Source organism: Pseudomonas sp. IT-P258 (genome assembly GCF_949767825.1).
Taxonomy (GTDB): domain Bacteria; phylum Pseudomonadota; class Gammaproteobacteria; order Pseudomonadales; family Pseudomonadaceae; genus Aquipseudomonas; species Aquipseudomonas monachiensis.
In genome coordinates this window covers 1-56836 of sequence record NZ_CATKPU010000013.1, presented here as the reverse complement: position 1 = coordinate 56836, position 56836 = coordinate 1, and the positions used below count along the sequence as shown (strand labels likewise).

Annotated in this window: 49 protein-coding genes and 2 pseudogenes (1 of these 51 cut by a window edge); 28 read left to right on the top strand and 23 right to left on the bottom strand. The window is 61.7% G+C overall.

What is annotated here, in order from left to right; all coding sequences use genetic code 11:
- Positions 1-98, bottom strand: partial view of a LysR family transcriptional regulator gene (locus ACM6G4_RS02730; RefSeq protein ID WP_056723646.1) — the 5' end (the start) only. 805 nt of this gene lie to the left of the window's left edge; 98 of the gene's 903 nt are visible here — the first part of the coding sequence; the start codon lies at positions 96-98; its stop codon lies off the left edge, out of view.
- Positions 99-308: 210 nt separating this feature from the next.
- Between ACM6G4_RS02730 and ACM6G4_RS02725 the strand changes: the two genes are divergently transcribed.
- The 5 genes from ACM6G4_RS02725 (at position 309) to ACM6G4_RS02705 (ending at position 4605) form a co-directional block, all read left to right on the top strand.
- Positions 309-1007, top strand: a complete 699-nt coding sequence (locus ACM6G4_RS02725) for a CoA transferase subunit A (RefSeq protein WP_046043267.1) — start codon at positions 309-311, stop codon at positions 1005-1007.
- A 36-nt stretch (positions 1008-1043) separates the two neighbouring features.
- Entirely contained in the window at positions 1044-1709 is a 666-nt protein-coding gene (locus ACM6G4_RS02720; protein WP_056723644.1) for a CoA transferase subunit B, read from the top strand.
- 11 nt (positions 1710-1720) lie between these two features.
- Positions 1721-2902 (top strand): acetyl-CoA C-acetyltransferase, encoded by a 1182-nt coding sequence (locus tag ACM6G4_RS02715; protein WP_056723643.1) that lies wholly within the window; start codon positions 1721-1723, stop codon positions 2900-2902.
- A 216-nt stretch (positions 2903-3118) separates the two neighbouring features.
- The gene (locus tag ACM6G4_RS02710) at positions 3119-3913 is read left to right on the top strand and encodes a hypothetical protein (protein WP_414913069.1); all 795 of its coding nucleotides are present in this window, start codon (positions 3119-3121) and stop codon (positions 3911-3913) included.
- A 125-nt stretch (positions 3914-4038) separates the two neighbouring features.
- Complete coding sequence (locus ACM6G4_RS02705; protein ID WP_056723641.1) at positions 4039-4605, top strand: hypothetical protein; 567 nt, start codon at positions 4039-4041, stop codon at positions 4603-4605.
- 3 nt (positions 4606-4608) lie between these two features.
- Here the strand turns inward: ACM6G4_RS02705 and ACM6G4_RS02700 are convergent, their stop codons facing one another.
- From ACM6G4_RS02700 to ACM6G4_RS02690, 3 genes are all read right to left on the bottom strand, one after another.
- Complete coding sequence (locus ACM6G4_RS02700) at positions 4609-5325, bottom strand: alpha/beta hydrolase (RefSeq protein WP_414912987.1); 717 nt, start codon at positions 5323-5325, stop codon at positions 4609-4611.
- Positions 5326-5506: 181 nt separating this feature from the next.
- The gene (locus ACM6G4_RS02695; RefSeq protein WP_409079304.1) at positions 5507-6619 is read right to left on the bottom strand and encodes a succinylglutamate desuccinylase/aspartoacylase family protein; all 1113 of its coding nucleotides are present in this window, start codon (positions 6617-6619) and stop codon (positions 5507-5509) included.
- A gap of 136 nt (positions 6620-6755) precedes the next feature.
- Complete coding sequence (locus ACM6G4_RS02690; RefSeq protein WP_046043258.1) at positions 6756-7535, bottom strand: ABC transporter substrate-binding protein; 780 nt, start codon at positions 7533-7535, stop codon at positions 6756-6758.
- 286 nt (positions 7536-7821) lie between these two features.
- On the opposite strand from ACM6G4_RS02690, the gene ACM6G4_RS02685 reads away from it, so the two are divergent.
- Positions 7822-8460: a type 1 glutamine amidotransferase gene (locus ACM6G4_RS02685; protein ID WP_414912986.1), complete on the top strand. Its 639-nt coding sequence runs from the start codon at positions 7822-7824 to the stop codon at positions 8458-8460.
- A 91-nt stretch (positions 8461-8551) separates the two neighbouring features.
- On the opposite strand, the gene ACM6G4_RS02680 is transcribed toward ACM6G4_RS02685, so the two are convergent.
- The gene (locus ACM6G4_RS02680; protein ID WP_414912985.1) at positions 8552-8986 is read right to left on the bottom strand and encodes a rhodanese-like domain-containing protein; all 435 of its coding nucleotides are present in this window, start codon (positions 8984-8986) and stop codon (positions 8552-8554) included.
- Between the two features lie 101 nt (positions 8987-9087).
- Here ACM6G4_RS02680 and ftrA point away from each other — a divergent pair.
- Positions 9088-10063, top strand: a pseudogene (gene ftrA / locus ACM6G4_RS02675) (transcriptional regulator FtrA).
- Between the two features lie 149 nt (positions 10064-10212).
- On the opposite strand, the gene cobF reads toward ftrA, so the two are convergent.
- Both cobF and ACM6G4_RS02665 read right to left on the bottom strand, forming a co-directional pair.
- Positions 10213-10968, bottom strand: a complete 756-nt coding sequence (cobF, locus tag ACM6G4_RS02670) for a precorrin-6A synthase (deacetylating) (protein ID WP_414912984.1) — start codon at positions 10966-10968, stop codon at positions 10213-10215.
- A complete protein-coding gene (locus ACM6G4_RS02665) occupies positions 10968-11540 on the bottom strand; it encodes a histidine phosphatase family protein (protein ID WP_414912983.1) in 573 nt (190 codons plus the stop codon). Before ACM6G4_RS02665 ends, cobF begins: the two co-directional genes overlap by 1 nt.
- 560 nt (positions 11541-12100) lie before the next feature.
- Here ACM6G4_RS02665 and ACM6G4_RS02660 point away from each other — a divergent pair.
- Positions 12101-13117 (top strand): arginine N-succinyltransferase, encoded by a 1017-nt coding sequence (locus ACM6G4_RS02660; RefSeq protein WP_414912982.1) that lies wholly within the window; start codon positions 12101-12103, stop codon positions 13115-13117.
- Positions 13118-13166: 49 nt separating this feature from the next.
- Positions 13167-14201 carry an arginine N-succinyltransferase gene (gene astA / locus ACM6G4_RS02655; protein WP_414912981.1) on the top strand — a complete coding sequence of 345 codons (1035 nt, stop codon included), beginning with the start codon at positions 13167-13169 and terminating at the stop codon, positions 14199-14201.
- 24 nt (positions 14202-14225) lie between these two features.
- Here the strand turns inward: astA and ACM6G4_RS02650 are convergent, their stop codons facing one another.
- Positions 14226-14348: a hypothetical protein gene (locus ACM6G4_RS02650; RefSeq protein ID WP_263291688.1), complete on the bottom strand. Its 123-nt coding sequence runs from the start codon at positions 14346-14348 to the stop codon at positions 14226-14228.
- Here ACM6G4_RS02650 and ACM6G4_RS02645 point away from each other — a divergent pair, their 5' ends adjacent.
- Positions 14349-15218 (top strand): isocitrate lyase/PEP mutase family protein, encoded by an 870-nt coding sequence (locus ACM6G4_RS02645; RefSeq protein WP_008052116.1) that lies wholly within the window; start codon positions 14349-14351, stop codon positions 15216-15218.
- Between the two features lie 201 nt (positions 15219-15419).
- Here the strand turns inward: ACM6G4_RS02645 and ACM6G4_RS02640 are convergent, their stop codons facing one another.
- Positions 15420-16493, bottom strand: a complete 1074-nt coding sequence (locus ACM6G4_RS02640) for a diguanylate cyclase (protein WP_223541514.1) — start codon at positions 16491-16493, stop codon at positions 15420-15422.
- A gap of 198 nt (positions 16494-16691) precedes the next feature.
- Here ACM6G4_RS02640 and ACM6G4_RS02635 point away from each other — a divergent pair, with 198 nt between their 5' ends.
- The 3 genes from ACM6G4_RS02635 to ACM6G4_RS02625 all read left to right on the top strand — a co-directional run bounded on the left by ACM6G4_RS02635 (position 16692) and on the right by ACM6G4_RS02625 (position 20680).
- Positions 16692-18146, top strand: coding sequence for a flavin-containing monooxygenase (locus ACM6G4_RS02635; protein WP_414912980.1), 1455 nt, complete (start codon positions 16692-16694; stop codon positions 18144-18146).
- A gap of 22 nt (positions 18147-18168) precedes the next feature.
- Positions 18169-19125, top strand: coding sequence for an alpha/beta fold hydrolase (locus tag ACM6G4_RS02630; protein ID WP_414912979.1), 957 nt, complete (start codon positions 18169-18171; stop codon positions 19123-19125).
- Between the two features lie 148 nt (positions 19126-19273).
- The gene (locus tag ACM6G4_RS02625; protein WP_414912978.1) at positions 19274-20680 is read left to right on the top strand and encodes a VOC family protein; all 1407 of its coding nucleotides are present in this window, start codon (positions 19274-19276) and stop codon (positions 20678-20680) included.
- A 349-nt stretch (positions 20681-21029) separates the two neighbouring features.
- On the opposite strand, the gene ACM6G4_RS02620 is transcribed toward ACM6G4_RS02625, so the two are convergent.
- The 4 genes from ACM6G4_RS02620 to ACM6G4_RS02605 form a co-directional block, all read right to left on the bottom strand.
- On the bottom strand, positions 21030-21608 hold the full coding sequence (locus ACM6G4_RS02620; protein ID WP_056723614.1) for a hypothetical protein: 579 nt from the start codon (positions 21606-21608) through the stop codon (positions 21030-21032).
- Between the two features lie 131 nt (positions 21609-21739).
- On the bottom strand, positions 21740-22813 hold the full coding sequence (locus tag ACM6G4_RS02615) for a lipocalin-like domain-containing protein (RefSeq protein WP_414912977.1): 1074 nt from the start codon (positions 22811-22813) through the stop codon (positions 21740-21742).
- Positions 22803-25274, bottom strand: coding sequence for an ABC transporter permease (locus tag ACM6G4_RS02610; RefSeq protein WP_414912976.1), 2472 nt, complete (start codon positions 25272-25274; stop codon positions 22803-22805). The genes ACM6G4_RS02615 and ACM6G4_RS02610 overlap by 11 nt, the downstream gene beginning before the upstream one ends.
- Position 25275: 1 nt before the next feature.
- A complete protein-coding gene (locus ACM6G4_RS02605; protein WP_056723609.1) occupies positions 25276-25944 on the bottom strand; it encodes an ABC transporter ATP-binding protein in 669 nt (222 codons plus the stop codon).
- Between the two features lie 137 nt (positions 25945-26081).
- On the opposite strand from ACM6G4_RS02605, the gene ACM6G4_RS02600 reads away from it, so the two are divergent.
- Positions 26082-28055 carry an alkyl/aryl-sulfatase gene (locus ACM6G4_RS02600; protein WP_414912975.1) on the top strand — a complete coding sequence of 658 codons (1974 nt, stop codon included), beginning with the start codon at positions 26082-26084 and terminating at the stop codon, positions 28053-28055.
- Positions 28056-28499: 444 nt separating this feature from the next.
- Here the strand turns inward: ACM6G4_RS02600 and ACM6G4_RS02595 are convergent, their stop codons facing one another.
- From ACM6G4_RS02595 to ACM6G4_RS02570, 6 genes and pseudogenes are all read right to left on the bottom strand, one after another.
- Positions 28500-29885, bottom strand: a complete 1386-nt coding sequence (locus ACM6G4_RS02595; RefSeq protein WP_414912974.1) for a DUF1254 domain-containing protein — start codon at positions 29883-29885, stop codon at positions 28500-28502.
- Entirely contained in the window at positions 29882-31231 is a 1350-nt protein-coding gene (locus ACM6G4_RS02590; protein ID WP_414912973.1) for a DUF1254 domain-containing protein, read from the bottom strand. Before ACM6G4_RS02590 ends, ACM6G4_RS02595 begins: the two co-directional genes overlap by 4 nt.
- Positions 31232-31403: 172 nt before the next feature.
- Complete coding sequence (locus ACM6G4_RS02585) at positions 31404-32741, bottom strand: DUF1329 domain-containing protein (RefSeq protein WP_414912972.1); 1338 nt, start codon at positions 32739-32741, stop codon at positions 31404-31406.
- 11 nt (positions 32742-32752) lie between these two features.
- The gene (locus ACM6G4_RS02580; protein WP_414912971.1) at positions 32753-34579 is read right to left on the bottom strand and encodes a DUF1302 domain-containing protein; all 1827 of its coding nucleotides are present in this window, start codon (positions 34577-34579) and stop codon (positions 32753-32755) included.
- Positions 34580-34769: 190 nt separating this feature from the next.
- A pseudogene (locus ACM6G4_RS02575) lies at positions 34770-34859 on the bottom strand (IS110 family transposase); the annotation flags it as partial.
- A gap of 564 nt (positions 34860-35423) precedes the next feature.
- Positions 35424-35720 (bottom strand): DUF1330 domain-containing protein, encoded by a 297-nt coding sequence (locus tag ACM6G4_RS02570; RefSeq protein WP_414912970.1) that lies wholly within the window; start codon positions 35718-35720, stop codon positions 35424-35426.
- Positions 35721-35790: 70 nt separating this feature from the next.
- Between ACM6G4_RS02570 and ribBA the strand changes: the two genes are divergently transcribed.
- From ribBA to ACM6G4_RS02540, 6 genes are all read left to right on the top strand, one after another.
- Positions 35791-36900, top strand: coding sequence for a bifunctional 3,4-dihydroxy-2-butanone-4-phosphate synthase/GTP cyclohydrolase II (gene ribBA, locus ACM6G4_RS02565; RefSeq protein ID WP_223541504.1), 1110 nt, complete (start codon positions 35791-35793; stop codon positions 36898-36900).
- Between the two features lie 228 nt (positions 36901-37128).
- Positions 37129-38154: an ABC transporter substrate-binding protein gene (locus ACM6G4_RS02560; protein WP_056723596.1), complete on the top strand. Its 1026-nt coding sequence runs from the start codon at positions 37129-37131 to the stop codon at positions 38152-38154.
- On the top strand, positions 38151-39095 hold the full coding sequence (locus ACM6G4_RS02555) for an ABC transporter permease (RefSeq protein WP_056723593.1): 945 nt from the start codon (positions 38151-38153) through the stop codon (positions 39093-39095). Before ACM6G4_RS02560 ends, ACM6G4_RS02555 begins: the two co-directional genes overlap by 4 nt.
- A 6-nt stretch (positions 39096-39101) precedes the next feature.
- Positions 39102-39911: an ABC transporter permease gene (locus tag ACM6G4_RS02550; RefSeq protein WP_007976227.1), complete on the top strand. Its 810-nt coding sequence runs from the start codon at positions 39102-39104 to the stop codon at positions 39909-39911.
- A gap of 16 nt (positions 39912-39927) precedes the next feature.
- Positions 39928-41082: an ABC transporter ATP-binding protein gene (locus ACM6G4_RS02545; RefSeq protein ID WP_414912969.1), complete on the top strand. Its 1155-nt coding sequence runs from the start codon at positions 39928-39930 to the stop codon at positions 41080-41082.
- Positions 41083-41346: 264 nt separating this feature from the next.
- On the top strand, positions 41347-43062 hold the full coding sequence (locus tag ACM6G4_RS02540) for an amidase (RefSeq protein WP_414912968.1): 1716 nt from the start codon (positions 41347-41349) through the stop codon (positions 43060-43062).
- A gap of 45 nt (positions 43063-43107) precedes the next feature.
- Here ACM6G4_RS02540 and ACM6G4_RS02535 read toward each other — a convergent pair whose 3' ends face one another.
- Positions 43108-44106, bottom strand: a complete 999-nt coding sequence (locus ACM6G4_RS02535) for a bile acid:sodium symporter family protein (protein WP_056723684.1) — start codon at positions 44104-44106, stop codon at positions 43108-43110.
- A gap of 85 nt (positions 44107-44191) precedes the next feature.
- On the opposite strand from ACM6G4_RS02535, the gene ACM6G4_RS02530 reads away from it, so the two are divergent.
- Positions 44192-44980 (top strand): AraC family transcriptional regulator, encoded by a 789-nt coding sequence (locus tag ACM6G4_RS02530; RefSeq protein WP_414912967.1) that lies wholly within the window; start codon positions 44192-44194, stop codon positions 44978-44980.
- Between the two features lie 167 nt (positions 44981-45147).
- Here ACM6G4_RS02530 and ACM6G4_RS02525 read toward each other — a convergent pair whose 3' ends face one another.
- Positions 45148-46248 (bottom strand): polyamine ABC transporter substrate-binding protein, encoded by a 1101-nt coding sequence (locus ACM6G4_RS02525; RefSeq protein ID WP_056723585.1) that lies wholly within the window; start codon positions 46246-46248, stop codon positions 45148-45150.
- A 334-nt stretch (positions 46249-46582) separates the two neighbouring features.
- Between ACM6G4_RS02525 and ACM6G4_RS02520 the strand changes: the two genes are divergently transcribed.
- Positions 46583-48184, top strand: a complete 1602-nt coding sequence (locus ACM6G4_RS02520; RefSeq protein ID WP_409079287.1) for a hypothetical protein — start codon at positions 46583-46585, stop codon at positions 48182-48184.
- Between the two features lie 160 nt (positions 48185-48344).
- Here ACM6G4_RS02520 and ACM6G4_RS02515 read toward each other — a convergent pair whose 3' ends face one another.
- Positions 48345-49670 carry an OprD family porin gene (locus tag ACM6G4_RS02515; protein ID WP_414912966.1) on the bottom strand — a complete coding sequence of 442 codons (1326 nt, stop codon included), beginning with the start codon at positions 49668-49670 and terminating at the stop codon, positions 48345-48347.
- A gap of 355 nt (positions 49671-50025) precedes the next feature.
- On the opposite strand from ACM6G4_RS02515, the gene ACM6G4_RS02510 reads away from it, so the two are divergent.
- A complete protein-coding gene (locus ACM6G4_RS02510; protein ID WP_056723580.1) occupies positions 50026-50646 on the top strand; it encodes a glutathione S-transferase family protein in 621 nt (206 codons plus the stop codon).
- A 69-nt stretch (positions 50647-50715) separates the two neighbouring features.
- Here the strand turns inward: ACM6G4_RS02510 and ACM6G4_RS02505 are convergent, their stop codons facing one another.
- Positions 50716-52122, bottom strand: coding sequence for a purine-cytosine permease family protein (locus ACM6G4_RS02505; protein WP_414912965.1), 1407 nt, complete (start codon positions 52120-52122; stop codon positions 50716-50718).
- 323 nt (positions 52123-52445) lie between these two features.
- Between ACM6G4_RS02505 and ACM6G4_RS02500 the strand changes: the two genes are divergently transcribed.
- From ACM6G4_RS02500 to ACM6G4_RS02480, 5 genes are all read left to right on the top strand, one after another.
- Positions 52446-52931 carry a flavin reductase family protein gene (locus ACM6G4_RS02500; protein WP_046043515.1) on the top strand — a complete coding sequence of 162 codons (486 nt, stop codon included), beginning with the start codon at positions 52446-52448 and terminating at the stop codon, positions 52929-52931.
- Between the two features lie 169 nt (positions 52932-53100).
- Entirely contained in the window at positions 53101-54144 is a 1044-nt protein-coding gene (locus tag ACM6G4_RS02495) for an LLM class flavin-dependent oxidoreductase (protein WP_007982502.1), read from the top strand.
- A 31-nt stretch (positions 54145-54175) separates the two neighbouring features.
- Positions 54176-54325 (top strand): hypothetical protein, encoded by a 150-nt coding sequence (locus ACM6G4_RS02490; RefSeq protein ID WP_162130443.1) that lies wholly within the window; start codon positions 54176-54178, stop codon positions 54323-54325.
- A gap of 90 nt (positions 54326-54415) precedes the next feature.
- On the top strand, positions 54416-55093 hold the full coding sequence (locus ACM6G4_RS02485) for a cysteine hydrolase family protein (protein ID WP_414912964.1): 678 nt from the start codon (positions 54416-54418) through the stop codon (positions 55091-55093).
- A gap of 5 nt (positions 55094-55098) precedes the next feature.
- Positions 55099-56451, top strand: a complete 1353-nt coding sequence (locus ACM6G4_RS02480) for a purine-cytosine permease family protein (protein WP_414912963.1) — start codon at positions 55099-55101, stop codon at positions 56449-56451.
- The last annotated feature ends 385 nt before the right edge of the window (positions 56452-56836 follow it).

The window sequence follows — 56836 nt, the reverse complement described above, 5'->3', positions numbered from 1 at the left end:
CTCAAGGCCGATTGCGACAGGTGCAGGCGCTCGCAGGCCACGGCAAAGCTCAGGCTCTGGGCCACGGCCAGAAAGGCGCGGATCTGCTTGACGGTCATACTCGATTTCTCCCGGCTATTGTAGGAGCTGCCGAAGGCTGCGATCTTTTGATCTTGATCCAAAAGATCGCAGCCTACGGCAGCCCCTACAGATTGTTGAGTTTTATCTATTAATTAACCTTAAAAATCAACTTAACAAATGAATACTCCAGCGAGACACTCCATCCCATTCGGCTAGCCAGCCGCCCACAAAGAATAAAAGAGGTGCATATGGCAGGTTTCGACAAGCGTGTGAGTTCCTACGAGGAAGCTCTGGCAGGTCTTGAAGACGGCATGACCGTGATCGCAGGCGGCTTCGGCCTGTGCGGGATCCCGGAAAACCTGATCAACGAGATCAAGCGCAAGGGCACCCGCGATCTCACCGTGGTTTCCAACAACTGCGGCGTCGACGGTTTCGGCCTCGGCGTACTGCTGACGGACCGCCAGATCAGCAAAGTGGTGGCGTCCTACGTCGGCGAAAACAAGCTGTTCGAAGAGCAACTGCTCAAGGGCGAAATCGAAGTCACCCTGACCCCGCAAGGCACCCTCGCTGAAAAAATGCGCGCAGGCGGCGCCGGCATCCCGGCCTTCTTCACCGCCACCGGCGTTGGCACCCCGGTCGCCGAAGGCAAGGAAGTGCGCGAATTCCATGGCCGCAAGTACCTGATGGAAGAATCCATCACCGGCGACTTCGCCATCGTCAAAGGCTGGAAAGCCGACCATTTCGGTAACGTGATCTATCGCCACACCGCGCAGAACTTCAACCCGCTGGCGGCCACCGCCGGCAAGATCACCGTGGTCGAAGTCGAAGAAATCGTTGAACCCGGCGAGCTGGACCCGGCGCAGATCCACACCCCTGGCATCTACGTCGACCGGATCATCTGCGGCACGTTCGAGAAGCGCATCGAACAGCGCACCGTGCGTAAGTGATCCCCTGCCCCCGGACCGAATGAAGGAATAACGACAATGGCACTTTCCCGCGAACAAATGGCTCAACGCGTCGCCCGCGAAATGCAGGACGGCTTCTACGTGAACCTGGGCATCGGCATTCCGACCCTGGTCGCCAACTACATCCCCGAAGGCATGGAAGTCATGCTGCAGTCGGAAAACGGCCTGCTGGGCATGGGTCCGTTTCCTACTGAAGAAACCATCGATGCCGACATGATCAACGCCGGCAAGCAAACCGTGACCGCCCGTACCGGCGCGTCGATTTTCTCCTCCGCCGAGTCCTTCGCGATGATCCGCGGTGGTCATGTCGACCTGACCGTGCTGGGCGCCTTTGAAGTGGACGTGCAAGGCAACATCGCCTCGTGGATGATCCCCGGCAAACTGGTCAAGGGCATGGGCGGCGCGATGGACCTGGTGGCCGGCGCCGACAACATTATCGTCATCATGACCCACGCCTCCAAGGATGGTGAGTCCAAGCTGCTGGACCAATGCAGCCTGCCGCTGACCGGCGCCGGGTGCATCAAGCGTGTGCTGACCGACCTGGCCTACCTGGAAATCGAAAACGGCGCGTTCATTCTCAAAGAACGTGCGCCGGGTGTCAGCGTCGAAGAGATCGTCGCCAAGACTGCCGGTAAGCTGATCGTACCGGACCACGTGCCGGAAATGCAGTTCGCTGCCCAGTGAGGAATCATTCCATGCAAGAAGTCGTCATTGTTGCCGCCACGCGCACCGCGATCGGCAGCTTCCAGGGATCCCTGGCCAATGTGTCCGCGGTTGACCTGGGCGCTGCGGTGATCCGTCAGTTGCTGGCGCAAACCGGCCTGGATCCTGCGCAGGTCGATGAAGTGATCATGGGCCAGGTGCTGACAGCCGGCGCCGGGCAAAACCCTGCGCGCCAGGCCGCGATCAAGGCCGGCCTGCCCTTCGCCGTACCGGCCATGACCCTGAACAAGGTCTGCGGCTCCGGTCTTAAAGCACTGCACCTGGGCGCCCAGGCGATTCGCTGCGGCGACGCCGAGGTGATCATCGCCGGTGGCCAGGAAAACATGAGCCTGGCCAACTACGTCATGCCCGGTGCCCGCACCGGCCTGCGCATGGGCAACGGGCAAATCGTCGACACCATGATCAGCGATGGCCTGTGGGACGCGTTCAACGATTACCACATGGGCATCACCGCCGAGAACCTGGTCGAGAAATACAGCCTGACTCGCGAGCAGCAGGACGCATTCGCCGCCGCCTCGCAGCAGAAAGCCGTGGCCGCCATCGAAGCCGGGCGCTTTGTCGATGAAATCACCCCGATCCTGATCCCGCAGCGCAAGGGCGATCCGCTGTCCTTCGCCACCGACGAACAGCCACGGGCCGGCACCACCGCCGAATCCCTGGGCAAACTCAAAGCCGCCTTCAAGAAGGACGGCTCGGTGACCGCCGGCAACGCTTCGTCGCTGAACGACGGTGCCGCGGCCGTGATCCTGATGAGCGCCGAAAAGGCCAAGGCCCTGGGCCTGCCGGTCCTTGCAAAAATCGCCGCCTACGCCAACGCGGGTGTCGACCCGGCGATCATGGGCATCGGCCCGGTGTCGGCCACCCGCCGCTGCCTGGACAAGGCCGGCTGGAACATCGACCAGCTTGAGCTGATTGAAGCCAACGAAGCCTTCGCCGCGCAATCGCTGGCGGTGGCCAAGGACCTGGAATGGGACTTGAACAAGGTCAACGTCAACGGCGGCGCCATTGCCCTGGGTCACCCGATCGGTGCCTCGGGTTGCCGCGTGCTGGTGACCCTGCTGCATGAAATGCTCAAGCGTGACGCCAAAAAAGGCCTCGCCACCCTGTGTATCGGTGGTGGTCAGGGCGTAGCGCTGGCGCTCGAAAGGGCGTAAGCCAACAGCGTTCAACAGACGGCGCGGGGACCCACGAAGATCCGTGATCTGTCTGGAAAAACACCCGGTGCGATGCAAGTCGCACCGGGTTCTTTTTTGCCTGGGTTTTTCATTTCCAGCGGGTTTGAATTTTGTATACAAAACTCGCGAACATATAAAGCAATCCACCCGATGCAATGCTACCGTTGCCACCTCACACAGGTCGGAGACGTGCGCGTGTTGATCCTCAAGTTGCTGTTGATCCCAGGCTTCCTGCTACTGATTTCCCTGGCTGGCAAACGCTGGGGGCCGAGCGTGGCCGGTTGGTTGTCGGGGTTGCCGGTGGTGGTCGGGCCGATCCTGTTGTTCCTCGCCCTCGAACAAGGCCAGGCGTTCGCCGCGCAATCGGCCACTGCCGCGCTGTCAGCCATGTTCGCGATGATTGCGTTCTGCGTGACCTACGCCCAGGTCGCACAACGGGCCGGATGGCCGCTGGCGCTGGTGATCTCGCTCTCGGTCTGGGCACTGGTGGCGGTTGTCCTGTCGCTGATCCCGGCCTCCCTGGTGTTCTCGGTGTGCGCCGCCGCCACCGCGCTGCTCGCCGCACCGTACCTGTCCCCCACCGTGCAACCGGTGCTCAGTGGCCCGGCACCGAAATCCGACAAGCTCCTGTTGCGCATGATGGCCGGTGCATTGCTCACCCTGGTTGTCACGCTGTTGGCCAGCACCGTTGGCGACCGCTGGAGCGGCCTGCTGGCGGTGTTCCCGGTATTGGGCAGCGTGATGGCGGTGTTCTCCCAGCAAACCCGTGGCCCGGCCTTTACCGCCGCGTTGCTGCGCGCCACCGCCACCGGCATGTACTCGTTCGCCGCCTTCTGCCTGGTGTTGGCGCTGGCCCTGCCAACGATGGGAATGAACGCTTTTGTGCTGGGAGTCGCGGTATCGGTGGCCATGCTGGGCGTGACCAAACGCCTGCTGGCGCGGCCGGTTGGCCCGGTGACGGACACCGAGGGAGCAGTCATCAAACGCTAAGCTGCATCAGGTCATCGGGCCAGGATGATGCCCGCCCCAGCGACCGCTGAGTAGAGCACACTGGAATGCATCGCAACCTCCATGGGATGATCGCCCCCACTGCGCGCCCATCCCTGGAGATCCCGATGTCATTGTTGAGTAAGAAAGCCCTTGTCCTGCTGCTGGCCGCCGCTACCGGCCTTGGGGCTTTGAATGCGCAGGCCGCCAAGGCCACGTCCAGTGCTGCGCCCGCCCACAAAGTCTCGATGCTCGGCAGCAAGTTCACCTTCAACCTGCCCAAGGGTTTCATCGCCAACCCGCTGCCGGCCAGCCCGGACGGTGCCAGCGGCACCCTGTACAGTAACGAGACCACCAAGACCGTGGTGATCGCCGCCGAAAACACCCTGCCCAACGGTGTCAGCGTCAAGGACAACGACGGCGGGTTCCTCGACGGCACCGCGGCCGATTTCGAAGCGGCGCAACACAAATCCCTGCCCGACTACAACAAGCTCAGCGAGAAAGCGCTGACCCGTACAACCGGGCTGGGCCTGCGCCAGATCGACGGCACTGCCACGCAGGGCGGTGGCATGACCCTCACCACCACGCTGATGGCCGCATCCGGCACTCGCATGGCGGTGATCCAGGTGATTTCCCGCCCAGGCGACATGGCGGCCCACGAAACCCTGATCAAACAGATCGTCAGCGGAAAATGAATCTCAGGGGTTGAGGCGCTGCAACCAGGCGCTCAAGTCCTGTATCTCGTCGGCGCTGATACTGTGACCGACACCGGGGTAGGCGTGAAACTCGGGTTCGAGTGACACGCTCTGCAGCAGGCTGTTGGCTTCGGTGCCGTCGCTCAATGGCAGGCGTTTGTCCTGCTCGCCATGACCGATGAAAATCGCCAGGGACTGGCGTTTTTCATCCGGTTGGAGCTCGGACTTGAGCACCGGCAGAATCCGCCCGCTCAACGCAGCGATCCCACCGAACGCCTCGGGATGGCGCAGGCCTGTTTCGTAGGACATGATCGCACCCTGGCTGAAACCGACCAGGAACACCTTCTCGGGTTCGGTGTGATATTTCTTCGTGGCCTGTGCGACGAAGTCCAGCAGCAACTGGCCACTGGCCTTCAGATCATCGGTCTCGCCGTTGTAGGCCCCTTCACCCTTCTTGCGAAACCACTGGTAACTACCCTCCTGCATCACCATCGGCGCCCGCACCGACAGGAAGGTGTAGGACGCGGGCAAGTCATCCTTGATACCGAACAGGTCCTGCTCGTTACTGCCGTAACCGTGGAGGAAAATCACCATGGGTTGATGGTTCGAATCGGCACTGGCCTGCGCCAGGTACTTGAGCGGCAAATCGGTTTGCAGAGGGGTTTGAGCGTGGACAGCGGTGGATAGCAGGAGCGTGAGCAGCGCGAGCATCTTCAACATGGGTCTTCCTTCACTGAATGCAGGATTCGGGGAAGAGCCTAACACTGGTCAGTAGGCAGGAACATCTCGGGCGTGGCGGATGCCGCCTTCGCGAGCAAGCCCGCTCCCACAAGAATCGCGTAAACCCTGTGGGAGCGGGCTTGCCCGCGAAGAGGCCCGAACAGCCTGCGAAATTTCTGAATCAGTCGTTGATCAACTTGCCCACCCGAATCGGCTCGCGCCCGGCGACCTTCGCCTGCCAACTGCCTGGGTGGGTGTAGCGCCCACGGTCGATGGCGAACAGCACACCGCTGGTGCCGGCCTGCACGGTGGTGACCTTGTCGTTCAACGGGTCGACCACCTCGAACAGCGCATCGCCCTTCTCCACCCATTCCCCGGCTTCACGCAGGAAACTGACCACGCCGTGATGCGGGGCGAACAGGTATTGGGTGCCTTCGAATGGCATGCCCTCACAGCATTCAGCCGGTGCCGCCGGCCAGGTGCCGGAGATGAATCCTTGCTCGGCGAGGAACCCGAGAATGGCCTCGCAATTGGCCTGGGCCTGGTCGACCCGAGTGTCGCCCATGCTGCCCAGTTCCAGGGTGGTCGCCAGGTTGGCCGGTGGAATCGCCGCCGCCGGGAACGCCCTGGCCAGGCGCAACCATGGCGAAGAGCAGGACTCATCGAACGAACTGCCGCCGGAGTCTTCACACAACAACGCCACACCGGCCTTCAAACGCGCCGCCAGGGATTGCCACTGCGGCCAGTGCTGCGGCAACGCATAGATGTGGATCGCAGCGTCGAAATCGCAATGCAGGTCGAGGGTGATGTCGGCGTCGCAGGCATGGCGCAGCAACAGGCGGTGCATGGCTTCCAGCTGCGATGGCGCTGCCGGCAAGCCGTCGAGGACCTCGCCCATGGCCTGGCGAATCAGCGCGATGTTGGCCTGGGCGTCGGAGCCCAGGCGATCACCGATCAACTCGGCCACCGGCGCACTGAGTTCGACGAACGAACGGTTGAAGTTCTTGCCGCTGCCGAGCTCGAAGCGCCCCAGGTGGCTGCCTTGCAAGTGCTGGTCGAGGCCAATGGGATTGGCCACCGGCACCAGTTCGATCACCCCCTTCAATTGTCCCAGTTGTTCCAGTTCGGTCAGGCGTTTCTTCAACTCCCAGGCGGTGCGCATGCCCGGCAATTCGTCGGCGTGCAGGCTGGCCTGGATGTACACCTTGCGCGTGCCCGCGCCATAACGAAACACGCTGAGGGTGCGCTCGCTGCCCAAGTGGCTCCAGGGCAGTTTGTGGTCGATGCGTTGCATGGAAATACTCCTGAATAGCAAGGTCACCATTGTGGGAGCGGGCTTGCTCGCTCCCACAGGTATCTCGTTTCAATAGAAGAAGCACAAAAAAAATGGCAACCGCGTCTGACGGTTGCCACTTTTCCAAACGGTTGGATTACTCGCCGTAAACGTCAAACTTGAAATACTTGTCCTGCACTTGCTTGTACTTGCCGTTGGCGCGGATTTCGGTGATCGCTGTGTTGAATTTCTCGGCCAGGGCGGTATCACCCTTGCGCACGGCAATGCCGGCGCCGCCACCGAAGTATTTCGGATCGTTGTACTCAGGGCCAACGAAGGCAAAACCTTTACCGGCGTCGGTTTTCAGGAAACCGTCGTCCAGGTTGACCGAGTCGGCCAGCAGCGCGTCAATGCGGCCGGAGACCATGTCCAGGTTGGCTTCCTGCTGGGAGCCGTAGCGCACCAGGACAATGCCCGCCGGTTGCAGCACTTCAGTGGCGAAGCGGTCGTGGGTACTGGCGCGCAGCACACCGACTTTCTTGCCCTTGAGCTCGGTCAGCGGGTCCTTGACGTCGGTGCCTTCCTTCATCACGAAGCGTGCCGGGGTGTGGTAGTACTTGATGGTGAAATCGACGTTCTTCTTGCGGTCGTCAGTGATGGTCATGGACGACAGGATGGCGTCGATTTTCTTGACCTTCAGCGCCGGGATCAAACCGTCGAACTCTTGCTCGACCCAGGTGCACTTGACTTTCATCTGCTCGCACAGCGCATCGCCGATATCCACGTCGAAACCGGTGAGTTTGCCGTCAGGGGTTTTCATCGAGAATGGCGGGTAGCCGGCTTCGATACCGATGCGGATCGGCTTGGCGTCTTCGGCCACGGCGGTCAGGGACAACATCGACAGTGCCAGGGCACCGAACATCACTAGCTTCTTCATTTATAACTCCTGTGTGCGGAGGCTTTTATTGGCAGCTTCGATTGGCAGCGTTCGGTCATCGCTTTGTGAGCGGGAGCCGAAGTGGCCGGCAGTCTAGAGCGGCTACAGGAGGGCAAATTACGCCGAGGCGACAAATATTTACAGAAAAGTGGCAGCCGGAGGGAGGCGTCGAGGTGAGTGCGCCATGACCAGGTTTTCAGGCGTCATCCGACAGAACGGGTCGACTGGCTATGCCCGGTGTTTTGCGGCACATTGAGCGCCCTTGTGTCCCATCGAGAGTAGCTTGATGCCCACGTTGAACCTGATCCAGCACCACCCCGCCGAAGGTCCGGGCGCCATCGGCATCTGGGCCGAATCCCGAGGGTTGACGCTGAAGGTGTTTCGCGCCGACCTCGGCCAATTGCCGCCGGTCAGCGCCGATCCGGTGATCCTGTTGGGCGGGCCTTATGAGTCCAATGCCGGCCCGGCCTGGCTGGAAGCCGAACGGCAATGGCTCAGAGGCACGCTGGATCAGGACGCGGCTGTCTTTGCCATTTGCCTGGGGGCACAGTTGCTGGGGTTGAGCCTGGGCGGGAATGTACGGCGGATGGACCGGACCGAAACCGGATGGACCAACGTGAGCTTTATCGATGGGCAAACGCTGAAGGTGCTGGAGTGGCACGAAGACGCCATCGACCTGCCGCCTGCCGCGCAGCTGTTGGCCAGCAGCGCGCACTGCGTGCAGCAGATGTACCGCGCCGGGCCGACGCGGTTGGGGCTGCAGTTTCATCCGGAGTGGAACGCCGAGTCGGTGGCCATGCTCAATGCGCACTTTGGCGATGAGTCGCCGTTGCCTCGGGAGCCGCAGGACGATGCGGCCTACGCCGATGTGTTGGCGTGGTTGCAGGCGACACTGGATGAGTGGTGGGCGGCGGGAAATGAATAATGCAGATCAAAAGATCGCAGGCTGCGCCAGCTCCTACAGGCAACGCAATCCAATGTAGGAGCTGGCGCAGCCTGCGATCTTTTCGGTTACATCAACACTCGCAACCGACCACGCGGCTGGTTTGCCGCCGCACCGCGGCACTCAACTCAAACCCTTCATCCAGCCATCCGGTCACGCCGCCGATCATCTCCTTGACCGGATAACCCAGGGCCGCCAGTTTCACCGCCGCCTTGTTGGCACCGTTGCAGTGAGGCCCGGCGCAATACACCACGAACAGGCTGTTTTTCGGATAACCCGCCAAACCTTCGGCATTCAGCAAGCGCCCGGGAATGTTGATCGCTCCCGGTACATGCCCGCGTTCGAACGCCAGAGGGCCACGAACATCCACCAGAATGAAATCGACTTCGCCAGCCTGCTGGCTGCCGTGGACGTCGGAACAATCGGTTTCGAAGGTCAGACGGTTGCTGAAATGCATCAGGGCGATGGCCGAAGGGGCGGCGGGGATTTCGCGGACCAGGCTGGTCATGGGCTCTACTCCAAAGAAGCGGTGGGTGTGGGAAGACTTTATCCGCCAGCCGCTTGCGGCTACAGTGGCGTACAAGACACCTACCGGGAACTTTCCGCCAAATGCACCCCACCCCAGGAACGGTCGCGATTCTGGCCTACGACGGCCTCTGCACCTTCGAGTTCGGCATTGCCGTGGAGATCTTCGGCCTGCCACGGCCTGAATTCGATTTTCCGTGGTACGAGCATTGTATCGTCGCGGTCGATCAAGGCCCGATGCGTGCCATGGGCGGCATCCAGGTACTGGCCGATGGCGGCATGGAATTGCTCGCCAATGCCCGCACCATCATCATTCCCGGTTGGCGCGACCGTAGCGCCACGGTGCCGGCGGAACTGATCGCCGCCCTGCGCCAGGCCCATGCCCGGGGGGGGGCGGTTGCTGTCGATCTGCTCCGGTGTTTTCGTCCTCGCCGCCACCGGGTTGCTCGACGGGCACGGCGCGACCACGCATTGGCGCTATACCTCGGAACTGGCCGAGCGCTTTCCCGGCATCCTCGTGGACCCGGACGTGCTGTATGTCGATTCCGGCCAATTGATCACCTCCGCCGGCAGCGCGGCAGGCATCGATGCCTGCCTGCACCTGGTGGCACGGGATTTCGGCACCCAGGTGGCCAATTCCGTGGCCAGGCGCCTGGTCATGTCGCCGCAACGCAGCGGTGGCCAGACGCAATTCATTCCAACGCCGGTCAGTCCTGCACCGCGTAGCGATCTTTCCCGCGTCATGCAGTGGGCACGTGAGCGTTTGCACGAGCCGCTGGAGGTGCGCGACCTGGCCAGTGAAGCCGCCATGAGCGAACGCACCTTCCTGCGTCGCTTCACCGAAACCAGCGGCCAGTCACCGAAAACCTGGTTACAGCACGAACGTCTGGGCCGCGCCCGCGAACTGCTGGAAAGCAGCGACCAGAACACCGAGCAGATTGCCGAACGTTGTGGTTATCGTTCGGTGGAAAGCTTCCGGGTGGCCTTTCGAACGGTGGTTGGCGTACCGCCTTCGGTGTATCGGGAGCGGTTTGGGCGTGGGAGTAATGCTATTTCTTGAGCTGTTCTCAAGGGCCCCTTCGCGAGCAAGTCGGATCGCCGCATCGCCGCTCCCACAGGTTTTTGTGTTGTTCACACCAACTGTGCAGTGCAGCAGATCCCTGTGGGAGCGGGCTTGCTCGCGAAGGCGTCAGCCCGGTCACCGACCGATCAAGGCTTGCGCAACAGATAGGTATCCATGATCCAGCCATTGGCCAGCCTTGCAGCCTTGCGCACCCGTTCGATTTCATCCGCCACATCCTTGAGCTTGCCGCGGATCAGGATTTCATCCGGCGTCCCCAGATAGGCCCCCCAGTAAATCTCGGTGTCCTGATCCACCACCTGATGGTAAGCATCCTGAGCATCGAGCATCACCACCAGGCTGTCGGCATCGCTCACCTGCCCTGCCGCCAGACGCCGGCCGGTGGTGATTTCAACGGAGCGGCCAATCTGGTTGAGCGGCACCTTGTGTCGGGCCGCCAACGCCTGGACGCTGGTAATGCCGGGGATCACCTCGAACTCGAACCCACAGGCGCCAGAGGCCTGGATCGCCTGAAGGATACGGATCGTGCTGTCGTACAACGCGGGGTCGCCCCACACCAGAAAACCGCCGCACTGGCTGTCGGAAAGTTCCTCGTTGATCAGCCGTTCGAAGGTTTGTTGCTTGGCCAGGTTCAAGTCGTCGACACTGGTCTTGTAGTCCACCTCACCGCGCTCGCGCTCAGGGCTGTGGGCTTCGACAAAACGGTAATCGTGGCCGGTGATGTAGCGTGAGCAGATTTCGCGGCGCAGATCGATGAGTTTGTCTTTGTCCTGGCCCTTATCCATGAGAAAAAAAACATCGACCTGATTCAACGCCTTCACTGCTTGCATTGTGATGTAGTCGGGGTTGCCGGCACCGATCCCGATGACCAGGAGTTTTTTCATCACAGCAAGTCCTCGGGGTCGGTGCCCGGCAAACGCAGCCGCCAGCAACCATGGAACCGCAATTCGACAGCCGACAGGGGCTCGACGTCGATCAGGCTGGACGCTGCCCCCTGCAACACCTGCGTCAGCGCGGCACGGATGACAAAGGGATGGGTAACGGCAGCGATGTGCCCCGGCGTCGATTGCAAGGTTGTCAACCACGCGCCAACCCGCTCCTCCAGTTGCACCCGCGACTCACCACCGTGGGGCGCCGAAGCCGGATCGTCCAGCCAATCCTGGAGCACCAGGGCTTCGGTTTTTTGCAGCTCACCGATGCGCACACCACCCCAACGCCCGAAGTCGCAGTCCCTCAAGGCGTCGACAATCTCCGGTGCGCTGCCGAACAGTTCAGCGGTTTGCCGGGTGCGCAACTCCGGGCCGCAGACAAGACGCGGAGCGCCCTTGAACTGTTTGCAACGGGACAGCCTGAGCGCTTGCCAATCCATCTCCAGAGGTTCGTCCAGAGGAAAACGCGCCAATTTCTGTGCGACGGTTCGCGCGTGGCAAATCAGGGTTAAACGGGTTGCCTGCACCAGCAATCACTCCGGGGTGGAAAGGAACGGGCGTAAGGTGACCGCCATCGCGCAATTGTGCCGCAACACAGCAGGCCCGGGGGGTGTTTAATTTTCCTGCTTGAAACGGATTCCTTCAGTCATTTCCTGCCGGATTTTCTGTCATGGCTGACCGCAACGCAGGCAATCGCCTACAAGACTTTACGACATCGCCGTAGCCCTTTGGCACAGGCATTTCGCCGCTTTTTCGGGCACGAGCAAAGCATATGAAAATTCACTAGACAGGCAGTACGCGATGATCAAATACTCCTTTCAACGGACTGTTAAAACACTTGCCACGTTCATCCAGCAGGAGCCCGGATGCCTTTTGTCGCCCCCCCGTTCAAAGCACCTGGCCAGGCATCGCCTGCGGCCGAGCCGCCTGTTCCTCGTTTAATGCGGTCGATCCCAGGAAATATTCGATAAGAAAAAGCGTGGCGCCTGACAACGTTCAGACGACCACCGATTTAATGTGTGGAAAAACCGACAGTGATAGTCAGGTTCGGCTCGATCGCCGAATCGTTTGATACAGGAGTGTCTCCATGCTGGTCTTGCGTCCAGTCGAGTTGGCCGACCTGCCCCAGTTGCAGAGGCTGGCACGTGAAAGCCTCGTGGGCGTCACGTCCCTGCCAGACGATAGCGAACGGTTACGCGAAAAAATCCTCGATTCCTGTGCCTCGTTCGAAAAGGACATCGAGGCGCACGGCGCGGAAAACTATTTCTTTGTACTCGAAGACCTGACGACACGGCACCTGGCCGGCTGCTCGGAAATCCTCGCCACGGCGGGGTTCGACGAGCCGTTCTACAGCCTGCGCAACCGGCACTTCACCAGCGCCTCGCGGGAGCTGAACATCGAGCACGGCGTACCGGCCCTGTCGTTGTGTCACGACCTCAGTGGCCACACCTTGCTGCGGGGCTTCCATATCGATGCCGCGCGTGTGCGCAGTGCGCATTCCGAACTACTGTCGCGGGCGCGCCTGCTGTTCGTCGCCGCCCACGCCCGGCGTTTTTCCGACACGGTGATCACCGAGATCGTCGGCTACAGCAGTGATGAAGGCCACTCGCCATTTTGGGACGCCGTGGGCAAGCATTTCTTTGACCTGCCCTACATCGAGGCCGAACGGCTTTGCGGCTTGCAAAACCGCAGCTTTCTCGCCGAACTGATGCCGCAGTATCCGATCTACGTGCCCATGCTGCCCCAGGCGGCACAGGACTGCATCGGCAGCATCCACCCCGATGGCCAGGAAGCCTTCGATATCCTCGAACGGGAAGGCTTCGAAACCAACAGCTACATCGATCTGTTCGATGGCGGCCCGACACTCTTCGCGCGCACCTCGGGCATTCGCTCCATCACCCACAGCCAGTGCGGCGTAACCCAGCCTGGCCTGGTGATCGATGCTCGTGGCAGATTTCTGGTGAGCAACGATTCCCTGAAGGATTATCGGGCCATCGTCGCCGATCTTGATTACATCCCCGGGCAACCCGTGACCCTGGACACCGCCATGTGCGAGGCGCTGAAGGTGACCGAAGGCAGCCCCATCAGGCTGGTTGCCCTGTGAACACTCAGCAGATTCAACGCCCGGGCACACGCGCACAAGGAACCACCGCATGATTGTTCGTCCGGTCCAGATCACCGACCTGCCCGCCCTGTTCACGCTGGTGCGTCAGGCCGTTCCGGGGCTTACCAGCCTGCCGGCCGACGAAGAACGCCTGGCCAACCGGATTCGCTGGGCCCAACGCACCTTCGCCGGGCAGGTCGATCGGGCCGATGCCGATTATCTATTCGTGCTTGAGGACGACGAGCAACAAGTGATGGGCGTCAGCGCCCTGACGGGTGGTGTTGGCCTGCGCGAGCCCTGGTACAACTACCGGGTCGGACTGACAGTCAGCGCTTCGGTGGACCTGGGCATCCAGCGCCAGATCCCGACCCTGTTCCTGAGCAATGAATTGACCGGGCAATCGGAGATCTGCTCGTTGTACCTGCGCCCCGATCAGCGTCAGGGCAGCAACGGTCGTTTGCTTTCCCTCGGGCGCCTGTTATTTGTGGCCGAGTTTACCCAGCTGTTCGGCAACCGGATCATCGCCGAACTACGCGGCAGTGCCGACGAACGCGGCGGCTCGCCGTTCTGGGACAGCCTCGGCCGGCACTTTTTCAAGATGGATTTCAGCCACGCCGATCACTTGTCCGGGCAGGGCAACAGATCCTTCATCGCCGAACTGATGCCGCGCCAGCCGCTGTACACTTGCCTGCTCACCGAACAGGCCCAGGCAGTGATCGGCAAGGCCCACCCCAATACCGAACCGGCCCTGAAAATCCTCAGCGCCGAGGGTTTTGCCCACAAGGGCTACATCGATATCTTCGACGGCGGGCCGGTCATCGAAGCCCCGGTTTCCGCGATCCGCACCGTGCGCGACAGCCGGCCGCTGTCACTGGCCATCGGCTCGCCGGACGAGAAAGCGCCCCTCTGGCTGATTCACAACCGCCGCCTGGAAAACTGTCGCATTACCTGCGCCCCGGCCCGACAGGTGGGCAATAGCCTGGTGGTTGATCGCCTGACCGCCAGGCGCCTGCAGTTGCAACCCGGAGACTCGGTGCGCGCCGTACCACTGCTTGACCAGCGGCAACAGGCCGTGGCGGCGTGACTTATCAGTTCCATCGCTGCGACGTCAATCGGCCTGATCCAGCAAATTCGTCATCATTCTCCCCTGGCGCGCGTGATAGCCTTTTATCTCTTCGGCGTTGACACTTTTGCTCAAGCCCTTCCATTCCATTCCATTGGTGGAACTCATATGTCCAGGCTTTCCCATCAAGACTTGCGCCGCAATTTTCGCCAACTGTTCGCCTCCGACACCTGCTACCACACGGCCTCGGTGTTCGACCCGATGTCGGCCCGCATCGCCGCCGACCTGGGCTTCGAAGTCGGGATCCTCGGCGGTTCGGTCGCCTCGCTGCAAGTGCTGGGCGCCCCCGACTTTGCCCTGATCACCCTCAGCGAATTCGCAGAACAGGCCACCCGCATCGGCCGTGTCGCCCAGTTGCCGGTGATCGCCGACGCCGACCACGGCTACGGCAACGCACTCAACGTCATGCGCACCATCGTCGAACTCGAACGGGCCGGCGTCGCCGCGCTGACCATCGAAGACACCCTGCTGCCCGCGCAGTTCGGCCGCAAATCCACCGACCTGATCACGGTCGCCGAAGGCGTCGGCAAGATCCGCGCGGCGCTCGAAGCCCGCTGCGATTCGGAAATGGCAATCATCGCCCGCACCCATGCCGGGATTCTGCCGGTGCAGGAAATCATCAGCCGCACCCGGCAATACCAGAGCGCCGGCGCCGACGGGATCTGCATGGTGGGCATCAAGGACTTCGACCATCTGGAGCAGATCGCCGAGCACCTGAGCGTGCCACTGATGCTGGTGACCTATGGCAACCCGCTGCTGCGCGATGACAAGCGCCTGGCCGAATTGGGTGTGCGCGTGACCATCGACGGCCATGGCGCCTACTTCGCCGCGATCAAGGCGACCTACGACAGCCTGCGCGAACAACGCCAGATCCTCACCCAGACCTCGGACCTGAGCGCCACCGAGCTGACGCACACCTACACGCAACCCGAGGAATACATCCGCTTCGCGGAAGAATTCATGAGCGTCAAGGAATGACCGTTTAAACCGACACGCCGCCTTCGTCGGATCGCCGCCCGGAGCAAGCCCGCTCCCACAGGGATTCGGAGTGAGTACAAGATTTGTGTTCAACAGAAATCAACTGTGGGAGCGGGCTTGCTCGCGAATAGGCCATCACATCCAGCATCCCTGCCGACTGACACCCCGTCATCGCGGGCACAAATGTCTTGCGCTAGACAGTCACACCGAGTCGAGCAGTTCGCGATGGGGTTTGCCGTTACCGCAGCAGATCACTCGATTGCGCCCGGTGGTCTTGGCTTCATACAACGCATGATCGGCGTCATTGAGCCAAAGCGTCGCGTCGGCGTGGGCCGGGTTGAATGACGCCAGGCCGATGCTCAGGCTGACTTTCAGCGCCGGATTCTGCTCGTAGCCCAAGGTGGCGAAGCGATCACGCAGGGCATCCATGACGGCGATGGCGCGGTTCAGGGGCAGGTCCGGAAGGATCACGCAGAACTCGTCACCGCCGTAGCGCCCTGCCACATCAGTCGCCCGCAGGTTCTGCTTGAGCATTTTGCTCAACTGACGCAAGACGATGTCGCCGGCAACATGGCCGTAGGTGTCGTTGATCGCCTTGAAATGGTCGATGTCGATCAGGGCGATCGCCCCACCTTTTTGCTGGCGTTTGCAACGCTGGAACTCGATCTCCAGCTGGTCCTTCCAGGTGCCATGGTTCAGCAGGCCTGTCAGGCTATCGGTGCGGCTCAGTGCCAGCAGTTCACGCTTCTGACAGCCGAGGGTATGGGCCTGGCGGAAGCAGATCCAGCCCAGCGCCAGTGGATACAGGCACAGCAACGGCAAACAGGCATAGAGCTGCACTGCGCTGGTGGCAGGAATGAACGCCGGGGCGAAAATCCGCAGGCCAACGAGCACGCCGAGGATTTGCGCGGCTGTCCCGGCCAGCAGGAAGCGCAAGCCGCCGATGGCCACGTTGTTCATGGCCATCATGGAAATGGTGGTCGCGCTGGGCAGTGGATTGAATTGCATCGCGGCAATCCAGAAGCCGCCGAGAAAGGCATCGATCAGCAGATTGCGGTGTTCGGCATGATAGGGCGTCCTGGCCCGGCGCGCCCATTGGTAAGCCAGATGCGGCCAGACCAGGCCATTGAACCACATGAAACCCCAGACCCAGGGCGCCGGATCGAGTGGATACATTGCCGCGCTCACGCACACCAGCCCCAGGGCCAACCCCAGGGTCCGCGATGTATAGAGCCTCCTGGCCAATGAAGATCCTTTTCCTCCCGCTTTTGCCATAGGGCCTCTGTGCCACTCGACGGAATGCGATTACAGCCTGTGCCTGTGCGCTGGAGTCTATCAGGGCGAGATTAAATAGCCATCACCGGCTGACAGGCTGAATATCGCGACATCACGCTCACATAAAAGCAAAAGCCTCACCCCGGAAACGGCTATACATGAAAGAAGGGGTTGATCGATGACCATAAGAGGAGGCCCATGCAGACCTTTCAAGTATTGATCATCGGCAGCGGGTTTGGCGGCCAATGTGCAGCAATCAATTTGCTCAAGGCCGGCATCGACGATTTTCGCCTGCTGGAGCGGCGGGATTTCTTCGGCGGCACCTGGTGCCAGAACACCTACCCCGGCGCGGCAGTCGACGTGCCCTCGCCACTGTACTCCCTGTCTTTTGCTCCGTATCACTGGACACAAATGTTCGCCGAACAGGCCGAACTGCACCGCTATACCCGCCACGTGGTGGAACACTTCGGCCTGCGCGACAAGGTGGAACTGGGCGCCAATGTCGAGCGCGTCGAATGGGACGACACCAACAGACGCTGGATGGTATACACCGCCGACAAAGGCACGTTTTGCGCGCAGTTCCTGATCAACGCGACCGGGCCGCTGAGTCAACCGGTGGTCCCGCGCTTCGACGGACAGGAACGCTTCCAGGGCAAGACGTTCCACACTAACAACTGGGATCACCACTACGACTACCGGCAAAAACGCGTGGCCATCGTCGGCAGCGGCGCCAGTGCGGCCCAGGTCATTCCGGCCATCGCTCCGGACGTCGGGCACTTGCATGTATTCCAGCGCACGCCTCACTGGGTGCTGCCCCGGGCTGACCGCCGCTTTGGCCGTTTCCAGCGCTGGCTGTTGGGGTTCAAGCCGGCCTACAAGCTGCTGCGCTGGGGGATCTACTGGCAATTCGAAACCCGGGTGATTGCCTTCAAGTATTCGAAACCGGCGGTGCACATGGTCCAGCGCCAGGCCCTGCGCTTTCTCAAACGCCAGGTGCCGGACGCCGAACTGCGGCGCAAGCTGACTCCGGACTACACCATCGGCTGCAAACGGGTAATCCTGTCCAGCACGCTGTACCCGACCCTGGCGCGCAGTAACGTGACGCTACACGGGCGCGAGCAAGGCATCGCGTCCATCGACGAAACCGGCATCGTGACCCTGGACGGCCAGCACATCGACCTGGACCTGATCGTCTGGTCCACCGGCTACGATGCCACCGACGGGGTGATTTCCTACCCGGTAACGGGCAAGGACGGCACCCGTCTCAAGGAGGTCTGGGCTCAGTACCCCCGGGCCTACCTCGGCACCGCCCTGCCCGACTTTCCCAACCTGTTCATCGTCACGGGACCGAACACCGGCATCGGCCACACTTCGGCGCTGTTCATCATCGAATCCCAGATGAATTACATCCTCGATTGCATTCGCACCGTGAAGACTCAAGGTTTACGCAGCATCGAAGTTCGCCATGAGGCGGAACGTACCTACACTGAAATGATCCACCGGGAAATGGAACGCACCGTGTGGAAATCCGGTGGGTGCCACAGTTGGTATCAAAGCAAGAGCGGTCATGTGATTGCCATGTTTCCGGGATTCAGCTTCAGCTTTCATCGCTTGACCCGAGCGCTGAAACCCGCCGATCACATATTGTCCTGAGCAGATAGAAGGGAGACGCGTGATGCTTTTGTTGTTCGTCGTTCTCGTAGTGTTCGTCGCCTGGAGCTGGCTGACCTACCCGGCCATCGGCTACTGGCTCTATGACTTGAGCATGGCGGCCGAGGCCAAGTTGTACCGGCTGCACAAGATCGTCGTGCCCATCCCCGAAATGACCGTCTCGACCTGGCAAGGCGGGCCGTACGAGGCCACCAGCAGTGTGCTGATGCTCCATGGCTTCAGCGCCGACAAGAACCTCTGGCTGCGTTTCGCCCGGCACTTTGTCGGCAGCCATCGGGTGATCATCCCGGACATCGCCGGCCATGGTGAAACCGGCTTCAAGGCGGGCGGCGGCTACGACATCCCGCTGCAAGCCAAGCGCATGATCCAGCTGCTGGACGTGTGCGGGGTGGAGAAGGTCCATGTCATCGGCAACTCCATGGGCGGCTACATGGCGGCCTGGCTCGCGGCCACGTATCCGGAGCGCATTGTGTCGGTGGCCCTGATCGACCCGGCCGGGGTCACTTCGCCCGAGCCCAGTGACCTTGAACGGCATTTGGCCAAGGGCCACAACCCGTTTCTGATTCATTCGCGGGAAGAATTCCAGCGTTTCTACGCCATGACCATGGCTTCGCCGCCCTGGGTACCGAAGCTGGTGCTCGATGCCGTCGCCCAGCGCTATGAACAGTCCCGCGAGGAGCTGGAAGAAATCTTCCGCGAATTCCGCGCCAGCCCGCCGATGGAACCGCGCCTGCCCGACATCACCGCCCCGGCGCTGTTGCTGTGGGGACGCAAGGACCGGCTGATCGATGTCAGCAGCGTGGCGGTCTGGAGCAAGGGCATCGCCGACCTGCGCGTGCATATCTGGGACGCCATCGGGCACATGCCCATGGTGGAAGCGCCCTACGGCTCGGCGCGCCTGTATCGCGAGTTTTTGGCATCGCTGCGTTCGGAGAGCCCACAGGATCAACGACTGCACTAGGGGGCGTTCTCAGGTGGGGAAACTAATTGAGAACGCCCCCTGACAGTCCTTTACAGAATGAAGTTCGTCAGAAACTTCGTTTGTCGGCGTCGCGCAAGGCTGCGATCTTTTGTCCATCCTTTACGTCACCGCGCCAGGAATCCTGTTCATGAACCACCCGAACTTCATCAGCCCTGACCTGATCCGCCAACGCTTCTCCAAAGCGATGTCCGACATGTACCGCGAGGAGGTGCCGTTGTACGGCGCTTTGATGGAACTGGTGGAACAGACCAACCGTCACGTGCTGGACAGCGATGGGCAAATCCTGCGGCAGCTCACCAGCACCGGCGAAATCGAGCGCCTGGACCTGGAGCGTCATGGGGCGATCCGCGTCGGCACCGCCGACGAACTGGCGACCCTCGCCCGCCTGTTCGCGGTGATGGGCATGCAACCGGTGGGTTACTACGACCTGACACCGGCCGGCGTGCCGGTGCATTCAACGGCGTTTCGCGCGGTGCATGAAGCATCGCTGCAAGTCAGCCCGTTCCGGGTGTTCACCTCGCTGTTGCGCCTGGAATTGATCGAAGACCAGGAGCTGCGAGCGTTCGCCCAGTCGATGCTCGACCAGCGCTCGATCTTCACCCCCACGGCCCTCACGCTCGTCGAACGCGCCGAATCCCGGGGTGGCCTGACCGAGCAGGAAGCCCAGGCGTTCGTCGAACAGGCACTGGAAACCTTTCGCTGGCACCACAGCGCCACCGTCACCGCCGAACAGTATCGACAGCTCAGCGCCCAGCATCGTCTGATCGCCGACGTGGTGGCGTTCAAGGGCCCGCACATCAACCACCTGACACCGCGGACCCTGGACATCGACATCGTCCAGGCGCAGATGCCGGCCCATGGCATCACCCCCAAAGCGGTGATCGAAGGCCCGCCTCGCCGCCAGTGCCCGATCCTGCTGCGCCAGACCAGCTTCAAGGCCCTGGACGAGCCGATTGCCTTCACCGATCAAAGCGAGGCTCGCGGCAGCCACAGTGCCCGGTTCGGTGAGATCGAACAGCGCGGTGCCGCCCTCACGCCCAAAGGTCGCGCACTCTACGACCGCTTGCTCAATGCCGCACGGGATGAACTCGAGGACTTCCCCAACGAAGCCAACGCCGCACGCTACAACGCCCTGATGGCACAGCATTTCAGCGAGTTCCCTGACACCTGGGAAGGCATGCGCCAACAGGGCCTGGCTTACTTCCGCTACTTCGTGACGGAAAAAGGCATGACGGCGGGCGACCTGAAAAGCACGCCCCTGGAAGACCTGCTCAGCGATGGATACCTGCGGGTTGAACCGCTGGTGTACGAAGACTTCCTGCCGGTCAGCGCGGCGGGGATTTTTCAGTCAAACCTGGGGGATGCGGCACAAACCCGTTACGGCGCCCATGCCAACCAGCAGGCGTTCGAACAGGCCCTGGGGCGTTCAACGATCGATGAACTGGAACTGTATGCCGAGAGCCAGCGGCGTTCGATCGAACAGTGTTTCGCCGCGTTGGCCGATGTTGTTCAAGTCAATAAAAAACAAGGCTGAAGGGCTTGTTACAACTCAATAAAAAAGGGCGACCTGCAGGCCGCCCGTTTTTTTATATCCAAAACCTTCAATACAACAAATAAAGTGTTCGCCCAGTGCAATGGCCTCGGCAATCCATGCACTGGTAAAGAGCCCTGACACTGGGCGAACGGAAAGCATTTTAGTAGAAACGGACTGATATGTCCGTGCCACAAAGATGAAATTTATCGACACAATGTTTAACAAGATGTCGATTTAAATACTATGCAACACGACAGTACAAACTCACCTGTTCGGCCATTACGGGCTGATTATTCCTATACAAAACTTGCACAAAAATAATCAGCCTGTATAGAACCATTACTCAATATTAGTGTTGGCTGGTCACCGTCAATACGTCGGTATAAACCACGTTGACGCTTTGCCCGACTTTCAAGTCCTTGAGTTTGGCCTGGACTTCAGGTCGTTTGACGTCGACGGTCTTGGACTTGCCTTCCGGGTTTTCGAAGGTCACCTGGTTTTTCTTCAGGTCAATGTGGGTGATTTTCAGCTGCACTTTCACCTGGCGGTAAGCTTCGCCGCCCGGATTGGCGCTGCCGGGTGCTGCGCGGATTTCGCCGATGGCTTCGGCGGTGCCGGGCAGGCCTTTGTCGATATCGGTGTCGAGGTACGCTGCAACGGCGCTGGTGACCGTGATGTCGACCGTATCGCCGGCCTTGAGGTTATCGAGGTTTTTCGCCTTGTCGGTCAATTGCACCGGGAACTCGTTGCCCTGCGGGCCCTTCAGAACCACGGAATGGTTCGCGGCATCAACCGAAACGACTTTGGTGGAGACCTGATCAGCCACAACGACTTCGGACAATGGGATATCGGCGGCAACCGCGCCAAAACTGGCGGCAGACAACATGGTAGCGAGGGTGATGGCTTTGGTCAGTGCATGGCGTTTCATAGGCAGAACTTTCCCTGTGATAGATGGCAACAGACGGCGTTGAAAACGGGCTCAACGCCATGTGTGCGCTGAGCATAGACGCTGTTCGGCAAGTGGTCGCGGCAGACCGCTGAATTTCGTGGCACAGGGTACTAATACCCGGTCATTTCCAGATAGCCACTCCCTGCATGACTGCCGCCGAGGCGCACCGGGCCTTCCCAGTACGGAATGCGCAAGTCCATCCAGGCCTGGGGATTGAGCGCGGTAATGGCGATATCGAGGTGTCTGGCGGGGATGTTGATCGACCAGCGAATGGGCATCGTGCGCCCGGCAACCCGGGCGGTGTCTTGCGGCGTGAGGATGATGTCGCCGGCATGCAGCAACTGTACCTGGCCCCGGGCGTCGATCCAGGTGCCGGTGAGGTAAGGCTCGCCGTCCTTTTGCCGCATGCGATACAGCATCACCTGCTCGCCGCTGTCCAGGTGCAGGGAAAACCAGTCCCAACCGGTCTGGTTGCCCGTCAGGGGCTGGCTGCTCCATTCCCGGTCGAGCCAGGCCGGGCCACTGACCTGGAAGGTCTTGCCGTCGATGTCCAGGGTGCCGCTGGCCCGGAAGAACGGCTGGCTGTAGTAGTAAGAGGCCTGACCCTGTTCTGATTTCTGGCTGAAGCCACGGTCCCCCTGAAGCACCAGCGGCCCTGTCGGGGTCAGCCGCAGCCGGTAGCTGAAACGCCGGTCGCGGGCACTGAGTAGCACGTCAGCCAACGGGTCGTCGGCAGTCGCCTGGCTGCGCAATTGCCAGTCGTCGATCCATGCATTGAACGGCGCAACGCTGACACCGGCCTGACCGATGCCGCCACGGGCATAACGTTCGGCCGCGTGATGTGCCGTCGCCGAGGTCACTGCGGCGTGGCCGAGCCAGATCGTCTGGTTCTGCCAACCCGCCACCTCGGGACTGGCTTTCAGGGCGCTGCGGAACAAGGTCCATTGCGCGCCGAACTCATTGCCCTGATCGTCTTTCAGGTTGGCCGTGACGTACCACCACTCGATGCGAAAGCCGTCGTGGGGGCCGTGATCCGCCGGGAAGCTGAACATCCGACCGGGCACCACCGGGATGAACGCAGCGGCCTGGGTACCCAGCCCGGCAAAGCCCTTTTCAACCGGTGCCGGCTGATCGCAACTGCTCGCCAGCAGCGCCAGGAGTAACACGCAAGCCTTAATCTTCATGGGCAAACGTACGCAGCAGGTCCGCCGGTTGCGTGCGGTACAAACGGTACAACGGCCAGGCCGAGGCCAGTAGCGTCGCCACCAGCGCCAGCCCCATCAATTGCAACAGTTGCAATGGAAACACCCGCAACGGCAGGCGCCAGCCAAAGGCCTGCACGTTGATCACCGTGTCCAGGCACCACGCCAGGGCGATGCCCAGCGGCAACGCCAGCACCAGGGTCAGCAGCGCCAGCAACCAGGTTTGCCCGAGGTTGAGCAACATCAAATGCCGCCGGGTCACGCCCAGCGCCCACAATGGCGCCAGTTGCCCGAGACGGCTCTGGCTTTGCGCCAACAGGCTGATGAACAGCGCCACCCCGGCCACGCACAGCGTCAGGCTGTTGAGGGCGGCGGTGGCGGCGAAGGTGCGCTCGAAGACTTGCGTGGACCAGCCCTTGAGCCGCGCCTGATCGACGATGCGGCTGTCCTCCAGGGTAAAACGCGCCTGCAATGCCGTGACGAACGCCGGGATCGACGGCGGTTCGATGCGCAGGTTGAAGCGGTTCGGTGTCAATTGCGGCCAGCCGCGCAGCAGGTGGCTGATGTTCACCAGTATGTGGCCCTTGGGATTGCCGTAGTCGGCGTAGATCCCGACGATCCGTGGCGACCACAGGCCGGTGGGCGTCGGCAGCGTCAAGTGATCGCCCAGTTGCACGTGCAGGCGCCGGGCCAGTTGTTCGCTGAGCATCACCGCATCGTCCTTGGCCAGCCGCTCCCAAGGGTTGTCGCCCAAGGTCTCGAGCAACGGCCAGTGCTGGCGATAGGTCGGATGGTCAATGATCCCCGACAGGTCCGTCGGCCAGCCCTGCAACTGGATCGAAACCTGCCAGTTGGGCAGCACCGCCGCCAGTTGCGGCTGCTGATTGAGCCAGCTGTGCAGCTCCCGGGCCTGGGCCGGGTTCTGGGGATTGAGGTAAAGCTCAGCCGTCAGCCGTTGTTCGAGCCAGTCACTGAAGGTCTGGCGAAAGCCTGCGGTCATGCTACCGGCACCGATGTTCGCCGCCATGGCCAACAGCAGCGCCATCAAGGCCAGGCTCAACGCCGGCAGTTGCTGGCGGCAATCGGCGACAAACCACTGGCCGAGTACCGAGCGACTGCGCTGCGAAACGAGACTGAGCAGCCAACTGAGCATCACCGGCAAGGCCAGCGCGGCACCAATCAACAGCGCCGCCATCAACACCAAGCCACTGATCAGGCTGTCGCCGAAAATCAACGCCAGCAGCGCAATCACCCCGGCCAAAGCCGCCACCCAACCCTGGCGGCGCAACCAGCGTGCGTGGGCCTCATGCCAGGCCTGCGGGTCGGCCAGCGCCAACAAGGGCAGACGCGCCGCCCGCAACAGACTGTTGGCCCCGGCCAGCAACGCGCCGATCAGACTCAAGCCGATACCACTGAACCACCACGACAGGCTGAGGCTCAACTGCCCCGCCACTTCGGCGCCGTACAAGCCACGCAGGCTGGCGGCGACATCGGGCAACAGCACGCCGGCCAGCAGGTAGCCGCTGACCACCCCGGCCACGCCGCCGATCAGGGCCAATCCAGCCAATTCGACGGCGAGACAAGCGATCAGCATCCGCGCACTCACACCGCAGGCACGCAGGGTCCGCAGCAGGCTTCGCCGTTGCTCCAGCGCCAGCCCGATGGCGGCGTGCACGATAAACAGGCCGACCACGAACGACAGTACCCCCAGGGCATCGAGGTTGAGGTGGAAACTTTCGGTCAGGCGCGCCAGGTTGTTTTCTTCGTCGGCGCGCTTGAGTTGCAACTGGCCCTTGAACGGCTCCGGCAGCGACGCGGTGAAATCCTTTGGTAACAGCAGCCGCGACAGTTGATCTGGCAATCCCAGAATCTGCTGGGCAAAACCGATGTCCACCAGCAGCACACCGGGCGCCATGTCGGCCTGCACCTGCAGCGGCGGCAGTGCCACGCCCGCCAGGTTCAGTGGCCGGTCTCCCTCACGCAATCCCAGTGCCTGCAAGGTCTGCGACGAGATCCAGGTACTGCCCGGCGGACTGAAAAAGCCGACCACCTGTTCAATCGCCAGGGCCTGTCCGGCCACCGCCGCACCCGCCGGCAGCGACACCGGCTCGATGCCCATCAACTGCAAACGCTGCTCTTCGTGCCCCTTGAGCATGACCCGACCTTGCAGCACCGGTGACACCGGCCACCCGGCGCGGCGCAGATCGATAAACCATTGCTGGGGGAACGTGCCGCCGCCGGGTGCACCGAGGCTGGCCTGGGGCTCGCCGCCGATCAACTGACTGGCGCGGGCATAGCTGTCACGGGCCTGGCTGTTGAGTGCCTGGACGCCGGTCAACAGACCGGTAGCCAGCCATAACCCGGTCAGTACACTGAAAAACTGCACCGGATGCTGCCGCCAGTGGCTGAGCAGCGCGCGCAGGGTTTCGCCAAAGATGCGCATGTCAGCGCTCACCCGCACCGGCCAGGCGACCGCCGCACAGCAGGGCTTTTTTGGCCAGCCGCGCCGCCACGCCGGGACTGTGGGTGACCATCAACAGGCTGGTGGGACTGTCCTCGAGTAATTCCAGCAGCAACTGCAATACCTCGGCACCAGTGGTTTCATCGAGGCTGCCGGTGGGCTCGTCGGCCAGCAGCAGTGGCGGGCGCGCCGCCAGCGCCCGGCCCAGCGCGACCCGTTGCTGCTGGCCGCCGGACAGTTGCTCCGGATAGCGCCGCAGCAAATCGCCCAAGCCCAGGCGTTGCACCAGGTGCGCCTGCCAGCGTGGGTCATGACGCCCCGCCAGGCGTGCCTGAATCGCCAGGTTGTCTTCGACCCGCAGGCTGCCGATCAGATTGAATTGCTGGAACACCAGGCCGATTTCCGTACGCCGCCAGTTCGCCAGTTGCCCTTCATTCATCTGTTCCAGGCGATGCTCGCCACTGCGGATGCTGCCGCGATCGACCTTGTCCAGCCCGGCGATCAGGTGCAGCAAAGTGCTTTTGCCACTGCCCGACTCGCCCATCAGCGCCAGGCTGCTGCCGGGCTTGAGCGTCAGGTCGACGCCTTGCAGCACCGGCAGTGGCCCCTGCGGTGTGGCGTAGCTTTTGAAAACGCCATGGACTTCAAGCATGGGTCAACCTGCTGGATATGCATGGCCCAAGGATAGCGGCCCTGAATGTTTTTTGTCCGTTGCTGATGATCGCCCCGGCTGAACCCCGCCCTACCCTCGACGCTGGTCTAACCATAACGATAAAAAACGGAGACGCCATGCCTCGTTTCACCTTGAGCCCTCGTGGGTTGTTCGCTTGCCTGATCACTGCCTGCCTTGCGCAATCGGTGGTCGCCGCCGATGGACCGGTCGCGGCCAGCCCGCAAACCACCGCCAGTAACGCCGCGGTGCTGCAGCAACTGCCCTTCACCGACCGCACCGACTACGAGTCGGTCACCAAGGGTCTGATCGCGCCGTTCAAGGGCCAGGTCAAGGACGCCTCGGGCAAGGTCATCTGGGATATCCAGGCCTATGACTTCCTCGCCAAGGATAAGGCCCCGGAGTCGGTCAACCCGAGTCTCTGGCGCCTGGCCCAACTCAGTGCCCATGCCGGATTGTTCGAAGTCAGCCCCCGGCTGTATCAGGTGCGCGGCCTCGACCTGGCCAACATGACCATCATCGAAGGCGACGACGGGCTGATCATCATCGACCCGCTGACCATGGCCGAAACCGCCAAGGCGGCGCTGGACCTGTACTACCAGAACCGTCCGCACAAACCGGTAGTGGCGGTGATCTACAGCCACACCCACGTCGACCACTTCGGTGGCGTGCGCGGAGTCATCGACGAAGCCGACGTCAAGGCCGGCAAGGTCAAGGTGTTCGCCCCCGCCGGGTTCATGGAACACGTGATGAGCGAGAACGTCTACGCCGGCAACGCCATGAGCCGCCGCGCGCAGTTCCAGTTTGGCAGCCTGCTGCCCCGTGGCGAAAAAGGCCAGGTCGACGCCGGCCTGGGCAAGAGCACGCCGAGCGGCGGCACCGTCACCTTGATCCCGCCCACCGACCTGATCGACAAGGAACTGGAAACCCGCACCATCGCCGGCCTCGACGTGGAATTCCAGTTGACCCCGGGCACCGAGGCGCCGGCGGAAATGAACCTGTACCTGCCGCAGTTGCGCGCCTTGTGCATGGCGGAGAACGCTACGCAAATGATGCACAACATCCTCACCCCACGCGGCGCCCAAGTACGCGACGCCAAGGCCTGGGCCGAGTACCTGGACGGCAGCCTGGCGCGTTACGGCGACAAGAGCGACGTGTTGTTCGCCCAGCACAACTGGCCGACCTGGGGTGGCGAGCGCATCCGCACCTTCCTCGCCGACCAGCGCGACATGTACGCCTTCCTCAATGACCGCACCCTGCACCTGCTGAACCAGGGCCTGACGCCGCTGGAAATCGCCGACTCGATCAAGAAGTTGCCCGGCAGCCTCGACCAGAAGTGGTACACCCGTAGCTACTACGGCTCACTGAGTTTCAACACCCGGGCGGTGTATCAGCGCTACATGGGTTTCTATGACGGTAACCCGGCCAACCTCAATCCACTGCCGCCGGTAGAAACGGCCAAGCGTTCGGTCGAGGCCATGGGCGGCGAAGCGGCGGTGCTGGGGAAAATGCAGGCAGCAATGGCCAAGGGCGAATACCGCTGGGCCGCGCAACTGGGCAATCAGTTGCTGTTCACCAATCCGGACAACGGCGACGCCCGCAAAGCCCAGGCCCAGGCGCTGGAGCAAATGGGCTATCAAAGTGAAAACGCTACCTGGCGCAACATGTACCTGACCGGTGCCATGGAACTGCGCAACGGCGTGCCAGCCAATGCCGGCACTTCGGTTTCGGTGGATATGGTGCGGGCGATGAGCCCGCAGATGTTCTTCGACTTCCTGGCAGTGCGCCTGGACAGCGAAAAGGCCGTAGGCCATGACCTGACCCTGAACTGGACCTTCGATGACCTGAACCAGGACTTCAACCTGACCCTGCGCAATGGCGTGCTGACCCACCGTGCCGGGCTCAACGCTCAGGCGGATGCCAGCGTGACCATGAGCAAGGCCACCCTGGAACAGATCAGCCTCAAGCAACTGGATATCCCGACGGCGATGCACAAAGGCCTGATCAAGTTGCAGGGCAATGGCAAGAAGCTTGGGGAGTTGATGAGCAGTCTCGATACGTTTGCGCCGCAGTTCAATATCGTGACGCCTTGATATCGCCTTCGCGAGCAGGCTCGCTCCCACTGGAATCCATGCAGCTCACAGCATTTGTGAACGACACAGATCCACTGTGGGAGCGAGCTTGCTCGCGATGGCTATGTGTCAGGCGATGATTGTTTTGTGGGTGTACATATCCATTGCTGCGGTAACGGCCTCTGGCGGTTTCGCTCTTACAGCGAGTTACTTGGAAAAACGGAACGCCGCCCGACCCCAAGTAACCAAGGGCTCTTGCCCCTTACGTTCGGTGCCTCGCCTAGGCTCGGCATTCCCTCGCTCCGGTCCTGCTCCGTGGGCCCGCCGCCATCGGCCATCCATGGCCGGGGGCGGCTAACCCGGCATCCATGCCGGGTTGCCCACTGCGCAGAACCTGCGCTCGGCCTCTCGAGGGGGCAAGAAGGTCAAAAGCAAACGCAAAAGCAAAAGCAAAAGCGAGGCGGCTTAGGCAGTAACCACTTCAATCGCTGGCATTTGCCAGCGTTGATTGACCACCTGCTGCCCGGGTCCATACAGGCGCAGGACCAGGCTGAATGCCCCGCTCGCTGGCGTCGGCAACCAGTTGCTCTGCTCAGGCGGAGCGGCGTTCTGCAGGACCAACGTCAACCCACCGTCCGAATCCTCTTTCAAATGATCCCGGCTGCTCAGGCAGTAGCGATTGATCGGGTTGGCCACCAGTTGCCGGTCAGGCAAGTCATACAAGGTCAGCGACCAGAACTCGCTGGCCGGCGGCAATTGCCCCGGTGCGAAACGCAGGCGATAGCTTCGCCCACCCTGCAAGGGTTGCCCCTGGTTATCCACGCGAGTGCCGGTGTAGAAGGCCTCTTCCACGCTGTTGCCGTAGATGCCGACATTCGCCGCGACTGCGCGGTTGAGGTAATTGCCGTTCAGCGCTTCGCGCGTGCCGAACAGGCCGAGGGTGCTGCGTACCTGGCTCACGGCGGTTTGCAGTTGCGCCCGGGCGTCCTGAATCCCGGCGAGCAGTGCCTGGCGCGTGGCCTGCGGCAACGTCGCCGGGTCGAAAGCCTGGCCGGGCACGATGCCGATCCGGGCAAAGCGTGCGCGCAAGGCTTGTTCGGACGGTTGCGTGGGGCACAGGCTGAGGATCTGGTTCAGCGCCGGGATAAACTCCAGCCCCAGCCCGGTCTTGCTGTCCCAGGGTTGCCAGTCAATGGCTGGCGCAGCCACGGGCGGCGCACTGCCGATGTATTCATGCAACGAAACCAGACCGTATTGCTGCTGCAAGGCCCGCACCGCCGGCAGGTCCCCGGCGTTTTTCAGACCCGTTCTTCCAAGCACCATGACGATTTCGGTTTCACTGCGCAGCACGGCCTTGACGCCATCCGGTGTCGGGCCTTGCCAGCCGGGTCCGGCGATCAGGTAATTCCCCGCTTCGCGACCGGTGCTGAGCACACCGACATAGGCAAAGTTGTGGGTGTACTGGTCGACCAGTTGAAGCACGTAATAGCGCTCGTCATCGACCGCCGGCACGCTCAACACCAGGGGTTCGCTGCGCAGGTCGAGCCAGGCCCAGGAGTACGGTGTGTCGTTGTTCGGCGTGACGATGTCGCGGTTGTTCGGGGTAAACAACTCGCCGTAATGACGAAAGCGGTTGAAGCCACCGACATACTCCGGCGCGGCCGGGTTGAGCGCCTGTTTTTCCATGGTCTGGTAATGCATGAGCATGGGGTAGGCGTAAATCCACGCCTCTTTGGCAATCTGCCGAGGGTCATCGGAATCGGCGGCCAGCAACCAGCGTGGAAACATCAGGCTGCCGCCCAATACCCCCATGCCGCCCAGCACCCGGCGGCGACTGCAAATCAGGTTCATGATTCGATCCTCGTTATCGTCGGCAACTGATAACTCCCGTCCAGTGCCCCGCCCCTGGGCAGGTACAGGCGCAACAGCAGGTTGAACGGACCTTGCGGCGTCGGCAGCCAGTTGCCCTGCGGCGCAGCCTTGGGCGCATCGGCTTGCAGGATCAGGGTCAAGCCGCCATCGGCATCGTATTGTAGACCAGGGCTGCGGTCGCCCAGGGCGTAACGCTGGATCGGGTTGGCCACCAGCAACTGGGTTTTGCCGTCATACAGGGTCAGCGACCAGAACGCATTCACCGGCGGCAATTGCCCGGCGGGAAAATGCAGGCGATAGGCGTGCTGGCCGGTGAGCGCCTGGCCCTGGGCATCGTGCAACGCCATCGGGTACTGCGCTTCCACCGCATCGTTGGCGTAGATGTAGCGCCAGGCGACTGCGGCACGGGTCAGGTCATCGCCGCCGTATTTGCCGACGTTGGACGGCGACGGTAACCAGCCCTGCCGTTCTACCGACAGTTGGCTGGAGGCTGCGCGGACCAGTTCGCGACCGGCCTCGGCGCCTTGGGCGACGGCTTCGCTCAAGTCTTCCGGGGCCTGGAATGCGGTCCCCGGCTTCACGCCGATGGCGGCGAAACGGGCCAGTTTCTGTTGTTCGCTGGCGGTCCATTGGTGCAAGGGAGCCAGCGCGTTGAAGGTGCTGAACAGCGCCTGCGCCGGCCCTTGCTTGGTGTCCGCATACGCCGGCAGTTGCAGCGGTGCCAAGGGTTCAGGGGCCGCGTTGCCGCTGACTTTGGACAGCGGTTGCAAGGCGTAGCCCTTCAGCACTTGTGCGGCGTCTTTCTGATCCGCTTCGCCCTTGACCTCGGTCCGTCCCAACAGGAAGACCAGCCGGCTCGGCGAGCGAATCACCGCACTGAAACCCGATGGCACTGGCCCCTTCCAGTCCGGCCCGACCATCAGGTAGCGCCCCGCCTGCTCCCCCGTGGCGCGGGTGCCGATGTAGTCGAGGTTGTCGGTGCGCATGTCCACCAGTTGGAAGCTGTAGTAGCGACCTTGCACGGCCGGCACGTCCAGCACCATCGGTTCGCTGCGCAGATCGAGCAAGGCGCGGGAATAGAAGGTGTCGTTGTTGGGCGACACCACTTTGTTGTCTTGCGGGCCGAGCAGGCGCGGCTCGCTGTAGAGATGGTTGAACGGCAGTTTAGCGGCGATGGCGCTGAGTACCTTGTCGTGTTCGACGGTGGCGTAGGCGAACACGTAGGCTTCCTGGGCCAGGGCTTTCGCTTGCTGTCGGTCGAGGGTTGCGGCGTGAACAGTGCCCAGGCTCGCGCCCAGGGCCAGAGCGGATATCCAATAGCGCATGGCAGATCTCCTGTAGCAAAACATCAGCACACACAGATCCCTGTGGGAGCGGGCTTGCTCCGGGCGGCGTTCCGACGAAAGCGGTGTGTCATGCAACATTGCAGTCGCCTGACACTCCCTCTTCGCGAGCAAGCCCGCTCCCACATTGGATTTGTGGTGGTTTGGCGAATGGTTACTTGGCCCAGCGCCGCAGGTCCGACGGGGTGTAGTCGTCAGTCTTGGCGGCGAAGCCCACGCGCATCGGCTCGGTCTCTTCGTTGGCCAGGCCGCCGGCGTAGTAGCGTCCGGAGATCAGGTCATAGGAGGTTTCCAGCACGTTATAGGTGAAGCCGTGGTCGTACTGCTGGATCGCGTGCAGTTCACCGCTGCGCCACAGTTCACCGCGGCTGTCGTACTGGTCCGACTGGGCGATCTGCCAACTGTCTTCGTCCACATAGAAGCGACGTTTGGCGTAGATGTGCCGGGCACCGGGCTTGAGGGTTGCCTCGACGACCCACACCCGATGTTTCTCGTAGCGAGCCAGGTCCTGGTTGACGTGGTTGGGCTTGATCACGGCGTCGTACTTGAGGTCGCGGCTGCCGATCTTGTAGCTGTTGTAAGGGATGAACAGCTCTTGCTTGCCCACCAGTTTCCAGTCGAAACGGTCCGGCGCGCCGTTGTAGCCGTCGATGTTGTCGGCGGTGATCAGGCCGTTGCTGTAACGGGCGCTGTTGTCGTAGGCGATCATCGGCGCACGACGCACGCGACGTTGCCCCGGCAGGTATTGCCAGGCCGAACGTGGCTCGGCGACCTGGTCGATCGGCTCATGCACCAGCACCGCCTCGCCTGACAAGCGCGCCGGTTCCAGCACCCGGCTCTTGAACATGAACAGAATGTTCGAGTTGGGTTCCAGCCCGCCCACGGTGTCGGCGAAGTTGATCAGCGACTGGTTGCGCACGTAGCTGGTGGCGCCGTTTTCACGCACCAGCGCGGCGCTGCTGATGCGCTCGTAGCTGCCGCCGCGATAACGGGTCATGTGGTTCCACATCACCTCCAGGCCTTCGGTGGGCAACGGAAACGGAATGCCCCTGGCATAGTCATGCAAACCGTTGCCGCCGTCGGCCATGCTGGTCTTGGCGACGTTCTCACGACTGGCCGCCAGTACCTCCTTGGGCAGATTGGCGCTGCGATGGCTCGGGTAGATGTTCATCTTGTAGGTGTCGGGAAAACGCTTGAACAACGCGATTTGCCCGGGGCTGAGAAACTTCTCGTACTGCGCCAGGTTCTTTGCCGTGACCGTGAACAACGGTTTCTCGGCGGCATACGGATCGCTGTAGCCGCCCTTGCTGTCGACGGTGCCGGCGTTGCTCCCCAGGCCGCCGGTCCAGGCCGGAATGCTGCCGTCGGCATTGGCAGCCACTTCCGAGCCCATGGGGGTCAGGGTCTTGCCCAGTGCCGCCGAATCGGTGCCTTTGGCCTGGGCCAGGCCGACGGTGCAGGCCAGGGCCAGCACGCACAATTGCATACGCATAACGGTTCTCCTTAGAAGTCTGCCTTGAAGCTGACGGATGCGAAATCGCGATCGTCGAGGGTGCTGTAGTCGTTGGAACCGAAGAACGTGTTGTAGGCCAGTTCCACGCTGTAATCGTTCATGTAGACGCCGGTCAGGCTCACACCCAGCGCTTGCTGGCCTTGCTGGAACGGCCCTTGCGGATCGTAGGAATAGCCCGAGACGTCATGCCGCCAGTTGACGGCGGGAATCAGGTTGATGCCCGGCAACACATCGCTGTATTCGAGGCTGGCGCGCAGGCGATAACCCCACGACCAATCGGTGGCAAAGCCCTTGTCGGTGCAGTATTGGTTAGTCACGCCTGAAGCTACCGTGTTGCACGCCGTGCCGTTGCGCGGGGCGCTGCGGCCGAACGCGGCGTTACGGCCCAGGCGCTCGTCCCCCAGATCGTCGATGTGCACGACCCCGGCTTCACCGAACAGACTCAGGCGCGTGGCACCCAGCACGTTGTCGATGGCCTGGGTGGCCGAACCGGTCAGTTGCCAGACACCCTTGCGTTCCCACGCATCGAACTGGCTGCCATTGGTGGTGCTGAAGCCTGGCGGCAACTGCAACCAGGAACTGCCCCCCGGCCCTGAAATCACGGCGACGTTGACGTCAGGCGCGTTGATCGCGATCGGCATGTTGGGCCGGTAGCTCAACTCACTGGCCAGGGAAATCCCGGTGACAGGCTCGACGCCATTGAGGCTGATGCCGTAAAGGTGAATGTTTTCCGGGAAGGCCGCCGCATAGCTCGGCCCCTGGATGCCACCGGGGAAGGTGCCGGGCAAGGCGGTGTTCCTGGCGTCAATGGTGAAATACGGCAACCGCGAGTGATAGTTGATGTAGTAGATCGCCGCTTCCGCATCGTTGAGCGCCGGGATCATCTGGCGCAGGGCGAAGCCGAACTGGCCGTTGTCGGAGGGCGATTCGTTACCCCGGGACGTGGCGTACAAACCGGCGGCCTGCATCTGTTGATCGGTCTGTACCTGACTCAGGTACAGTGGCCCGCAACCCGGCTGGATCACATCGCTGCTGGCGAAGAAGGTGCCGCAACCATCGAGTACGCTGGGGCGCCAGTTGTACTGGTAGAAACCTTCGAGGTTGGTGCTGTCGGTCAGGCCGAAACTGAAGGAGACCATCTCCACCGGCAACTGGCCTTCCTTGATTTCCACGCCGGGACGGTTGAACGCCGAGATGTCCAGCGGGTTGATCACGTTGATGCCGTTCTGGATCAGCAGCGCTTCGCCCCAGGACAGCACCTGGTTACCGACCTTCACGTTCAGCGGATGCCCGGCCACCTGGAAGTCTTTCCAGACGTAGGCATCGAGGACCTCGAAACCCTTGAATTTTGACAGGTCGTCCCAGCCCGAATCGTCGAAATCCTTGAAGCGGCCATTGCCGGTTTCATAGGCATGGTCGTACCAGTATTTGAAGCGAATGAACGCGCCCTGGCCCTGGCCGTCGAGACTGACATCGGTGAGGCCCTTGAAGAGTTGCGAGATGGTGTCGCCCTTCTCGAAGTTCAGCCGGTTGTCGTCGGCGCTGACGCTGGTGCCATTGGCATTCACGCCCTGGGCCTGCAAGGCGTTGGCACGGGTCATCAGGCTTTTGTCGGGGTTTTGCGTCGACCAGCTGCTGCCCAGGCTCAGGCTGGTCCTGGTCGACAGGCTCCAGTCTTCGTTGATGTCGAATGTGGTGGCGTAGGTTGGCCCCGTCAGTACGGCAAGAATCGCCAGCGCAAGGGGTTGCGGGCGAGTGTGGCCAAGCCGGTGAAGCCGCGGACGGACTCCGGCTATGGCCGAGCGTTTTTTTATCATTATTGGGCTCCGGTCAGGTTTGCTCAGCCTGGACACGGTGCCCAACTATCGGGCGGGACACGCAAGCGATGGCCGACAAAAAATAATCATCGGGGGAGTGCGGGGGGCCTCGGTTAATTTCTGAAGGTGTGCATTTCCATCTCTGCGGATGCGGTCCCCTGTGGGAGATTCTATGGTTGAGGGAAAGCCCTCAACTGGCTTTTGGCTGATATTCGCTTTGCCCTTTCAGCAAGGCGAATACCACCCGAGCAAGCTTGCGAGCCAGCATCACCAGCGCCCGAGGCGGCCTACCGGCCGGCCTGGTTCTGATGTGTGCGTGTTTCCCTGTAGGAGCTGTCGAGTGCAACGAGGCTGCGATCTTTTGATTTTTGACAATGTCGAAGGGTGCGGAAAATCAAGATCAAAAGATCGCAGCCTGCGGCAGCTCCTACAGGGGGAATGCGTTTAGCCGAAAGAGATTGGTCGGCCATAAGGCCGCCATCGTCGGTACGCCGCCCGGACCAAGCTCGTTCCCACAGAAGAGCAAAGGCAGAGCAGCCCACACCACCGCGTCGCTTCTCACCACTCATCAGGCTGAGCGCAGGTGTTCATCCGGGGATGGGCGCGCAGCGCCGTTCGACGCAGTCGAACACATTGCATGTAGGTCGAAGCGAAGCCGACCGGAGGGCAATGCCCCCGGATGAATGCCGCAGCGAAGGAACCCCGAGCCTTAGCGAGGGGCCGTACGTTCGGGGCGAGCGTTTTTTTGGTTACTTTTTTTAGGCGCTTGTAAAAAGTGACTCGCCGTAAGGGCGAAACCATAAGTCGCCTTTACCGCAGAAACGGATATGTACTCAGTCACTTTTTAGACCGGCACCACGCCCTCGACAATAATCACCTCAGCCATAGCGACCCCCTCACGATACCCCCTGGCCTCCTGATACAACGCCGACCGATAGCAAGCCACCGCCTGCTCATAGGAATCAAACTCGATCACCACACTGCGTTGCGGCGTAGGCCGGCCTTCCATCGCCTCGCTACGCCCACCCCGCGCCAGGATCCGCCCCCCATACAGGGCAAACGCCTGGGGCGCCCGCCGGGTGTATTGGCTGTATTGATCAGGGTCGGTGACATCCACATGAGCAATCCAGTAAGCCTTCATAGTGACCTCTCGGTTTATTTTGTATTATGGTATACCACATTACCAATCCAACAAATACCGAGACTCCAGCATGGCCTTCAACAGCATCGAAGAAATCATCGAAGATTACCGCCTCGGCAAAATGGTCCTGCTGGTCGACGATGAAGACCGGGAAAACGAAGGCGACCTGTTGCTGGCCGCCGACTGCTGCACACCCGAGGCGATCAGCTTCATGGCCCGTGAAGCCCGGGGCCTGATCTGCCTGACCCTGACCGACGAGCACTGCAAGCGCCTGGGCCTGGAGCAGATGGTGCCGAGCAACGGCAGCGTGTTCAGCACCGCCTTCACCGTGTCCATCGAGGCCGCCGTCGGGGTGACCACCGGTATTTCCGCCGCAGATCGCGCCTGCACCGTGGCCGCTGCCGTCGCCGCCCATGCCGGCCCCGCCGATATCGTGCAACCGGGCCATATCTTCCCGTTGCGCGCTCGGGAGGGTGGCGTGCTGACTCGCGCCGGCCATACCGAAGCTGGTTGCGACCTGGCACGCCTGGCCGGCCATACGCCGGCCTCGGTGATCGTCGAAGTGATGAATGACGACGGCACCATGGCCCGCCGCCCGGACCTGGAAGTGTTCGCGCGCAAGCACGGAATCAAAATCGGCACCATCGCCGACCTGATCCACTATCGCCTGAGCACCGAACACACCATCGTGCGCATCGGTGAACGTGACCTGCCGACCGTGCATGGCACCTTTCGTCTGATCACCTTTGAGGATCGCATCGAAGGCGGTGTCCACATGGCCATGGTCATGGGCGATCTGCGCCGCGAGCAACCGACACTGGTGCGGGTGCATGTGATCGATCCATTGCGCGACCTGGTCGGTGCCGAATACAGCGGGCCGAGCAACTGGACCTTGTGGGCCGCCTTGCAGCGTGTCGCCGCCGAAGGCCACGGCGTGGTGGTGGTGCTGGCCAACCACGAATCCTCCCAGGCGTTGCTCGAACGGGTGCCGCAATTGACCCAGCCGCCCCGGCAGTTCAGCCGTTCGCAGTCACGGATTTATTCGGAAGTGGGTACCGGTGCGCAGATCCTGCAGAACCTGGGAGTCGGCAAATTGCGCCACCTCGGCCCGCCGCTGAAATATGCGGGTTTGACCGGGTATGACCTGGAGGTGGTGGAGAGCATTCCATTCACCGAGTGATTCCGAGTTTCCTCCAATGTAGGGGCTTGCCACAGTCATGCTCGCTTGAGCAACAAAATATTCGCTTTCGGCTGATAGCCGGTACGGCAAAGTGCTTGCACAAAGCTTGGAATACCATAATATGATATTCCATAGACCGGACAGTCAGCACTGACTCGACGGACCTACTGCTCCCGATAGGCGGGCACTCCAAGCCCCGCTCATAAACACAACAATGAGGGCGTGAAAATGGTGTTGAACAAACGTGCGACCGCGGTTCTTTTTGCGGGACTGCTGAGCGTCACCAGCCAGGCACTGCTGGCGGCTGAAAGCGTCAACTTCGTCAGTTGGGGCGGCAGCACCCAGGATGCGCAGAAGCAGGCCTGGGCCGACCCGTTCAGCAAGGCCAGCGGCATCACCGTGGTGCAGGATGGTCCGACCGACTACGGCAAGCTCAAGGCCATGGTCGAGAGCGGCAATGTGCAGTGGGACGTGGTCGACGTCGAAGCCGACTTCGCCCTGCGTGCCGCCGCCGAAGGCTTGCTCGAACCCCTCGATTTCAAAGTCATTGATCGCGACAAGATCGACCCGCGCTTTGTCAGCGACCATGGCGTCGGCTCGTTCTTCTTCTCCTTCGTCCTCGGCTACAACGAAGGCAAGCTCGGCGCCAACAAGCCTCAGGACTGGTCCGCGCTGTTCGACACCAAGACCTTCCCCGGCAAACGCGCCCTCTACAAATGGCCAAGCCCTGGCGTGCTGGAACTGGCGCTGCTGGCCGACGGTGTAGCGGCGGACAAGCTCTACCCGCTGGACCTGGACCGCGCGTTCAAAAAACTCGACACCATCAAGAAAGACATCGTCTGGTGGGGCGGCGGCGCACAGTCGCAGCAGCTGCTGGCCTCCGGTGAAGCGAGCATGGGCCAGTTCTGGAACGGCCGGATTCATGCCCTGCAAGAAGACGGCGCCCCGGTCGGCGTAAGCTGGAAGCAGAACCTGGTCATGGCCGACATCCTGGTCATTCCAAAAGGCTCGAAGAACAAGGACGCGGCGATGAAGTTCCTGGCCAACGCCAGCAGTGCCAAGGGCCAGGCGGACTTCTCCAACCTGACCGCCTACGCCCCGGTCAACGTCGACAGCGTGCAGCGCCTGGACTCGACGCTGGCCCCTAACCTGCCGACCGCTTACGCAAAGGATCAGATCACTCTTGATTTCGCGTACTGGGCCAAGAACGGTCCGGCCATCGCGACACGGTGGAACGAATGGCTGGTCAAATGAAAATGACGGCAACCGCGTCTCGTCCATCCACTGCCACCGGGAGCGCCACTGGCGCTGCCGGTTCGGCCCCCGCCAAGGCAGCTGTGATGACGCAATCCCCTTCCCTGGCGCAGCGCTGGCGTGGCGCAAGCAACCTGGTGCCCGCCCTGCTGTTTCTCGGCCTGTTTTTTCTGGCGCCGTTGATTGGCCTGCTGCTGCGCGGCGTGCTGGAACCGGTGCCGGGCCTGGGTAACTACGAACAACTGTTCGCCAACTCGGCCTATGCCCGGGTGTTGCTCAACACCTTCTCGGTGGCTGGCCTGGTGACCCTGTTCAGCCTGTTGCTGGGCTTCCCGCTGGCCTGGGCGATCACCCTGGTGCCCCGTGGCTGGGGTCGCTGGATCCTGAACATCGTGCTGCTGTCGATGTGGACCAGCCTGCTCGCCCGCACCTACTCCTGGCTGGTATTGCTGCAAGCCTCCGGGGTGATCAACAAGGCGTTGATGGCCATGGGCATCATCGATCAACCGCTGGAGATGGTGCACAACCTCACCGGCGTGGTGATCGGCATGAGCTACATCATGATCCCGTTCATCGTGCTGCCGTTGCAGGCGACCATGCAGGCCATCGACCCGATGATCCTGCAGGCCGGTTCGATCTGCGGCGCCAGCCCCTGGACCAACTTCTTCCGGGTGTTCCTGCCGCTGTGCCGGCCGGGGCTGTTCTCCGGCGGCCTGATGGTGTTCGTGATGTCCCTGGGTTACTACGTGACCCCGGCACTGCTGGGCGGTGCGCAAAACATGATGCTGCCCGAGTTCATCATTCAGCAGGTGCAGTCGTTCCTCAACTGGGGCCTGGCCAGCGCCGGCGCCGCGTTGCTGATCGTGATCACGCTGGTGTTGTTCTACTTCTACCTGAAGCTCCAGCCGGAATCCCCGGTTGGCGCCAGCAACGCGAGGTAAGCCGTCATGCTCCTGACCCCCAATGCCATGAGCCGGCGCATGCGCTTCGGCCTGTACGCCACCACCGGGCTGATCGGTCTGTTCCTGCTGCTGCCGATCGTGTTCATCGTGCTGCTGTCGTTCGGTTCGTCGCAATGGCTGGTGTTCCCGCCACCGGGCTGGACGCTGAAATGGTACGGCCAGTTTTTCTCCAACGCCGACTGGATGAACGCGGCCATGGCCAGCCTCAAGGTCGCGGTGCTGACCACCTTCTTCGCCGTCGCTTTGGGCCTGCCCACCGCGTTCGCCCTGGTGCGTGGCCGCTTCCCCGGCCGGGAAATGCTCTACGGCCTGTTCACCCTGCCGATGATCGTACCGCTGGTGATCATCGCCGTGGCGGTGTACGCGCTGTTCCTGAAACTGGGTTACACCGGGACCATGTTCGCCTTCGTGGTCAGCCACGTCATAGTTGCCTTGCCGTTCACCATCATCTCGATCATCAACTCACTGAAGCTGTTCGATCAGTCGATTGAAGACGCGGCGGTGATCTGCGGCGCCTCGCGCCTGCAAGCGGTGTTCAAGGTGACCTTCCCGGCGATCCGTCCGGGCATGGTGGCCGGCGCCCTCTTCGCCTTCCTCGTCTCGTGGGACGAAGTGGTGCTGAGCGTGATGATGGCCAGCCCGACCCTGCAAACCCTTCCCGTAAAAATGTGGACCACCCTGCGCCAGGACCTGACGCCCGTGATCGCCGTCGCCTCGACGCTGCTGATCGGCCTCTCGGTATTGGTCATGGTGATCGCCGCCGCTCTGCGCCGGCGCAACGAAATCAGCGCTTGAGCGCCAGGAGTACGACATGAGTGCAGTGATCAAAGATTCCGCGCAGCAAAATGACAAGCTCCTGGTCAGCCTGCGTAACCTGAACAAGCACTACGGCGACTTTGCCGCCGTGGACAACATCTCGCTGGACATCAAGGACGGTGAATTCCTCACCTTCCTCGGCTCCAGCGGCTCGGGTAAAAGCACCACGCTGTCGATGCTGGCCGGCTTCGAAACCCCGAGCAGCGGCGAGATCCTGGTCAATGGCCAGTCGCTGGTGAACGTGCCGCCGCACAAACGCGATATCGGCATGGTGTTCCAGCGCTATTCGCTGTTCCCGCACCTGTCGGTACGCGACAACATCGCCTTCCCGCTGGCCATCCGCAAACTGGCTACCGCCGAGCGCGAGCGCCGGGTCGATGCGATGCTCAAGCTGGTGCAACTTGAGCAATTTGCCCATCGCCGCCCTTCACAACTGTCCGGTGGCCAGCAGCAACGGGTCGCCATTGCCCGGGCGCTGGTCTACGAACCACGCATCCTGCTGATGGACGAACCCCTCGGCGCACTGGACAAGAAACTGCGCGAAGACTTGCAGGATGAACTGCGTCAGCTGCATCGACGCCTGGGCATCACCATCGTCTACGTGACCCACGATCAGGAAGAAGCCATGCGCCTGTCCCAGCGCATCGCGATTTTCAGCCACGGCAAGATCGTCGGTTTGGGCAGCGGCTACGACCTGTACCAGAATCCACCGAACGCCTTTGTCGCCTCGTTCCTCGGCAACTCGAACTTCCTCAAGCTCAAGGCCCAGGGCAATGCGGTGGCGACCTTCGAAGGGCAGCCGCTGTCGATTCGCCTGACCGCCGGCCTGCAAACCGATCAGGACGTGCTGCTGATGGTGCGCCCGGAAAAAGCCCTGGCCCTGAGCAATGAACAAGCCCTTGCCGAACCCCTGGCCGCCGGCTGGAACGAAGTCTCGGCCAAGGTCGTGGAAGTGTTGTTTCTCGGCGAAAGCCAGACCTGCAGCGTGGTCACTGCTGGCGGCACCTCGATGACGGTCAAGGCGCTGTCCGCCGCCGGAATGCCGCTCAAGGCAGGCGACCCGGTGCGGGTGCGCTGGGCCACCGCCGATGCCTGCGTCTACACCGAATGGGCCGAAAGCGACCTGAACAAGGCTGCCGGCGCTCACTGATCCATTGGCCTGCGCGCGCGGGCCACTATAATGAGTCACCCTCGGGCCACCACAACGTCGGGTTGTGGTGGCCTTTTTTCTGTCGCCTGTAAGATAAATTGGACAACGGATTCCTAAAATCCCGGTTTAATGCTAAATAGTGCTCAGTATTTTTAACACCCGACCCTGTCGTGCCACACAGTGCAACGAGAATAACGATATGAAAGTCCATTTCGAGAAAAGTGAAGTGTTTGGGACCCTCCACCTGCAAGCGGCGGTGGCAGCATGATCGAAGTTACTGAAGTTTCCATCGCCGAGCTGCGCGCCGCGCTCGAATCCGGCCAGACCACCTCCGTTGAACTGGTCCAGGCTTATCTCGCGCGAATCGACGCCTATGACGGCCCCGAAACGCCTACCGCGCTGAACGCGGTCGTGGTGCGCAACCCGGAGGCGCTGGCCGAAGCGCAGGCGTCCGACGCCCGTCGTGCCAAGGGCCAGACGCTGGGAGCGCTGGACGGTATCCCCTACACCGCCAAGGACAGCTATCTGGTCAAGGGCCTCACCGCCGCTTCCGGCAGCCCGGCCTTCAAGGACCTGGTCGCCTATCGCGATGCGTTCACCATCGAACGCCTGCGTGCTGCCGGGGCGATCTGCCTGGGCAAGACCAACATGCCGCCGATGGCCAACGGCGGGATGCAGCGCGGCGTCTACGGCCGCGCCGAGAGCCCGTACAACGCTGACTACCTCACCGCCCCTTTCGCCTCCGGCTCGTCGAACGGCGCGGGTACTGCCACTGCCGCCAGTTTCGCGGCCTTCGGTGTGGCGGAAGAAACCTGGTCGAGCGGGCGCGGCCCGGCCTCGAACAATGGCTTGTGCGCCTACACCCCTTCGCGCGGGGTGATCTCGGTACGCGGCAACTGGCCGTTGACCCCGACCATGGACGTGGTCGTGCCGTTTGCCCGGACCATGGCCGACCTGCTCGAAGTGCTCGATGTGGTGGTGGCCGACGACCCGGACACCCGTGGCGACCTGTGGCGCCTGCAACCCTGGGTGCCGATCCCGAAATCCTCTTCGGTCCGCCCTGAGTCCTACGTGGCGCTGGCCGCCAACAGTGATGCGCTCAAAGGCAAGAAGTTCGGCATTCCACGCATGTACATCAACGCCGACCCTGAAGCCGGTACGTCCGAAGCACCGGGCATTGGTGGCCCGACCGGCCAGCGCATCAATACCCGTCCTTCGGTGATCGGGCTCTGGGAACAGGCGCGCAAGGCCCTCGAAGCCGCAGGCGCCGAAGTGCTCGAAGTGGACTTTCCGCTGGTTTCCAATTGCGAAGGCGATCGTCCTGGTGCGCCGACCGTGTTCAATCGTGGCATCGTCTCCAAAGAATTTCTGCACCATGAATTGTGGGACCTGACCGCCTGGGCCTTCGATGATTTCCTGCAAGCCAACGGCGATCCCAAACTGAATCGCCTCGTCGATGTCGACGGCCCGCAGATCTTCCCTCACGACCCGGGCACCCTGCCCAACCGCGAGGGCGACCTGGCCGCAGGCATGGACGAATACGTGCGAATGGCCGAGCGCGGCATCACCCCGTGGGACCAGATCAGCACGGTGCCGGACGGCCTGCGCGGGCTGGAAAAAACCCGCAAGATCGATCTGGAAGACTGGATGGATCGCCTGGGGCTCGACGCGGTGCTGTTCCCGACGGTGGCCGATGTGGGTCCGGCGAATGCCGATGTCGATCCGCAATCGGCGGACATCGCCTGGAGCAACGGCGTGTGGGTCGCCAATGGCAACCTCGCCATCCGTCACCTGGGCGTGCCAACGGTCACCGTGCCGATGGGCGTGATGCCGGACATCGGCATGCCGGTCGGCCTGACCTTTGCCGGTCGTGCCTATGACGACTCGTCGCTGCTGCACCTGGCATCGGCGTTCGAGTCGACCGGCAGCAAACGCATGATCCCGCCGCGTACTCCGCCATTGGTTGCGGGCAAGCAGTAAATCGTAAAACCGTGGCGGCTCACTCGAGCCGCCATTGCTTGCCGATCAAGGATCAACCTGAGCCATCAGTTCCGGAATCGATTCCGACCGCTTGGCATAACGCTGCGCCAGCACCGCACAGACCATCAGTTGAATCTGGTGGAACAGCATCAGCGGCAAGATCAGCAAGCCAATGGTGCTGCCGGCAAACAACACCTGCGCCATCGGCACCCCGGTCGCCAGGCTTTTCTTCGAACCGCAGAACAGAATGGTGATGCGGTCTTCCTGATTAAAACCGAACGCCTTGCCCAGTACGGTCGCGGCCACCAACACCAGCGTCAGAACGATGCAGCAAACCAGCACCAGCCCGACCAGATCCAGCAATGGAATCTGCTGCCACAGGCCTTCGATTACCGCCTCGCTGAACGCGCCGTAGACCACCAGTAAAATCGACCCCTGGTCGACGAACTTCAACCAACTCTTGTTGCGCGCCACCCAGTTGCCGATCCAGCGCCGAGCGATCTGCCCGGCAATGAACGGCAGCAGCAACTGCACGCTGATCTTGAGAATGGCGTCGAGGGTCGAGGAGCCTTCGCCGTGCACGTTCAACAGCAGGGCCACCAGCAACGGCGTGAGGAAAATCCCGAACAGGCTCGACGCCGCCGCGCTGCAAATCGCCGCCGGGATGTTGCCCCGCGCCAGGGAGGTAAAGGCAATCGCCGACTGCACCGTGGCAGGCAGCGCGCAGAGGTAGAGCATGCCCATGTACAGGTCATTGCCGATCAGCGGCGACAGCAGCGGCTTGAGCGCCAGGCCGAGCAGCGGGAACAGCACGAAGGTCAGGCTGAACACCAGCAGATGCAGGCGCCAGTGCCCGGCACCGGCGATGATCGATTCGCGGGACAGCTTGGCGCCATGCAGGAAAAACAGCAGCGCGATGGCGATGTTGGTCAGCCAGCCAAAACCGACCGCGACCTGACCGCTGGCGGGCAGCAGGCTGGCGAGCGTCACGACGCCGATCAGGGTCAGGGTGAAGTTGTCGGGTAACAGACGGGGGCGAGTCATGGGGTTGATCATCCGGGGGTTGCCAGTACGTGAAAGCGACTCTAACGTGACTGGGAATTACCGACTAACGCCGATGAGCCAGCTGATGCCGCCTAAAGGACATGACAAGAGTGTTCGACGCAGTATTCCCGGGCTTTCCAGCCTGCCACGACCGCTCTATGGCCGTACCGAATCGCTGCCCAATCGCGCCCTGACCCGGCGCCACAGCCATCCGTGGGTGCAGCTTTCCTATGCGATTGCGGGCGTGCTCGAAATACAGACCGGCGCCGGGCGCTTCGTCGCCCCGCCGGAGCGTGCGGTGTGGATTCCGGCGGGCATGCCGCACCGGGTGTTCAGCTCGCCACGCACGGAGATGCGCAGCCTGTACATCGATTGCAGTGTCTCGACGTGGGCGCCGCCGGGGTGTCATGTGTTGGGGGTCAGCGACTTGTTGCGTGAGTTGATCCGCGCCTTCAGTCAGATACCGGTGGAATACGATCAGGACGGACCGCACGGTCGGTTGGCCCAGGTGATTCTGGATCAGTTGGCTGAGGCACCGCAGATCGACCTGATGCTACCCCTGCCCCAGGACAGCCGATTGCGGCAAATCGCCCAAAGCCTGGAGTCGCACCCGGAGCAACAGACCACCCTCAGTCACTGGAGCGACCAATTCGGCGTCACCGAGAAAACCCTCAGTCGCCTGTTCCTGCGCGACACCGGCCTGACCTTTCGCGCCTGGCGCCAGCGCTTGCGTTTGCTTGGCGCCCTGACGCCACTGGAGCAGGGCGAGCGCGTGACCGACGTCGCGTTGGCCTGTGGCTACGATTCGACCTCGGCGTTTATCGCGGCCTTCCGTCAGCAGTTCGGCGAAACACCGGGCGAATTCTTTCGCTGAGCCCCACACAGAACAAACTGTGGGAGCGGGCTTGCTCGCGAATGCGCTGGATCAGTCGACATATGCATTGACTGACACTCTGCCTTCGCGAGCAAGCCCGCTCCCACAGGGTCATGTGGTGTACACAAAATCTGTGCCCCACAGAGATCTCACACAATTTCTCGCTGTTACTGATCGGACTTGATACTGGTCCAGACCCGCGTACGCACCCGCTCAAGCTTTTGCGGCAATGGCTGCACGACGTACAGCGTCTTCAAGGCCTCGCTGGTCGGTGTCAGGTTCGGGTTGCCGGTGATGTCCTTGTTGATCAGCGCCAGCGAGTCCTTATTGGCATTCGGGTAACCGAGGAAGTCGCTGATCGGCGCGATGACTTTCGGGTCCAGCAGGTTGTTGAGGAATTCGTGGGCCTCGGCGACGTTCTTCGCGCTTTTCGGGATGGCGAAGGTGTCGAACCAGATCGGTGCGCCCTCTTTCGGCAGGCGCCAGTCGACGACCACGCCGTTGCCCGCCTCTTTGGCGCGATTGCCGAATTGATAGAAGCTGCCGGAGTAACCGATGGCCACGCAGATATCGCCGTTGGCGATGTCGGTCATGTACTTGGCGGAGTTGAAGTAGGTGACGTAGGGGCGAACCTTGAGCATCAGCGCCTTGGCTTTTTCGTAGTCATCGGGGTTCTGGCTGTTCGGGTCCAGCCCCAGGTAATGCAGGGCCAGCGGCAGGATCTCCGACGGCGAGTCGAGCATGGCGACGCCACAGGCCTTGAGCTTCTCCATGTTCTCGGGCTTGAACACCAGGTCCCAGCTGTCCACCGGTGCATTCTCGCCCAGCGCCGCCTTGACCTTGGCCGGGTTGAAGCCGATCAGCACGGTGCCGTACATGTAGGGCACGCCGTACTGGTTGCCCGGGTCGTTCTTGTCCAGCAGCTTGAGCAAGGCCGGGTCCTGGTGCGACCAGTTCGGTAGCTTGGACTTGTCGAGTTTCTGGAACACGCCCGCCTTGATCTGGGTTTCGATGAACTGGTTCGACGGCACCACCAGGTCGTAACCCGAGTTGCCGGTCAGCAGCTTGGCTTCCAGGGACTCGTTGGTGTCGAAGGTGTCCCAAGTCACCTTGATCCCGGTGTCCCTGGCGAAATCCTTGGGCACCGACGGCAGGATGTAGTCCGCCCAGTTGTACACCCGCAATTCGCGCTGTTCGGCGTGCACCGCGCTGGCCAGCAGCGACAGTGTGCAAACGGTGGCGCCCAGTATGCGTTTCATTGAGTCCATGGATCATTTCCCCAAGTGTGGCGTGAGTTCGATGGTTTTTATGTTCTGTACACGGCAGCGGCCTTGAAAGTAGCCAAGGGCAAGGAAGTGAAGCGTCTGGTTGTGGTTTCAATGCGGGTTGCCGACTCAGCCACCCGCGTCTGATTCTTGCTGACGGCGTGGTCGGTTCACAGCGTGAGGCAGGCCAAAAGGAGACCGAAATGGCCAAAATAGGTGTCCGCATTGATCAGCGGCGCGAAGCACTTCACCGTGGGTTAGTCCAAACAGCCGATGCCCGGGCAGTCTCCTTGCTGCTTATTGCGCATCACACCAATAACAAGATCGCGAGGCTTCGATGCGTGCTCCACTCCTGCTTGCCCTGCCCCTGCTCGGCCTGCTCAGCGCCTGTTCCGAACCCTATGACCCACAACCGCTGGCCAGCACCGGCAATGCCACTGCATTGATCGGCAGCGCCACTGTCCCTCGACCGCTGAGCGGCGCCATACCCGCAAACCCCTTCATGGCCAGCAACGGCAGCAGCTACATGCATGCCGATGGCTACAGCTCCGACTCGCACCCCGGCCCCGGTCCATTGGGCGGCGACATGCAAGTGAGCAGCCGCGACGGCAGTCGCAAGCCCGGCGGCATGTGCCCGATCCATACCTTCGATCAGCAGGGTCGCCTGGTGGTGCTGTGCGCCAACCTGATGCAGTTCGAACTGCAACTGCTCGAACCGCGCACTCTCAAGCTGCTGGCCCGCTACCCGCTGCCGCCGCGTCCGTCGACCTTCCACGCGCTGATTACCCTGGACCCGGACAAGATCATGGCCGACACCTCCGGCGCCTATTTCTATGTCGACGAACAGAATCGCGTGGTCATCGCCGATGCCGAGCAGCACATCCAGCGCGTGGTGCATCGTCAGGATCAATCCGGTGCGTGGTCGTTCGAAGAGGTCGACAACTGGGACCTGAGCGACAAGGTTCCCCACGATTGCGTGCGCCCTACTTCCTGGTTTCCCAAGGGTGAGTGCGATCCCATTACCGGGGTCATGCCTGATCATCAGGGCTTGATCTGGTGGATCACCCGACGCGGGCGCATCGGTACCCTGAACCCGAACACCGGCAAGGTCCAAGGCATCCAACTGGCCAACGAAGAAATCCAGAACGGCATGTCGGTGGCGGCCGATGGCGTCTATCTGGTGTCCGACCACGCCATGTACCGCTTCGCCGCCGATGCCGATGGCAAGCCCGTGCAAGGCTGGCGCGAAGTCTACGACCGTGGCACCGGGCGCAAGGTCGGGGCGATCAATCAGGGCAGCGGCACGACCCCGACCCTGCTCGGCGAGCGCTACGTCACCATCACCGACAACAGCGACGGGCGCATCAACCTGCTGGTCTACCGTCGCGAGCAGGACTACGCCGGCAACCGGCTGATCTGCAAGCTGCCGGTGTTCGACAACAACGCCTCGGCCACCGACAACTCGGCCATCGGCTGGGGGCGCTCGATCATCCTCGAGAACAATGCCGGCTACACCAGCGCCTTCGCGCAGAAGGACTGGCAGGCCGTGCATGGCGGCATCAGCCGCATCGACATCCGCACCGATGAGTCGGGCTGCGACCGGGTCTGGGAATCGAAGGAGCGGTCGCCTTCGGTGGTCCCCAAACTCTCGGTGAGCAACGGCCTGTTGTACTTCTACACCTTCGAGCCGCAGCCCGACGGCGAGAACGCCTGGTACCTGATGGCGCTGGATTTCGACAGCGGCCAGACCCGATTCAAGGCGTTGAGCGGGGTCGGCCAGGCGTTCGACAACAACTGGTCGCCGATCACACTGGCACCGGATGGCACGGCCTATGTCGGGACTTTCGGTGGGTTGGTTGCGCTTTGGGACAAGGGTGTGAATGCAGTCAATGAGCCACCGCGCTTCAGCGAGAAACAGACAAACCGGGTTCCTGAATGAGCCGGCCCCCCTGTGGCGAGGGAGCTTGCTCCCGCTCGGCTGCGCAGCAGTCGCACATCCTGCCGACGCGGTATATGACCGAATAATGGGGGCCGCTGCGCGACCCAGCGGGAGCAAGCTCCCTCGCCACAATCACCCTCTGTTCTATCTCGTTGCTCGCCTACAACAACGACAAGGTGTAGTTGATGATGAACCGGCTCTGATCCACGTTGCGGCCCGCGTCAGTGTTCGATTTGGCATTGCGCAAGGAGAACCCCACCCCCTTGAACGTGCCCGACTGCAACACGTAGTCCAGGGTCATGTCGCGCTCCCACTCGGACTGGTCACTGGCGTTTTGCGCCTTGATGTCCGTGCCCTTGAGATACACGATCGAGGCTTTCAGGCCCGGCACGCCCAAGGGCGCGAAGTCGTAGGTGTATTGGCCGAAATTGGTCTGCTCGCCGGCCCGGGCAAAGTTCTGGATCATCTTGTCGGTGGGCAGGTAGACACTGCCGCCGCCCGCCCCCTTGTCCACCAGGCTGCCCTGGTTGGGCTGGACGAAGTTGCTGCCGCCACCCACCTGTTGATGCCCCACCGACACCGCGTGCCCGCCATGGGTGTAGGTGACCATCGCAGACCAGGTGCTGTTGTCGATTTCACCGTCGTTGTCGTCGGTATAGCCCGACACCCGATAGCCTTGCGCGCGGCCGGCGGCAGAGCTGTTGGCACCGCTCGACGTGGTGCGGAAATAGCGCAGGTCGGTGGTCAGTGAGCTCGCGCTGTCGATGGGCAGGATGTGCGTCAGCCCGAGGAAGTTCTGGTTGTAGAAGTCTTCCAGTTGCGCGAAGTAATACTGGGTCTTCAGATTCCTGGTGAGGTTGTAGTCGCCGCCGGCGTAGTAGAACTTGTTGCTGTCCTGCGTGCTGCCGGCGACCGACAGGCCTGTGCGGTCCGTCGAGGCACGCCCTACCGCGTGCTCCAGCACACCGCCGGTCAACGTCAGGCCATCGATGTCGTTGGATGTGATCTGCGCGCCAGTAAACGATTGCGGCAACACACGGGCATCGTTCGCCAGCAGGATCGGCAATTTCGGCAGCAAGGTGCCGTAGCGAAATTCCGTCCTGGCCAGGCGCATCTTCGCCGTAGGACCGAAGCTGCTCCAGGCGGCCGCCGCGCCGTCGCCGTCAGAGGGAATCATGCCGCTGCCGACGTGGCGCCCCGCGCCGCTGTCCAGCGTGATGCCGAGCAATGCCTGGGCATCGAGCCCGAACCCCACCGCGCCCTGCGTAAACCCGGACTCATAGCGCAACACGAAACCCTGGGCCGCCTCTTCGGTTTTCGAAGGGGCCGCGCTGCCATCGCGATTGTCGCTGTTGAAGTACAGGGTGCGCATGGACAGGCTGGCCTTGCTGTCTTCCAGGAAACCATGGCTTGCGGTGTCAGCCGCTTGTGCGCACACCGAACTGGTGGCCAGCAAGACTGCGGTGGGGATGGCTCGTTTGAACATAGTGTGCTCCTGGGTGTTTCTTATCGTTATTTGAAGGTTTCACCGCCAGGCAGGACCCGGTTGCCGCCCACGCAACAGCGCTCAACACGGGCGCGAAAACAGGCGCGCTCGATGAGTGGCATGAGCATCGTACGTTCGGGGTGAGGATTGACTGACTGGCTTGTGAAACTCTTAAAACATTTCGAGAGGCTATTATCAAACGCGATGAAAGTAGTTTTCGTGCAGGGATAAGGCTTGTCGCGCAGGGATATGGACGATCACTGTTTTTGTATATCGGTGCGGCGGATTTTCACCATACTGACATCGTCGGCGGTGCTCGGTGGCTGCTTGCCTGTCCCAACAGGAGCAATGACCCATGAACGATCAAATCGAACTTTACGGCGCGAACACCGGCAACAGCCTGCGGGCAGCGATTGCCCTGGAAGAGTCGGGCATCGCCTACACCGCACGCAGGCTCGACCTGTACGCACAGGAGCATCGTGGGCCGGCCTTCCTGGCACTTAACCCGGCCGGGAAAGTCCCGACCCTGATCGATCACGGGACAGCGCCGCCGCTGGTCATCAACCAGTCCAACGCCATCATCCAGTACGCGGACTCCATTGCCCCCGGAAGGCTCGCACCGGCGCAGCCGGGACCTGCGCGCACCCGGGTGATCGACCGCTATTTCTTTTTCGTGACCGATGTCATCGCCCCCAGCCATGCGGCGTTTTTCCTGCACCAGGCGGGGCAGGACAAGGCCGCGGCGATCATTGATCTGCGGGTGATCGAGCAACTGACTTACGCGGAATGTTTTCTGGCTGCCGGATTCATGGCCGGAGAGCAGTTCTCCATGGCCGACATTTCGGCGTTCACCATCGTCACAGCGTTCCGTGATCGACTGGAATGGAAAGAGCTTCCGCAACTTTCGCGCTGGTTCGACTCGGTCGAAGCCAGGCCGGCGGTACAACGCGGCCTGAATGCGTTCAATCATTGCTGAGCGATTGACGAAAACAAAAATGCCCGACAAAGCGCCGGGCATTTTCAGACGAACACGAAAGGATTTGCCTCAGTCGGTGTAGCCGAGTTCGACCGAGCGGCTTTGCTGCGACTGGTTTCGTGTTGCGAGGCAGTAATACAACGGGCACGTCACCGCCAGCCCCACCAGCCACGACAGGTCCGCGCCCTCCACCAGATTGGCGTACGGCCCGACGTACAACGATGTGTTGGCAAACGGCAGTTGCACGATGATGCCGATGAAGTAGGCAATGATCGCGTGCAGGTTGAAGCGCCCGTAGATACCGCCGTCAGCCCGGAAGATCGAGGCGATGTCATAGCGACGACGCTTGATCAGGTAGAAGTCGATCAGGTTGATCGAGGCCCACGGCACCAGCACCAGCAACAGCGCCAGGATCAGGCCGATGAATTGCGCAATGAAATTCGCCGAGGCCCCCAGCGCCACCACGCAGCAGCCCGCCAGCACGATACTCGACAACACCACGCGCACCTTGATGCTGGGCGTCCACTGGCTGGCGAAGGTCTGGATCGAGGTGATGATAGACAGCACCGCGCCATACAGATTCAAGGCGTTGTGGCTGATGATGTTGAGCAGAAACAACACCATCAGGATCGGTCCCAGCCAACCGGTGGACTGCTTGACCGCCGCCATCGCCTCGGTGCCTTCCGGGGTTGCCAGTACCGCCACGGCGCCGAAGGTGAACGACAGGATCGTGCCCAGGGTCGCCCCCAGGTAAGTGGCGAAGAACGGCCGGGTGATGCCGATATCCGCCGGCAGGTAACGCGAATAGTCCGACACGTACGGCGAGAAGCTGATCTGCCAGATGATGCCCAGCGATACCGTGGCCAGCCAGCCGGACAGGTTGAACCCGCCGCGGGTGAAGAAGTCCGCCGGCAGATCATGGGCGAAGATATAGAGGAAACCCGCGAGCAAGGCACTGCCCATCACCCAGGTGCCGATACGGTTGAGGGTATGGATGAAGCGATAGCCAATCACTCCGATGGCCGTGGCGCTGAGGGCGCCGATGAGGATGCTGGCCGGCACTGGAATCGACGGCGCAATGCCGACAATCGATTTGCCCGCCAGCACGATGTTGGAAATGAAGAAACCGATGTAGATCAACGCCGCGAAGAACACGATCAGCAACGCGCCATAACGGCCGAACTGGCCACGGCTCTGCACCATCTGCGGGATGCCCATGCACGGCCCCTGGGCCGACGCCAGCGCAATCACCACGCCGCCGACCATGTGCCCGAGGGCAATTGCCAGCAACCCCCAGAACAGGTTGAGGTGGAACACCTGGACCACCATGGCGCCGGTGACGATGGGCAGTGGCGCGATGTTGGTGCTGAACCACAGGGTGAAGAGATCGCGGGCCTTCCCGTGGCGCTCTGCGAGTGGAACGTAGTCGACCGTGTGGTTCTCGATCAACGGGTCTTGCCGGGACATCTGGGACATGTGCATGAACTCGAGTTTGTCTGTTCTTATCTTTGTATGAAGCCAAACCGGGGGGACTCTCTGGCCGCCCCTCAGATGCGAACCATATTATGGTATTCCAAACTTTACACAAGACTGATCCGGTCTTTGAACAAGCATCTGAGCCGGCATCCTGCCCGAAGCGCGCCAGCACTGACTAGCTGAAAGCCCTGTAATCATTGGGTTTAAGACGAAAACCTTACGTTTATCGGTTCACCCAAAAAGACCTTGCAATCGACGTATTACGGTATACCATCAGACCTACAAACACATAAAAACGCACCACAGCACCCGAGGACCGTCCAATGATCGATGCCGCCATCTATAAACAAGTCATGGGGTCGTTCCCGTCCGGAGTGACCGTGATCACCACCCTGGATGACGACGGGCAAATCGTCGGCCTGACCGCCAGCGCGTTCAGCTCGCTGTCGATGGACCCGGCCCTGGTGCTGTTCTGCCCCAACTACAGTTCCGATTCCTACCCGGTCCTGATCAAGAACAAGCGTTTCGCCATCCACGTGCTGTCCGGCGGCCAGCAAAACGAAGCCTATGCCTTCGCGCGCAAGGGCAAGGACAAGGCCCAGGGGATCGAGTGGACGTTGAGCGAACTGGGCAACCCGATTCTGGCCAACGCCACGGCGGTCATCGAATGTGAGCTGTGGCGCGAATATGAAGGGGGTGACCACGCCATCATGGTCGGTGCGGTGAAGAACCTGATCGTGCCCAACCAGAATGCCGGCCCGCTGGTGTATTGCCACGGCAAGATGGGCGCTTTGCCCGTTCTGGCCTGACCATTGAAAAGATCGCAGCCTTCGGCAGCTCCTACAGGGGCAAACGCATATCGCCCGTAGGAGCTGCCGAAGGCTGCGATCTTTTGCTCTTCAATTCGTATTATGGTATACCAATAATCAACAGGCCCGCGGTCGACCGGCCGACAACAATAGATCCGAGGTAAGCGTCATGAAGTTTTCCCTGTTCGTACACATGGAACGTTGGGACGAAAGCGTCAGCCACCGCCAGTTGTTCGAAGACCTGACCGAACTGACGCTGATGGCCGAGGCCGGTGGTTTCAGCACCGTGTGGATCGGCGAACACCACTCCATGGAGTACACCATCTCGCCAAGCCCGATGCCGCTGCTGGCTTATCTGGCGGGCAAGACCACCACCATCCACCTGGGTGCCGGCACCATCATCGCGCCGTTCTGGCATCCGCTGCGGGTGGCCGGTGAATGCGCGCTGCTCGACGTGATCAGCAACGGGCGCATGGAAGTGGGATTGGCCCGTGGCGCCTACCAGATCGAGTTCGACCGCATGGCCGGCGGCATGCCGGCGTCCTCCGGCGGCCAAGCATTGCGGGAAATGGTTCCTGTGGTGCGGGCACTGTGGAACGGCGACTATGCCCATGACGGCGACATCTGGAAATTCCCGACCTCCACCAGCGTGCCCAAGCCGATCCAGCAGCCGAACCCGCCGATGTGGATCGCCGCCCGCGACCCGGATTCGCACAACTTCGCCGTGGCCAACGGCTGCAACGTCATGGTCACGCCGCTGATGAAAGGCGACGAGGAAGTCCTCGACCTGAAGAACAAGTTCCAGGCCGCGCTCGATAACAACCCTGGCGTGCCGCGCCCGCAACTGATGGTGCTGCGTCACACCCACGTGCACACCGCCGACGATCCACAGGGCTGGGAAGTCGGGGCCAAGGCGATCTCGAAGTTCTACCGCACCTTCGATGCCTGGTTCGGCAACAAGACCACCCCGGTCAACGGCTTCCTCGCGCCGAGCCCGGAAGAGAAATTCGCCGGTCGCCCGGAGTTCGAGCTGGAAAGCCTGCACAAGACCGCCATGATCGGCACCCCGGAAGAAATCATTCCGCGCATCAAGTACTACCAGGAACTGGGGGTCGACGAATTCAGCTTCTGGTGCGATAACAGCCTGCCCCACGCGGAAAAGAAAAAATCCCTGGAGCTGTTCATCAAGCACGTGGTGCCAGCGTTCCGGTAGGAGCGAGTTCCCACAAGGGTCGATTCCAATGATGACTGGTCGCCTCCCATCACTCGCCCTTCCCTCCGGTGCCGCGCGGGCTTACCTGCGCGGTGAATGGACCGCTTCGCACCTGCATTTCAAGCGCCTGCGCGCCAGCGTTTCGGCCAAGCAGAACGGTTTCTGGCAAATAGTTCACTGAGCCCACCCGAACAGCCAATCACGCACCCCGCGTCTCGCCATTGCATGGCGCGTACGGTGCATCGTGTTTCGCCTTGATCAGGTTTGCCCAATGAACAATAACAACGCACTGTTGATCATCGACATGCAGCAGGAGGACGGCTTCGTCCTGGAAAACCTCGACAGGGTGGTCGCCCATACCGCCGCCCTGCTCGATACCGCCCGCCATCAGCGGACACCTGTCATCTATACCCGCCACATCAATCAGGCCGATGGCAGTGACCTGCCCCACGGCGAACCCCTGGCCGCCGACGGAGGCCCCGGCAGTTACCGCGCCGGCACCCGGCAAGTGGAAATCATCGAGTCGCTGACGCCGCAGCCCGGTGAGCTGATCATCGACAAGGGCCGGTACAGTGCCTTTCATCGCACCGACCTCGATGCCCGACTCAAGGCAATGGAGGTCAACACACTGATCGTCTGCGGCGTGCTGACCGACGTCTGCGTGCTCACCAGTGTGTTCGATGCCTTCGCCCTGGGTTATCGCGTGCGCCTGGTCAGCGATGCCTGCACCACGACCACCGAGGCCGGGCATTACTCGGCCCTGCTGATCCTGGCCAACTGGGTCTACGCACTGGAAATCCTCACCACCACCGAGTGCCAGCGCGCCCTCGAACACCGCGATTACATCAGCCTGATCCCCGAGCAGCCGGACTTGTTTGCCCACCAGCCCCATGAGCTGCAAAGCACCATCGCCCGTCTGCAATCCCGTCTCGTCCGGACTCAGGAGTGATCGCCATGCAAGTCGAAAAAAGAAGCATCGATTTCATCCCCGAGACCGAACGCCACGGCAAGCCGGGTTCGCTGTTCTATATCTGGTTCGGCGCCAACATGAACATCACCACCATCGCCTCCGGCGTGTTGCCCGTGGTGATGGGGCTCAACCTGTTCTGGAGCGCGCTGGCGATCATCATCGGCTCGTTGCTCGGGGCGATTTTCATGGCCTCCCACTCGGCCCAGGGACCGAAGCTGGGCATTCCGCAAATGATCCAGAGCCGGGCGCAATTCGGCGTGTTGGGGGCGGTGTTGCCGCTGCTGTTCGTGATGCTGATCTACCTGGGCTTCTTCGTCAGCAACACCATGCTCGCGGCCCAGGCGCTGGAGTCCGTCAGCCCGCTGCCGATGTCCGGCAATATCTACCTGATCGGCGCGTTGTGCTTCGTCGTCGCGCTCTATGGCTATCGGTTGATTCACCGCTTGCAGAAGCTGCTGTCGATTCTGTCGCTGGTGGTGTTCGTCGCCGCCACGGTGCTCGCCTTGCAGTTGCCGATCCCGGCCGAACAGTGGCTGCCAACAGGCTTCTCGCTATCGAAGTTCCTGGTGGCAGTGAGCATTGCCGTGACCTGGCAACTGTCCTACGCGCCCTATGTCGCCGACTATTCACGCTACCTGCCGAGCAACACGCCGACCGCCCAGGTGTTCTGGTACAGCTACGCCGGCACGGTCAGCGGCGGTGCGTGGATGATGATTCTCGGGGCGATCCTGAGCGTCGGTATCGGCGACTTCTCCAGCAACGTCGGCGGGCATGTCGCCGGTCTGTTCGGCCCTGGCGCGGTGCTGCTGTTCGCCTTCATCGTCTACGGCCAGGTGTCGATCAACGTGTTCAACCTGTACGGCGCGTTCATGTCGACCATCACCGTGATCGAACCTTTCGCCCGACTCAAGGTGACCCCACGGGTACGCGGTGTGTTCATGTTGCTGATCAGCCTGGTGGCCACGGCCCTGTGCACCATCAGTCAGGACGACTTCATCACCTTCTTCCTCAACTTCATCTTCTTCATGAGCTACTTCCTGATCCCGTGGACGGCGATCAATCTGGTGGACTACTACTGCCTGCGCAAAGGCCAGTACCGGATTGACGACATCTTCGACCTGAACGGGATCTACGGACGGGTCAACTGGATCGCCTGCGGCAGTTTCCTGCTGGCGATTGCCCTGGAAATTCCGTTCATGAACACCACGCTGTATGTCGGCCCGGTGGCCACGGCGCTGGACGGGGTGGATCTGGCTTGGATCGTCGGGTTGCTGGTGCCGGCGTTGAGTTATTACTGGCTGATGAAAATGACCACGCGCGTCAGCGTGCCAGCGTAGTCATCAGCATTTGACGGCATAAAAGATCGCAGCCTGCGGCAGCGCCTACGAATGCAAGGCGTACATCCCCGTAGGAGCTGGCGAAGCCTGCGATCTTTTGATCTTCTGCTTCCGGCCCCCCCCCAACGGCTGGACGCCATCAAACGCCAGCCGCGAACAGTCCTACAGGTACGCAGCATCAACACTCGGATGCATCCTACGCGAGCGTCGGAAGCGTCCTATATCACCCTTTTTTACCTTCCTGAAAGCTGTCGAGCGCTTGAACGCGGGAGGTAACGAAGCCTCCCCGTCCGCTTCAACAGCCCAGGGAGGCCTGATTTTGTCCAACGCACTGCGCACCTTTTTCGACCACAGCCGCCACACACTCTGGGTCCGGGAGCAGGAT

Bases quoted from the DNA above. Each gene is read 5' to 3' on its own strand.
- ACM6G4_RS02725 (WP_046043267.1), top strand. From the start codon at position 309: ATGGCAGGTTTCGACAAGCGTGTGAGTTCCTACGAGGAAGCTCTGGCA.
- ACM6G4_RS02720 (WP_056723644.1), top strand. From the start codon at position 1,044: ATGGCACTTTCCCGCGAACAAATGGCTCAACGCGTCGCCCGCGAAATG.
- ACM6G4_RS02715 (WP_056723643.1), top strand. From the start codon at position 1,721: ATGCAAGAAGTCGTCATTGTTGCCGCCACGCGCACCGCGATCGGCAGC.
- ACM6G4_RS02705 (WP_056723641.1), top strand. From the start codon at position 4,039: ATGTCATTGTTGAGTAAGAAAGCCCTTGTCCTGCTGCTGGCCGCCGCT.
- ACM6G4_RS02700 (WP_414912987.1), bottom strand. From the start codon at position 5,325: ATGTTGAAGATGCTCGCGCTGCTCACGCTCCTGCTATCCACCGCTGTC.
- ACM6G4_RS02695 (WP_409079304.1), bottom strand. From the start codon at position 6,619: ATGCAACGCATCGACCACAAACTGCCCTGGAGCCACTTGGGCAGCGAG.
- ACM6G4_RS02690 (WP_046043258.1), bottom strand. From the start codon at position 7,535: ATGAAGAAGCTAGTGATGTTCGGTGCCCTGGCACTGTCGATGTTGTCC.
- ACM6G4_RS02685 (WP_414912986.1), top strand. From the start codon at position 7,822: ATGCCCACGTTGAACCTGATCCAGCACCACCCCGCCGAAGGTCCGGGC.
- ACM6G4_RS02680 (WP_414912985.1), bottom strand. From the start codon at position 8,986: ATGACCAGCCTGGTCCGCGAAATCCCCGCCGCCCCTTCGGCCATCGCC.
- cobF (WP_414912984.1), bottom strand. From the start codon at position 10,968: ATGAAAAAACTCCTGGTCATCGGGATCGGTGCCGGCAACCCCGACTAC.
- ACM6G4_RS02660 (WP_414912982.1), top strand. From the start codon at position 12,101: ATGCTGGTCTTGCGTCCAGTCGAGTTGGCCGACCTGCCCCAGTTGCAG.
- astA (WP_414912981.1), top strand. From the start codon at position 13,167: ATGATTGTTCGTCCGGTCCAGATCACCGACCTGCCCGCCCTGTTCACG.
- ACM6G4_RS02650 (WP_263291688.1), bottom strand. From the start codon at position 14,348: ATGAGTTCCACCAATGGAATGGAATGGAAGGGCTTGAGCAAAAGTGTC.
- ACM6G4_RS02645 (WP_008052116.1), top strand. From the start codon at position 14,349: ATGTCCAGGCTTTCCCATCAAGACTTGCGCCGCAATTTTCGCCAACTG.
- ACM6G4_RS02640 (WP_223541514.1), bottom strand. From the start codon at position 16,493: ATGGCAAAAGCGGGAGGAAAAGGATCTTCATTGGCCAGGAGGCTCTAT.
- ACM6G4_RS02635 (WP_414912980.1), top strand. From the start codon at position 16,692: ATGCAGACCTTTCAAGTATTGATCATCGGCAGCGGGTTTGGCGGCCAA.
- ACM6G4_RS02630 (WP_414912979.1), top strand. From the start codon at position 18,169: ATGCTTTTGTTGTTCGTCGTTCTCGTAGTGTTCGTCGCCTGGAGCTGG.
- ACM6G4_RS02625 (WP_414912978.1), top strand. From the start codon at position 19,274: ATGAACCACCCGAACTTCATCAGCCCTGACCTGATCCGCCAACGCTTC.
- ACM6G4_RS02620 (WP_056723614.1), bottom strand. From the start codon at position 21,608: ATGAAACGCCATGCACTGACCAAAGCCATCACCCTCGCTACCATGTTG.
- ACM6G4_RS02615 (WP_414912977.1), bottom strand. From the start codon at position 22,813: ATGAAGATTAAGGCTTGCGTGTTACTCCTGGCGCTGCTGGCGAGCAGT.
- ACM6G4_RS02610 (WP_414912976.1), bottom strand. From the start codon at position 25,274: ATGCGCATCTTTGGCGAAACCCTGCGCGCGCTGCTCAGCCACTGGCGG.
- ACM6G4_RS02605 (WP_056723609.1), bottom strand. From the start codon at position 25,944: ATGCTTGAAGTCCATGGCGTTTTCAAAAGCTACGCCACACCGCAGGGG.
- ACM6G4_RS02600 (WP_414912975.1), top strand. From the start codon at position 26,082: ATGCCTCGTTTCACCTTGAGCCCTCGTGGGTTGTTCGCTTGCCTGATC.
- ACM6G4_RS02595 (WP_414912974.1), bottom strand. From the start codon at position 29,885: ATGAACCTGATTTGCAGTCGCCGCCGGGTGCTGGGCGGCATGGGGGTA.
- ACM6G4_RS02590 (WP_414912973.1), bottom strand. From the start codon at position 31,231: ATGCGCTATTGGATATCCGCTCTGGCCCTGGGCGCGAGCCTGGGCACT.
- ACM6G4_RS02585 (WP_414912972.1), bottom strand. From the start codon at position 32,741: ATGCGTATGCAATTGTGCGTGCTGGCCCTGGCCTGCACCGTCGGCCTG.
- ACM6G4_RS02580 (WP_414912971.1), bottom strand. From the start codon at position 34,579: ATGATAAAAAAACGCTCGGCCATAGCCGGAGTCCGTCCGCGGCTTCAC.
- ACM6G4_RS02570 (WP_414912970.1), bottom strand. From the start codon at position 35,720: ATGAAGGCTTACTGGATTGCTCATGTGGATGTCACCGACCCTGATCAA.
- ribBA (WP_223541504.1), top strand. From the start codon at position 35,791: ATGGCCTTCAACAGCATCGAAGAAATCATCGAAGATTACCGCCTCGGC.
- ACM6G4_RS02560 (WP_056723596.1), top strand. From the start codon at position 37,129: ATGGTGTTGAACAAACGTGCGACCGCGGTTCTTTTTGCGGGACTGCTG.
- ACM6G4_RS02555 (WP_056723593.1), top strand. From the start codon at position 38,151: ATGAAAATGACGGCAACCGCGTCTCGTCCATCCACTGCCACCGGGAGC.
- ACM6G4_RS02550 (WP_007976227.1), top strand. From the start codon at position 39,102: ATGCTCCTGACCCCCAATGCCATGAGCCGGCGCATGCGCTTCGGCCTG.
- ACM6G4_RS02545 (WP_414912969.1), top strand. From the start codon at position 39,928: ATGAGTGCAGTGATCAAAGATTCCGCGCAGCAAAATGACAAGCTCCTG.
- ACM6G4_RS02540 (WP_414912968.1), top strand. From the start codon at position 41,347: ATGATCGAAGTTACTGAAGTTTCCATCGCCGAGCTGCGCGCCGCGCTC.
- ACM6G4_RS02535 (WP_056723684.1), bottom strand. From the start codon at position 44,106: ATGACTCGCCCCCGTCTGTTACCCGACAACTTCACCCTGACCCTGATC.
- ACM6G4_RS02530 (WP_414912967.1), top strand. From the start codon at position 44,192: ATGCCGCCTAAAGGACATGACAAGAGTGTTCGACGCAGTATTCCCGGG.
- ACM6G4_RS02525 (WP_056723585.1), bottom strand. From the start codon at position 46,248: ATGGACTCAATGAAACGCATACTGGGCGCCACCGTTTGCACACTGTCG.
- ACM6G4_RS02520 (WP_409079287.1), top strand. From the start codon at position 46,583: ATGCGTGCTCCACTCCTGCTTGCCCTGCCCCTGCTCGGCCTGCTCAGC.
- ACM6G4_RS02515 (WP_414912966.1), bottom strand. From the start codon at position 49,670: ATGTTCAAACGAGCCATCCCCACCGCAGTCTTGCTGGCCACCAGTTCG.
- ACM6G4_RS02510 (WP_056723580.1), top strand. From the start codon at position 50,026: ATGAACGATCAAATCGAACTTTACGGCGCGAACACCGGCAACAGCCTG.
- ACM6G4_RS02505 (WP_414912965.1), bottom strand. From the start codon at position 52,122: ATGTCCCAGATGTCCCGGCAAGACCCGTTGATCGAGAACCACACGGTC.
- ACM6G4_RS02500 (WP_046043515.1), top strand. From the start codon at position 52,446: ATGATCGATGCCGCCATCTATAAACAAGTCATGGGGTCGTTCCCGTCC.
- ACM6G4_RS02495 (WP_007982502.1), top strand. From the start codon at position 53,101: ATGAAGTTTTCCCTGTTCGTACACATGGAACGTTGGGACGAAAGCGTC.
- ACM6G4_RS02490 (WP_162130443.1), top strand. From the start codon at position 54,176: ATGACTGGTCGCCTCCCATCACTCGCCCTTCCCTCCGGTGCCGCGCGG.
- ACM6G4_RS02485 (WP_414912964.1), top strand. From the start codon at position 54,416: ATGAACAATAACAACGCACTGTTGATCATCGACATGCAGCAGGAGGAC.
- ACM6G4_RS02480 (WP_414912963.1), top strand. From the start codon at position 55,099: ATGCAAGTCGAAAAAAGAAGCATCGATTTCATCCCCGAGACCGAACGC.